Source organism: Limimaricola sp. (assembly GCF_016125575.1).
In the GTDB taxonomy this organism is placed as follows: domain Bacteria; phylum Pseudomonadota; class Alphaproteobacteria; order Rhodobacterales; family Rhodobacteraceae; genus WGLM01.
The window spans coordinates 617,028-671,320 of the sequence record NZ_WGLM01000002.1; the positions used below are offsets into that span (position 1 = coordinate 617,028).

The following is a 54,293-nucleotide window of genomic DNA, read 5'->3' on the forward strand; positions in this document are numbered from 1 at the left end:
CCAGCAGCGCGTCCTGCGCGGGGCTGAGACCGGCGGCGCGGCGGCGGGCGATTTCCTCGGGCGGGGCAGGGGCGCGGAAATGGTCCAGCCCTTCGACCAGCCGTCCGGCCAGCGCGTTCAGGGCCGTCACCTCGCCCTCGGGCACCAGCGCGAGGAACCGCCCGATCTGCGCCAGCTGCAAACCGTCGAGCGTCGCCGGCGCAAGGCCCGCCGCCAGCGCCGCGACCTCGGCCGCGAGCGCCGTTTCGGTCTGGCCCGGCGCGAGGCGGAAGGGTGGTTTCAGCGTGGCGTGGAACCCATAGCGGCGGGGCGTCGCGGTGATCTCGGCCAAGGGGCGGGGCAGTCCTTCGACATCGGGATGGGCCACGGCCTGCCCCGTGGCGATGTCCCAGCCCAGCCAGGCCGCGCCGAAATCGGCCAGCGGACCCGGCGGCGGAGCGAAATAAAGCGCGAAACGCGAATGAACGGACATGGCGGACCCCTGCCGAAGACGATGCGAAAGGACAGCCCCTCATGACATGCGAGATGATCTTCGCCAATGCCCGGCTCTGCCTTCCCGGCGAGGTGATCACCGGGCAGGTGCAGGTGCGCGATGGCCTGATCGCCGGGATCGACACCGGCGCGGCCGTGCCCGCCGGGGCCATCGACTGCGCGGGTGACTGGCTGTCGCCGGGGCTAATCGAGCTGCATACCGACAACCTGGAACGTCACATCTCGCCCCGGCCCAAGGTGAACTGGCCGCACCACGCCGCCATCGTCGCCCATGACGCGGAACTGGCGGGCTGCGGCATTTCCACCGTTTTCGACGCGATCCGCGTCGGCTCGATCATGACCGGGCACCGGGCCGATTATGCCCGCTATGCCCGCGCCATGGCCGACGAGATCCTGGCGATGCGGGCGCGCGGGGCGCTCAGGATCAGCCATCACCTGCACCTGCGCGCCGAGACCTGTTCGGAGACCCTGATCGAGGAGCTGGAAGAGTTCGGCGCCGACGACCGGGTGGGCATCGTCAGCCTGATGGACCACACGCCCGGCCAGCGCCAGTTTGCCGACATCTCGAAATTCGAGACCTACGTGCGCGGCAAGCATGCGATGAGCGAAACGGATTTCGCAGATTACCTCGTCTACCTCGAAGGGCTTTATGCCCGCCTTGGTGCCACGCACGAGGCGGCCACGGTGGCTGCGGCCGCGCGCTTTGGCGCGACGCTGGCCAGTCATGACGACACCACCGCCGCCCATGTCGCGGCTTCGGCGGCGCATGGCGTGAAGCTGGCCGAGTTCCCGACCACGCTGGAGGCAGCGCGCGCCTGCCGCGAGAGGGGCATCGCGGTGATCATGGGCGCGCCGAACCTGATCCGGGGGGGGTCGCATTCGGGCAACGTCGCGGCGGCCGACCTTGCCGATGCGGGGATTCTGGACATCGTCTCGTCCGATTACGTGCCGGCGGCGCTGTTGCAGGCCGCGGTCCGGCTGGGCCATCGCTGGGGCGACATGGCGCAGGGGATGGCCACGGTCACCGCAGCACCGGCCGCCGCCGTGGGGCTGGCTGACCGGGGGCGGCTGGCAGTGGGCCTGCGCGCCGATCTCCTGCGCTTTGCCGAAGTGGGCGGCGTGCCGGTAACCCGCGGCCTCTGGGTGCAGGGCGCGCGCGTGGCGTGAGCCCGCCGCGCGCGGCGGGCGCCTCCGGCGGGAGTATTTTCGGCCAGAAGAAGACTCAGGTAATCACGTCGGGCGCGGCGCGGCCGGTATGGGCCTTGATCCGGGCGATCTCCTCGGCGGCGGCGATGACCGGGGCAAGGGCCGCCTGCGCGTCCTGGTGCAGTTTCGCGGGGTCGGTCTCGACGCTTTCGAGGTAGACGCGCAGCGTGGCGCCCACCGTCCCGGTCCCTGACAGGCGGAACACAGCGCGCCCGCCGCCCGCAAACCCGATGCGCAGGCCCTGTCCTTCGGAACGCGAGCCATCGACCGGGTCGTCATAGGCGAACTCGTCGGCGCTGGTGATGGTGAGGCCTTGCACTTCACGGCCCGGCAGGTCGGGCAGGACATCGCGCAGGGCGCTCATCAGGGCGTTGGCCTTGTCGGCCTCGACATCCTCGTAGTCGTGGCGCGAGTAGTAGTTGCGTCCGTAGGTTTGCCAGTGATCGGCCATCAGGTCGGCCACCGACTGCTTTGTTACGGCCAGAATGTTGAGCCAGAGCAGCACGGCCCAGAGCCCGTCCTTTTCGCGCACATGGTCAGACCCGGTGCCGGCCGATTCCTCGCCGCAGAGCGTGGCGCGGCCCGCGTCGAGCAGGTTGCCGAAGAACTTCCGCCCCGTGGGCGTCTCGTAGCAGGCGATGCCAAGTTTCGCGGCGACCCGGTCGACCGCGCCGGAGGTGGGCATGGAACGCGCGACGCCCTTGAGCCCACCGGCATAGGCCGGGGCGAGGTGCGCCTGCGCCGCCAACAGCGCAAGGCTGTCGGAGGGGGTCACGTAAAGGCCGCGGCCCACGATCATGTTGCGGTCGCCGTCGCCGTCGCTGGCGGCGCCGAAATCGGGCGCGTCCTTGCCCATCATCACGTCGATCAGCTCTTTCGCCCAGATCGGGTTGGGGTCGGGATGGCCGCCGCCGAAATCGGGCGAGGGGGTGCCATGCACGACCGTGCCGGGGGCCGCGCCCAGCCGGCCCTCGAGGATCTCGGTGGCATAGGGGCCGGTCACCGCATGCATCGCGTCAAACCGCATCCGGAATCCCGAGGCGAAAAGCGCGCGGATCGCGTCGAAATCGAAAAGGCTTTCCATCAGCGCGGCGTAGTCGGCGACCGGGTCGACCACCTCGATTGTCATCCGGTCAAGCGTGCTGGTGCCCAGCCGGCCCAGATCGACATCGCCTGTCTCGATGATGTGATAGGCGGCAATAGTCTGGGTCGCGGCATAGATCCGGTCGGTGACGTGTTCCGGTGCCGGGCCGCCGTTGGGCGTATTGTACTTCAGGCCAAAATCCGCCTCGGGGCCGCCGGGGTTGTGACTGGCCGACAAGATCAGCCCGCCGCTGGTGGACCGCTTGCGGATCAGGTTCGACGCGGCAGGGGTCGAAAGGATGCCGTTCTGGCCCACGATGCAGGCCTTTGCGCCACTGGCCGCGGCCATGCGCAGGATGACCTGGATCGCGCGATCGTTGAAATAGCGCCCGTCGCCGCCCACAACGAGCGTCTTGCCGCCAAGGCCACCGATGCCGTCGAATATGGATTGGACATAATTTTCAAGGTAATGCTGCCCCATGAAGACATGGGTCTTCTTGCGCAGCCCACTGGTGCCGGGCTTCTGACCGGCGATCGGCCGGGTTTCGATTTTCAGTCGTTTCATCGCTTGCCTCCCTTGGCGGCCATGTGTGGCAGCGGCTCCAGCACCAGCGCGACGACCGAGCGGGCGCTGACCTCGATCTTGTGTTGCACCACCTCCGGCGTCGCGGCCGGATTGGCGGTGTCGATGTGGCGCACCCAGACCCAGCCCGCCAAAGGTGCGGGAAGCACTGCGGTGACAGCCTCGTCATTGTTGAATACCACGAAAATCGCGGTTTCCTGAGCGGCGTATTCGGGCGTGCCCGAAGTTGTGCGCAATTCCACGGCAAGGCGGTGCAGGCCGGGATCGGTCCAGTCGGTATCGCTCATCGGCTGGCCGTCCAGACGGCGCCAGAAGATATCTGGCGCGCCGTCGATAAGGCGGCTGCGGGCATGCAGGAAACGGGCCTGCCGCAGGATCGGGTGCGCCTTGCGAAACGCGATCAGCGCCTGCACGAAGGCAAGAAAGGCGGGATCCTCGCCCTGGTGGCCGGGGCCCCAGTCGACCCAGCCGATCTCGTTGTCCTGGGCATAGGCATTGTTGTTGCCCTGCTGGCTGTTGCCCAGCTCGTCACCCGCCAGCAGCATCGGCGTGCCTTGCGAGAACATCAGCGTGGCCAGCATGTTGCGGCGGCGCTGCGCGCGGGCGGCGCGGATCGCGGCATCGGTCGTCGGCCCCTCGACACCCATGTTGTCGGAGTAGTTCTCGGAATGGCCGTCGCGGTTATCCTCGCCGTTGGCCTCGTTGTGCTTGCCGGCGTAGCTGACCACGTCGGCCAGCGTGAACCCGTCATGCGCGGTCAGGAAATTGATCGAGCTGGTGGCCGGCCGCCCGCCATGGTCGAAGCGCAGGGCCGAGCCGGAAACGCGGATCGCCAGCTTGCGGATGGTGCCCGCGTCGCCCCGCCAGAACCGGCGCATCTGGTCGCGGTACTTGTCGTTCCATTCGGCGAAGGGCCAGCCGAAGCCGCCCATCTGGTAGCCGCCGGGCCCGATGTCCCACGGCTCGGCGATCAGCTTGACACCGGCGAGCACCGGGTCCTGTCGCAGGGCCTGAAAGAACGGGGCGTCGCGGTCAAAGCCGCTTTCGGTCCGGCCAAGGCAGACGGCAAGATCAAACCGGAAGCCATCGACATGCATCACCTCGACCCAATAGCGCAGGCTGTCCATCACCATCCGCATCACCATCGGGTGGTTGAGGTTCAACGTGTTGCCGGTGCCGGTATCGTTGATGTAGTAGCGCGGCGTTTCGGCCAGCCGGTAATAGCTGCGATTGTCCAGCCCGCGGAAGCACAGCGTGGGCCCCATCTGGTTGCCTTCGGACGTGTGGTTGTAGACCACGTCAAGGATCACCTCGATGCCCGCGGCATGAAAGCGCGCCACCATCTGCTGAAACTCGGCAATGTCACCGGTGCCAAGGTAGCGCGGATCGGGCGCGAAGAAGCCGTGGGTCATGTAGCCCCAATAATTCTTCAGCCCCTTGTCGAGCAGGAAGCGGTCATCGAGGAAGGCCTGTACCGGCAATAGCTCGATCGCGGTGATGCCCAGCTTCGTCAGGTGGTCAAGGACTGGATCCTCGGCCAGTCCAAGGAAGGTGCCGGGGCGGGTCATGTCGCGCCGTCCGGCGGTCAGGCCTTTCACATGCGCCTCGTAGATCACGGTATCGGACCACGAGGTGCGTGGATGTTCGTCTTCGCCCCAGCTGAAGGCAGGATCAACGACGATCGAGCGGGGCGCGTAGCGTGCGCTGTCGCGGGTGTCGAAGGTCAAATCGCCGTGCTTGGCGCTGACATCGTAGCCCATCAGCGCGTCGTGCCAGATTGGCGGGCCCGACAGGCGCTTGGCGTAAGGATCCATCAACAGCTTGTGCGGGTTGAAGCGGTGGCCCTCGTCCGGGCGGTAAGGCCCGTGCGCGCGGAAGCCATAGTGCTGACCCGGACGCAGCCCCGAGATATAGCCGTGCCAGACGTCGCCGCTGCGCTCGGGCAGGGTGATCAGGTAATATTCCTCGCCCTGATCGTTGAAGAGCGACAGCATCATTCGCGTGGCGTTCTGCGAGAACACCGCGAAGTTGACGCCTTCGCCATCGAAGGTCGCGCCAAGCGGATACGGCCGCCCGGCCCGGATCACCAGCTTTTCGGTCATGAGCGGGCAGCAAGCCCCCGGTAAAGGGCGCCGTAGGCCCCGGCAGAAGGGCCCCAGCCCACCGGCTGGCGCATCGCGTTGCGCTGCATCATGTCCCATGCCGCGGGTTGGGCGAAAAGATCACATAGTTGGGTCAGCGCACCAGTTAGCGCATCCGCCGTGACCGGGTGAAACTGGATGCCGGTCGCGACACCCATCGCAAGCGCGGCGGGCGAGGCATTGATGACGGTGTCGGCCAGTCCGCCGGTCAGCGCGACAACCGGGATGGTGCCATAGCGCAGGCCGTAAAGCTGCGTCAGCCCGCAGGGTTCGAACCGCGAGGGGACGAGGATGGCATCGGCCCCGGCGATCATCCGGTGGCTGAGCGCCTCATCATAACCGATGCGCACCGCAACGCCCGCGTCGCGCGCGGCGGCACGGAACGCCTGTTCCAGCCCGCCATCGCCCGAGCCCAGCAGCGCCAGTTGCCCGTCGCGGGCCAGAAGCGTGGGCAACGCCTGAAGCAACAGGTCGAGGCCCTTCTGCTCGGTCAGGCGCGAGACGACACAGCACAACGGGCCGGTTGCCTCGGGCAGGCCCAGTTCGGCCCGCAGCGCGGCGCGGTTCTTTGCCTTGCCGTGCGCGTCCTTGTAAGGCGTGATCGCCGGATCGGTTTCGGGGTTCCAGACATCTTCGTCGATGCCGTTGATGATGCCGGTCAGGTCTGCGCGCCGCTTTCGCATGACACCGTCAAGACCCATGCCGAAGGCATCGGTCATCAACTCGCCTGCGTAGGTGGGTGAGACGGTGGTCAGCCTGTCCGCACCCATCAGCCCGGCCTTCAGCGCCGAGATACGCCCCCAGAACTCGAACCCGTCGGGGTTGAACCGGTTGGGGTTCAGTTTGAGCGTGCGCAGCTTGCCCGCGTCGGCCAGCCCGTGAAAAGCGATATTGTGGATCGTCAGCACGGTGCCGATCCGGCCTGTCCCGCCCATGGCGTGCAGGTATTCGGGCACGAAGCCCGCCTGCCAGTCGTGGCCGTGCAGCACCTGCGGTTGCCAGCCCCCCAGCCCCTCGACGGCGATCTGGGCCGCGACCCAGCTGAGGGCTGCAAAGCGTTCGGGGTTGTCTGGCCAGTCACGCCCGTCGGGGCCAAGGTAGATCGACCCGGGCCGGTCGTAGAGATGGGGCGCATCCAGCACGACCAGGTCCAGCCCCGCCGCGGTCGCCGCGATAATTCGCGCCGGACCTCCGAAGAGCCCCGCCTGGGTGGAGACGACGCGCGGATCTTCAAGCGCCTTCATCACCGCCGGGTAGCCCGGCAGCAAGGTGCGCATCTTCACGCCTTCGGCCTTGAGCGCGCCGGGCAGGGCGCCCGCCACGTCGGCAAGCCCGCCGGTCTTGACCAGCGGGGCACATTCCGACGTGACGGACAGAACCTCGGTCATTTCGCGGCGTTGTACCTGTCGATCATGTCCTGGGTGATCAGGGTGGTGCCCTTCTCGGTCACCCGGAACCATTTGGCGTCCTCGGCGGGATCCTCGCCCACGACCAACCCCTCGGGGATCACCACGCCCTTGTCGATGACCGCTTTGCGCAGCCGGGCCGAGCGATTGACGACCACGTAGGGCAGGGCCACGACATGATCCAGAACGGCGTAAGAGTTGGTGTGTACCTGCGTGAACAGCAGCGAGTTGCGCACCTCCGTCCCCGAGATGATGCAACCGCCCGAGACCATCGACGAGATGGCCACGCCGCGGCGGTCCTTCTCGTCATGGATGAACTTGGCGGGCGGCACGCTTTCGGAATAGGTCCAGATCGGCCACTGCCGGTCCCAGAGGTTGAGATCGGGGGTGAAATTGGTGAGGTCGATGTTGGCTTCCCAGAAGGCGTCGATCGTGCCCACGTCCTTCCAGTAGGCAGGCGCGCCCGTCTCGCGCACGCAGCTGTCATCGAAGCGGTGCGCCATCGCCTTGCCGTTCTTGACGATGTCGGGGATCAGGTCATTGCCGAAATCATGGCTGGAATTGGGATCTTCGCGGTCGGCGAGCAGCAGGTCGCGCAGGTATTTCCAGTTGAAGACATAGATGCCCATCGAGGCCAGCGCGACATCGGGATTGTCGGGCGTGGCGGGCGGATCTTTCGGCTTTTCGAGGAAAGAAGTGATGCGCCCTGTCGCGTCAGTGGCCATCACGCCAAAGGCCGTGGCCTCCATCCGCGGAACGGTCAGGCAGCCGATTGTCACGTCCGCGCCGGTTTCGACATGCTGGCGCAGCATCAACTCGTAATCCATCTTGTAGATGTGATCGCCGGCAAGAATGATGACGTAATCAATGTGGTAGCTGTCGACGATGTCGATGTTTTGGGTCACCGCATCGGCCGTGCCGCGATACCAGCTGCTTTCGTCCATCCGCTGGCTGGCCGGCAGGATGTCGAGGAATTCGTTGCGCTCGGCGCGGAAGAAGTTCCAGCCGCGCTGGCAGTGGCGGATCAGGCTGTGCGCCTTGTACTGGGTCGCCACGGCCATCTTGCGGATGCCCGAGTTCATCGCGTTGGACAGCGCGAAATCGATGATCCGCGTCTTGCCGCCAAAATAGACCGCCGGTTTGACGCGCCTGTCCGTCAGTTCCTTGAGGCGCGAGCCGCGCCCGCCAGCCAGCACGAAGGCCATCGATCGTTGTGTCAGGCGGCGGCTTTCTTGCGTGGTGGGGCTGTCATTGGCCATGGGTGCGGTCCTCCTCCTCAGGCCGTGGCCGGGCTGAACATCAGCGTGGCCAGCGGCGGTAGCGTGATGCGGATCGAGGCGGGCTGGCCCTGGCAGGGGCCCTCGACCGCCTCGACCCCACCAAGATTGCCACGGTTTCCTCCTCCGTAAACCGTGGCATCGGTGTTCAGGATCTCGGTCCAGTGCCCGGTGGAGGGCACGCCGAGACGGTAGTCAGAGCGTTCCACCGGGGTGAAATTGCAGACCACCACGACGGGCGGATCGCCCGGATTGCCGCGCCGCAGGAAGCTGTAGATCGAGGCCTCGGCATCATGGACTTCGATCCACTGAAAGCCGTCACCTTCGCAGTCTTTGGCATAAAGGGCGGGTGTGGTGCGATAAAGCCGGTTGAGATCGCGCACGAGGCTCTGGATGCCTGCATGCTCGGGTCGCGCTGCGGCATCCCAGTTGATCTGGCCCTGATGGTTCCATTCCTCGGGCTGGCCAAACTCGCAGCCCATGAACAACAGCTTCTTGCCCGGATGGCCCCACATGTAGCCGTAATAGGCCCGCAGGTTGGCGCATTTCTCCCACCAGTTGCCGGGCATCTTTTCCAGCATCGAGCCTTTGCCGTGCACCACCTCGTCATGGCTGATCGGCAGGATGAAGTTTTCCGAGAACGCCCACATGATGGGCTTGGTCATCAGGTCGTGGTGGTATTTGCGGTGGATCGGGTCGTTGTGCATGTAGCGCAACGTGTCGTTCATCCAGCCCATGTTCCACTTGAACCCGAAGCCCAGACCGCCCGCGTCGACCGGGCTCGAGACGCCGGGGAAACTGGTAGATTCCTCGGCCACCGTCATGATGCCGGGGTGTTGGCCGTAGGTAAGCGTGTTCATCCGCCGGAACAGGTCGATGGCCTCAAGGTTTTCGCGGCCGCCGTGGCGGTTGGGTACCCATTCACCCTCGTTGCGCGAATAATCGCGGTAAAGCATCGAGGCCACGGCATCCACGCGCAGCCCGTCGACATGGTATTCATCCAGCCAGAACAGCGCGTTGGCGACCAGAAAATTCGCCACCTCTGCCCGGCCGTAATTGTAGATCAGGGTGTTCCAGTCGTTGTGGAACCCTTCCTTGGGATCGGCATGTTCGTAAAGATGCGTGCCATCGAAACGGCCCAGCCCGTGCGGATCGGTCGGGAAATGGCCCGGCACCCAGTCAAGCAACACCCCAAGGCCAGCCTCGTGCGCGGCCTCGACAAGATCGCGGAATTCATGCGGGGGGCCAAAGCGGATGGTGGGGGCATAAAGCCCGACCGGCTGGTAACCCCATGAGCCGTCAAACGGATATTCGCTGACCGGCAGCAGTTCGAGATGGGTAAAGCCCATGTCGCGGGCATAGGTCACCAGGTCCTTGGCGGCCTCCTTGTAGGACAGCGGCCTGCCGCCTTGGTCCCAGATCCGTTTCCACGAGCCAAGGTGAACTTCGTAGACGGAAATCGGCGCGTCGCGGCGATTGGCGGCGGCGCGCGCGCCCATCCAGCCGGCATCCTTCCAGCCGAACCCGCTGATGTCGCGGATCACGCTGGCGGTCTCGGGCGGGTGCTGGGCGCCGAAGCCGACCGGGTCGGCCTTCAGCGGAAGATGTTCGCCATGCCGCCCGATGATCTCGTACTTGTAGGCCTGTCCGTCATGCGCGCCGGGCACGAAAATTTCCCACACGCCGGTGCCGCCGCGACGGCGCATCGCGTGGCGTCGCCCGTCCCATGCGTTGAAATCGCCCACGACCGAGACGCGCGCGGCATTGGGCGCCCAGACGGCGAAATGCGTGCCTGCCACGCCGTCCAGCGTCATCACATGCGCGCCCAGCGCCTCCCATAGCCGCAGGTGCGTGCCTTCGCCCAGCAAGTATTCGTCCAGATCGCTCAGCACCGGGCCAAAGCGGTAGGCGTCATCATAGTCCCACGTGGTGCCGTCCGCGCCGGTGCCGCGCAGGCGATAGGGCTTGGCAGGCACCTTGCCGCAAAAGACCGGCCCGGCGGCCCGGGTCAGCGGATATGTCTTGTTGCCGACCACCGCTGCAAGTTCATAGGCCCCCGGATCGATTGCGGTGACCCATGTGGCGCGGCCATGCTTGTGCGGGCCGAGAACCGCGAACGGATCGTCGTGGCGCGCGTCTTGCAGGCGGGCGATGGTGTCGGCGGAGATCGGCAGGGTGGCAGCTTGGTCGCTCATTCTCAGCACCATAATGGCTTTGCCAAAGGTCACAAGGAGGTTGTTAACGCTAACGGTTCCGGACGGCCAGCCGTTCAGGACAGCGTCAGGTGACAGGTAATCGCCTTGTCGATGATCCGCTGCGCGTTGGGGATGTCATTGCTTTCGGCCCGCCGCGTGGCCGCCGCCCGGCTGAGATTGAGCGACAGCCAGCGTTGGATCAGACGTGCGCGCAACTCCGGCATCGGCACATCGAGGCGCACCGTCATGTCCCACAAGGGCGCCAGCCCGTCCCATGGCGGCTCGTCAAACATCAGGTAATTGCCCTCGACGATGACGATGGAGCAATCGGCAGGCACCACCAGCGCGCCCGCGATGGCCAGATCGCGCGGGCGGTCGAAGACCGGCATGACCACCTCTTCGCCGGCGGCCAGTCGTTTGATCGCATGCAGGAAACCGGCCGCATCGAAGGTTTCTGGCGCGCCCTTGCGCGCGCGAAGGCCGCGGGCATCCAGCACAGCGTTGTCGAGGTGGAAGCCGTCCATCGGCACGACCTGGTTGGGGCAGCGCTGCTCGCGCAGGCGCCGGCCCAGTTCGGCGGCCAGCGTCGACTTGCCGCTGCCGGGCGCACCCGCGATTGCGACAAGCACGCGCGACTTCTGCTCTCTCAGATCGTGGACGTTCTGCGCCAACAGATTGATCTGCGAGGTAATGTCGAGCACGGTTTGGGGCCTTTCAGACAGTCTCCAGCTCCGTTTCCGGAACCTTCGCCCCCGTCATATAGGCAACAGCGTCAGACATGGTATGATTCTTGGGGTCGATCAGGCAAAGACGCCGCCCCAGCCGGTGGACATGGATGCGGTCGGCCACTTCGAAGACATGCGGCATGTTGTGGCTGATCAGCACGATCGGGATGCCGCGGTCGCGCACCGACAGGATCAGCTCCAGCACCCGGCGGCTTTCCTTCACGCCGAGCGCCGCGGTGGGCTCGTCAAGGATGATGACCTTGCTGCCGAAGGCGGCCGCACGGGCCACCGCGACGCCCTGCCGCTGGCCGCCTGACAGCGTCTCGACCGCCTGGTTGATGTTCTGGATCGTCATCAGGCCAAGCTCGCTCAGCTTGTCGCGGGCGAATTTCTCCATGTGACCGCGGTCAAGCTGGCGGAACACCTTGCCCATAAGCCCCTGCTTGCGCACTTCGCGGCCCATGAACATGTTGTCCGCGATCGACAGCGCCGGCGACATGGCCAGTGTCTGATAGACGGTTTCGATGCCGGCGCGGCGGGCGGCGATGGGAGAATCGAAGTGGTAGGGTTTGCCTTCTAACCACATCTCGCCGCCATCAACCTGCAACGCACCTGTCAGCGACTTGATCATCACCGATTTGCCCGCGCCATTGTCGCCGATCACGGCAAGGATCTCTCCCGGCATCAGGTCAAAATCGCATCGGTCGAGGGCGGTGACCTTGCCGAAACGTTTCACCAGTCCACGGGCCTTGAGAAGGGGTTCCATTACGCTGATGCCTTTCTGATCCACTGGTCCACGGCGACCGCGCCGATGATCAGCGCACCGATCAGCAGGTAGGTCCATTGCGGATCGGTGCCGTACATGTTGAGGCCGAGAGAGAAGACGCCGACGATCAGCGCCCCGAACAGAGTGCCGAGGATCGAGCCGCGTCCGCCGAAAAGCGAGATGCCGCCAATCACCACGGCGGTGATCGAGTTGATGTTTTCGAGCTGGCCCGAGGTGGGAGAGACCGAGCCCAGCCGCCCGATCAGCACCCAGCCCGCGAAGGCGCAGATGAGGCCGGTCAACGTGTAGACAGAGACAAGCGTCCCGGTGACGTTGACGCCGGCCAGTTCTGCTGCGTCAGGATCATCTCCCACGGCATAGACGTGCCGGCCCCACGAGGTGTTTTTCAGCACCCATGCCAGCACGAGCACCAACACCACCATCGAGATCGCGCCCCATGTCAGCACCGCGCCGCCCACGCGCACGGTCTGGCCGAAAAGCTGCAGGATCGGGGCCTTTTCCTCGATATCCTGCGCGCGGATCGTCTCGTTGGCGGAATAGAGGAAGTTCGCGGCCAGCACGATCTGCCACATGCCCAGCGTCACGATGAAGGGCGGCAGTTTCAGCCGCGAGACCATGTTGCCGTTGAGAAAGCCGATGAAGGCGCCAAGGCAAAGGCCGCACAGCACCGAAATACCCGGCGGCAGGCCGTAGCGGAAGGTGAACTGGCCCATCACGACCGAGCAGATCACCATGATCGCACCCACCGAAAGCTCGATCCCGGCGGTCAGGATCACCAGCGTCTGGGCGGCGCCGACGATGCCGGTGATGGCAACCTGCTGCAGGATCAGCGTCAGGGCATAGGCGGAAAAGAACTTCTTGCCCAGTACCATCCCGAAGATCGCGATCGAGACGACGAGGACGATCATCGGTACCAGCGATGGCGTCTTGTGCAGGGCGCTCTGCATGCGCTGGACGAAGGTCTTGCTGGTCTCGGCGAACTCGGCGACGCCCTGAGGCGCGGCCCCAAGGTCGCGCTCGAAATCCTGCGGACCGCGCGTGTCTGATGGCATCTGGCTTCCCCCCGGGCGTTGTCGACAATGTCGCGCCGCCGTCTTGGTCAGACAGGCGGCAGAGGCGCCGGGCGCGCGGGGATGCGCGCCCGGCACTATTGGTGCAGTCTGGGCCCTTGCCGGGCCTCAGATCAACCCCAGCAGAGTTCGAGACCCTTGGTCGTGTCGATCGAGGGGACACCGTCGACCGGGTGATCGGTCACCAGTTGCGCGCCTGTGTCGAAGAAGTTCTTGCCGTCGGTCGGCGCGGGTTTGGTGCCGTCCTTGGCGAACTGGGCGATCGCAGCGATGCCCTTGGAGGCCATCAGCAGCGGGTATTGCTGCGAGGTGGCGCCGATCACGCCGGCGGCCACGTTCTTGACGCCCGAGCAGCTGCCGTCGACCGACACGATCGTGACATTGTCCTGCATCCCCATTGCCTTGAGCGCCTGGTAGGCGCCGGCGGCGGCGGGTTCGTTGATGGTGTAGACCATGTTGATCCCGCTATCCTTGGCCAGCAGGTTTTCCATCGCCTTGCGGCCGCCTTCCTCGTTGCCGGCGGTCACGTCATGGCCGACGATGCGGGGATCGGTCTCGTCGCCCCATTTGTTGGGGTCGCCCAGATCGATGCCGAAGCCCTGCAGGAAGCCTTGGTCGCGCAGCACGCCCACGGTGGGCTGCGAGATGGCGATGTCGAGCATGGCAATCTTGGCGGTGGCCGCGGCATCGCCCATCGTCGCCTTGGCCCATTCGCCGATCAGCATGCCGGCCTGGAAGTTGTCGGTGGCGAAGGTCATGTCGGCGGCGTCGATCGGGTCGAGCGGGGTGTCGAGCGCGATCACGAGAAGGCCCGCGTCACGCGCCTTTTGCACCGTCGGCACGATCGCCTTGGTGTCGGAGGCGGTGATCAGGATACCCGAGGCGCCGTCGGCGATGCAGGATTCGATCGCGGCAACCTGAGTTTCATTGTCACCGTCAACCTTGCCCGCGTAGGACTTGAGCGTGATGCCCAGTTTTGCGGCCTCGGCCTGCGCACCTTCCTTCATCTTGACGAAGAAGGGGTTGGAATCGGTCTTGGTAATCAGGCAGGCGGTGACGCCATCGGCGCTGGCCGCTCCGGCAAGCGCGATCAGGGCCAGGGCCGACCCGGCGAAAAGTTTCTTCATGGTTTCCTCCCAAAGTGGACAGCAGCCAAGCGGCCGCCGCAGGCCCCGCACCATTGTGGACCGGGACGAAGGTAGGGAACATCTGCGGAAGTGATTCGTCAATTAATAAATCTAGTTGATTTATTTAATCAGCTGGGCAGACTGGGATCGGGGAAGGAGACCTCATGGAGCGTGCGGACGTGCGCAAGCTGCGCGCCGGCGTCAACCAGCGCGGCGTGCGTGAACACAACGAGCGGCTGATCCTGTCGATGATTCAGCGCAACGGTGCGATGCCCGGCAGCGACCTGGCCCGCATCACGGGCCTGTCGCCACAGACCCTTTCGGTCATCCTTCGGGGGCTGGAGACCGAAGGAATCATCGCGCGCGGCGATCCGCAGCGGGGCAGGGTTGGCAAGCCCTCGGTTCCGATGGATCTTGCGCCGGATGGGGCTTTCTCGGTCGGGCTGAAGATCGGGCGACGCTCGTCCGACCTTGTCCTGACGGACTTGCGCGGCGCGGTCCGGATGCAGTTGCGCACGACCTACCATTACCCGATGCCCGACGAGGTGCTGTCATTCCTTGCCGCAGGGCTGGAGACGTTTCGCGCGGCTTTGCCCGCGGACAAGGCACGGCGCATCGCGGGCATCGGTCTTGCCAAGCCCAACGAGATCTGGAGCTGGCACGAGACGATCGGCGCGCCCGCTTCCAGCCTTGCGGCCTGGCGCGAGATCGATTTCGAGGCCGAGGTCGCCCGCGTGACAAACCTGCCGGTCTACCTTCAGAACGACGCGACGGCGGCCTGCCGGGCCGAGCATATCTATGGCCGGGGGCGCGAATTCAGCGATTACGCCTATTTCTTCGTCGGGCTCTTCATCGGCGGAGGGATCGTGCTGAACCACGCAGTCTTCGAAGGGCCTAGCGGCAATGCCGGTGCCTTTGGCCCGCTGCCCTCGGGGGGCGGACAGGGTGCGCGGCGGCTGATCGACGATGCCTCGCTCTACCTGCTGGAAAAGCAGCTTGAAGAGGCGGGGATGGACCCGGTTCAGATCTGGGCGGAACCGCTGGACTGGTCGGGGTTCCCGGCCATCCTCGAGACGTGGATCGATCATGTCGCATGGCACCTCGCGCGCGCCGCGCTGACCGTCTGCGCCGTTATCGACTTCGAAGCGGTGCTGATCGATGGCGCGTTTCCGCTGGGCGTCCGCGAACGCATCGTCGCCGGCGCGCGCGCGGCGATGGCGACGATGGACACGCGCGGCGTGATCGTACCCCGCATCGAAGAGGGGCGGATCGGCGGCAATGCGCGGGCGCTGGGCGCGGCGTCTGCCCCGATCTTCGCGCAATATTTCCTCGACACGCTTGGCGGCTCTGCACCGGAATAAGACAATGAACGAACCGTTCGCGGAGACTGGATTTGACAGGGCAGGGCGTAGTCACGACCATCGCGCCGGTCGACAAACACAGCCAGGGGCGATCTCATGAGCCTGAACACCTTCCGTTACCAGATCGTCTACGCGGTATTGGACAAGTCCAACGCCGTCATCCACCAGGCAGTCGAAGTGCTGCCCGACGGCACCACGCCGCCGGATTTCCGCGTCGGCGATCCATGGCGCGTCGAGCGTCAATCGGGCGGTTTCATCGAGGGCAAAGTCAGCTCGTCGACGCGCAAGCTGATTTTCACCGACGCCCGGAACTGGCTGGTACAGTATGATTTCCAGATCACCGAAGTCTGAGGCCGCTCGCAACCTCGACCCTGCACTTGTCGGGGAATGGACGACTGGCGGCCGGACCTATGCTTTCGCCGCGGACGGCTGGTACCAGGTTTACGACGATGCCTTGGCGACCGTGTCTGCCGATGGTCAGAGCCTCGACATTGCCGGTACGGTCTATGACCGCGTTCTTGGTGCGGGCGGTCAGATTGTCGGGGAGTGGTCTCTTACGACGTTGGATGGCGGCGTTACATGGGTAGAAGACTGGTTGCTGCGGGCCGATGGCACTTATGCCGTCCAGTGGACGGCCGACGGCGCCTTCGATTCAGTCTATCTTGGAAGCTACTCTTATCGGGGCGGGATTCTGGCCACGCGAGAGCGACGTGCGCTGGTCAGCACCGGACCGGGCGATGCAATCCTGTTCGACGTGCCTTATGGCCCGGACAGCACCGGAACCTACAGCATTTTACCGGGCGGTGAATTGTTGGTCATCATCGACGGTGTGACGACAACCTATACTCCTGCCTGAGATCCGGCCATCAATCCGGAAATAACGCGCTCCGCGGCAGCCTGCACCGGAGCTTCGGTGGCCCGCAGGATGGCCAGCCGGTCAAAGACATCGGCATCGGCGGCGAGGGTCGCGCGCAGGGCCGTGCCGAAGGCCATGCGCAGCTCTGTCCCGATATTGAACTTCGCCACCGTGGTCTCGCGCGCCAGAAGCTGCCGGTCGGCATCGCTGACGCCCGAGCCGCCGTGGATCACCAGCGGCACCTGCGTGCAGGCCATGATCGCGGCGATGCGCGCATGGTCGATCACCGCGGCGCGGGTCTGCTGCAAATGCACGTTGCCCACGCTGACGGCCATCGCGTCCACGCCCGTCTCGCGCGCGAAACGGGCGGCCTCGTCGGGGTCGGTGCCAACGCCCGGCGCGCCCTCGGCATAGCCCACGAAGCCGATCTCGCCCTCGCAGCCAGCGCCCGCGGCATGGGACATTTCGGCGACCTGCGCGGTCAGCGCGATATTCTCGTCCAGCGGCAGCGCCGAGCCGTCGAACATGATGCCGCTAAACCCGCAATCAAGCGCGATGCGGCACTCCTCCAGCGTCTTGCCGTGGTCGAGGTGCGCCACGACCGGAACCGACGCGCCCTCGGCCAGCGTGCGGAACATCGCGCCCAGCACCGGCAGCGGGGTATGCGCGCGGCAGCCCGGCCCGGCCTGCAGGATGACCGGCGCGCCCAGCGCCTCGGCCGCGCGGACATAGGCGCGGGCATCTTCCCAGCCCAGCACCACCAGCCCGCCCACCGCGTAACCGCCCACATTGGCGGCGCGCAGCACGGTATCGAGGGCGGCCAGCGTCATTTGAACTTGGCGATCATGTCCTTGATCCCCGGTATCGTTTCGACCTGGTCGGCATGGCTGGGCTGGAAATACTGGACAAGGCTGCGCTGGCTCGCGCCGCCCAGAATCGTGAAATAGTACATCTCGTATCCCGGCAGCACCGCGCAGGGGTGATAGCCCTTGTCGATCAGGATCGTCGAGCCATCGACGATGTGATAGGCATCGCCCGGCTTGCCGTCCTCACGTTGCAGCATCTGCAACCCCGAGCCGTGCTTGGGGCGAAAGCGAAAGTTGTAGGCCTCGTCGTGATGCGTCTCCAGCGGCAGGCGGTCGGTGTCGTGCTTGTGGCTGGGAAAGCCAGACCAGCCGCCCGCACCCACGGTGTAAAGCTCGCTGACCAGCAGCCGGCCGACCTTGCCGTGGTATTTCTGGCCAAGGATATGCTTGATCTTGCGGTGGGTTTTCGTGTCGTCCGAGCCGTATTGCACAAGGTCGATCTCGTCCGTGCGCACGGCGAAGGGCTCCAGCACCGGGGCAAAGCGCGCCCCCGCGATGAACACCTCGGCCCGGTCCGACAGGCAGACCATCCGTGCGCTGGCGCCCGAGGGGACATAAACGCCTTCCGGCTCGCCATCCCAGACATCCACGCCGCGCCCGCCAAGGGCCGGGGCGGAAAACCCTTCGACCGTGACGTCGACGGTGCCGGTGGCCGGGACGATGCAGGTCTCGTATCCCGGCACGCGGTAATCGAACGCCTCGTCCCGGCGCAGCTTGACGATGTTGAAATAGGTCAGCGGCACGGTGGGATCGTCGATGTCGACGATCGGCTGATTGTGGTTCTCGTAGGGCGGGATATGCATGTCTCAGCTCCTTTGCGGGGCGGGATAACGGGCGATGAAGGTGTCGAGCGTGTCGGGCGTCGGCATGGCGCCGGCGCAGCCCACGGTCGCCACAACCATGGCCGCGGCGGCCGACCCGCGCCGCAGCGCGGTATCGAGCGGTTGGCCCCCGGCCAGCGCCGCCAGCAGGTTGCCGAGAAAGGCATCGCCCGCGCCGAAGGGTTTCAGCGGTGTGACCGGGAAAACGGGCGTTTCGATCACTGCGCCGTCGGTGAAGGTGACCGACCCCGCCGCGCCCATCTTGTAGACGGCGATCCGGCCGTCCCGGCCCATGCCGCGGGCCAGATCGCGCCCGGCGGCGGGGCTGCCGGCAAGAACGCCGAACTCCTCGTCATTGCCGACGATCATGTCGGCGGCGGCGGCCGCTTCCAGCATGATGCCTTGCGCCTGGCCGCCGTCGGCCCAGCTGTAGGGCCGGTAATCGAGGTCGAGGATCACCGGCAGGCCGGCGGCGCGGGCCGCCGCCATCGCCGCGCGCGTGGCGCTGCGTGAAGGGTCCGCCGCCAGCGCCGTGCCGGTGACGACAAGGGCCGCGGCCGGCGCGAAGGGCAGGGCGACCACATCGGCCCTGTCCAGCGCGAAATCGGCCGCGCCGTTGCGGTAGATCACCGTTTCATGCCCCTCCATCCGGCTTTCAGCGAGAGCTAGAGAGGTGCGCACGCCGCCACCGCGCACCGCGACATGGACGGTGCCGATACCGTGCCGGGCCAGCGCCGCCAGAACGAAACGGCCCACGGCGTCGTTGGAAACGGCGCTGACAAGGCTGGCGGCACTTCCCGCGCGCACCAGCGCCGCCGCGATGTTGCCCGCCGAACCGCCAAGATCGCTGACAAAGCGGGAGGCTTCGGCCGTGGGCGTGCCCGGCGGGTCTGGATAAAGGTCCATTCCTGCGCGGCCCAGCACGAGGAATTGTCCCGCCTGCAGCCTGTTCCAGTCCGGCATCGCCGCGCCTCCCGAAGTGACGACCGGGACTTGGCGATTGACGCCCGGCCCCGGGACAGGCTAGACGTTTTGCAACCGGTTGCAAAGAGCAAAGGCGCGGGGCCATGGCCGAGATTGGAATTGGGATCGTCGGTGGTGGCTACATGGGCAAGGCCCATGCGGTGGCGATGTCGGCGGTGGGTGCGGTCTTTGACACGGGCCTGCGGCCGCGGCTGGAATTGGTCTGCGGCAGCACGCCCGCATCGTCCGAACGGCACCGCGCCGCGCTGGGGTTCGCCCGTGCCGCGCCCGACTGGCAGGCGTTAGTCACCGATCCACGCGTGGAGGCGGTGATCATCGCCGCGCCGCAGGCCCATCACCGGGAGATCGCACTGGCCGCGCTGGACCTGGGCAAGCCCGTCTTCTGCGAAAAACCGCTGGGCGAAAGCCTGCAGGATTCGGCTGCGATGGTGGCGGCAGCGGCGCGTACCGGCGTCGCCAACATGGTTGGCTTCAACTACATCCGCACGCCCGCCTCGCGCTATGCGCGCCAGCTTGTGGCAGAGGGCGTGATCGGCGACGTCACCTGGTTTCGCGGCGAACATACCGAGGATTTCCTGGCAGACCCGGCCCTGCCCGGCACCTGGCGGACCCGGTCTGAGGCGGCAGGCACGCTGGGCGATCTGGCCCCGCACATGATCAACGCCGCGCGCGCGCTGATCGGGCCGATCGCGGCGGTGATGTCGGACGTGCAGACCGTGCACGCCACCCGCGGCGGCGAGGCGGTGCTGAACGACGACCAGGCGCAGATGATGGTGCGATTCGACAATGGCGTTGCGGGGCATCTCTTCTTCAGCCGCACCTACCATGGCCGCAAGATGGGATATGCCTATGAAATCGTGGGAACAAGGGGCGCCATCCGGTTTGATCAGGAAGACCAGAACGCGCTGCACCTCTACCTTGCCGAAGGGCCCGAGGCGCAGCGCGGCTTTCGCAAGATCCTGACCGGCCCGGCGCATCCCGATTACCTGCCGTTCAGCCAGGGGCCGGGGCACGGGACCGGCTATAACGACCAGATCATCATCGAGGCGCGCGATTTCCTGCAGGCGATCGAGACCGGCCAGCCGGTCTGGCCGACCTTCGCCGAGGGCCACGAGGTGAACCGCGTGATCGCCGCCGCGCGGGCAAGCCATGCCGGGCAAGGCTGGCGCAACATTTCCGACTTTTGAGGGAGCGACACGATGGCACGTCTGAACTGGGGCATGGTGGGTGGCGGCAAGGGCAGCCAGATCGGCCCCGCGCATCGGCTGGGCACCGCCGTTGACGGCAAGTATTCCTTTGTTGCCGGGGCGTTGGACGTCAATGCTGACGCTGGCCGCGCCTTCGCGCAGGAGCTGGGCGTCGCCCCTGATCGCGCCTATGGCGACTGGCGGGAGATGCTGGAGGGCGAGCGCAACCGCTCCGATCGGTGCGACCTTGTCACCGTCGCCACGCCGAACGCCACCCATTTCGAGATTACCAAGGCCTTCCTCGAAGCCGGGTTTCACGTGCTGTGCGAAAAGCCGATGACGATGACCGTCGAGGAAGGCGAGGAGATCGTGAAGATCGCCGCGAAAACCGGTCAGCTTTGTGGCGTAAACTACGGATATTCGGGGTATTCCCTGGTCCGGCACATGCGCGCGATGGTGGCGCGCGGCGATCTGGGCGATATCCGTGTGGTGGTGGCCGAATTCGCGCATGGTCACCATGCCAACGCCGCCGACATGGACAACCCGCGCGTGCGCTGGCGCTATGATCCGGCGCAGGCCGGCGTTTCGGCCCAGTTCGCCGATTGCGGTATCCACGCGCTGCACATGGCAAGTTTCGTTACAGGACAAGAGGTTACGGCACTAACTTCAGATTTCGCCGCAACCGTTCCGGGCCGGGTGCTGGAGGATGACGCGATGGTCAGCTTCCGGATGGATGGTGGCGCGGTCGGGCGGCTGTGGACCTCGTCCATCGCGGTCGGGCGGATGCACGGGCTGACTTTGCAGGTTTTCGGGTCCAAGGGCGGGCTGCGCTGGGCGCAGGAACAGCCCAACCAGCTGATCTGGACGCCGGTTTCGGGCCGCAACCAGATCATCGAGCGCGGCGAGGCGGGCCTGTCGCCCGAGGCCGACCGCGCCAGCCGTGTCACGATGGGCCATGCCGAGGGGATGCCGTTGGCCTTTGCCAACATCTACAGTGATTTGGCCGAGGTCATTCAGGCCCGCAAGGAGGGCCGCGCGCCCGATCCGGCGGCCGATCTTTACCCCAAGGCGGTGGATGGGCTGCGCTCGATGGCGGCGGTTCATGCCGCGGTGGCCAGCGCCAAGGCCGACGGCGCCTGGACCGATGCGCGCCCGCCGATGCTGCGCTAACGAACGGGCCGCAGCGTTGCCCGCTCGACGATCTGGCAGCCGAACAGGCGCATCTCGGGCGGGCGTCCGGGATCGCGCATGATCGCCGTCACCTGGTCGATCGAGGCCGCGACGATCTGGTCGATGGGCTGGCGGATCGTGGTCAGGTCGATGCCGTTCCAGCCGGCCATCTCCATGTCGTTCACGCCCAGCAGGCCAACGTCTTCGGGCACGCGCAGGCCCGCATCGCGCAGGGCCGAGAGCGCGCCGATGGAAATCACGTCATCGCCGCAGAAGTAGACCTCGGCCGGGCCGCGGGCGATCAGGTCCTGCATCGCGGCGCGCCCCGCTTCGAAGCTGTAATTGGCGGCGTGGGCGACGCTGGTTTCCAGCCCCAGCCGCTCGGCCGCGGCAAGGAACCCGTCGCGCCGGTCCTGGGTCGAGGTGGCGGTTTGCGGGCCGCCGAGAAACCCCGCGCGGGCATAGCCGCGGGCGACAAAGGTTTCCGCCGCCAGCCGCCCGGCGGCGGCGTTGTTTATGCCCACGACATCGACATCGGGCTGGTCGCTGGCGCGGGCAAAGCAGTGCAGCACTGGCACGCCCGCCGCGCGATAGGCGGCGGCAAAGCTGGTGGGCAGGGTGGACGAGGCGACGATGGCCGCATCGACCGAGTATTGCCGTAGCATCCGCAGTGATAGCGCCGGGTCCAGATCGTCCGAGAGGTTCACCAGCAGCGGCCGCAACCCCTCGGCCTGAAGGCCGCGCGTGAAAAGGTCGAACACTTCGAGGTAGAAAGGGTTGTGAAAGTTGTTGGCGACCAGCCCCACCAGCCGCGTCTTGCCGGTTGTCAGCCCCGCGGCCAGCGCATTGGGATGGTAGCCCAGCGCGTGTGCGGCCTTCATCACCTTGGCCCGCGTCGCGGCAGACACCGACGCGCCCTCGGTAAAGCTGCGCGATACGGCCGAAGGCGAAACGCCCGCCTTCTCGGCCACCTCGCGCAATGTCACAGCCATCGGACATGCCCCGCGTCAAGATCCGGCAAACTGTGCCATCGGGCCGTAGTCTTTGCAACCGATTGCAGTCGCCCTCTGCAGACTTGCGCCTCGCGCGTTGCCTGCGATGATCGGGGGCAGGAACCGGATTGGAGAGCGATCACGTGACGGAACGGCGGGCAAGAAGGCGGCTCTGGCAGATCGGTGTCGACGTTGTCGATGTCGCCGGCAATGCCGGGATCAGCCAGATCTCCGCCTCGGTCGCCTTCTTCGGCATGTTCGCGCTGTTTCCGGCGATGGGCGCGGTGATCGCCCTGTTCGGTCTTTTCGCCGACCCGGTACAGGTGGACGCGCAGCTTGACCTGCTGCGCGAGGTGATCCCGCAATCGGCGTTGGTGCTGTTGCATGGGCAGGTCGCGGCGCTGCTGGCCGCGCGGGGCGATACGCTGGGTTGGGCTACAGGCCTGTCGATCCTTGTCGCGCTATGGTCGGCGCGGGCCGGGGTTGGCGCGCTGATGACTGGCCTGACGATGATCATGGGCGATCCGCATCGCAGCATGGTGCATCATTTCATCGTCGCCATCGGCCTGACGGTGGCGCTGATCGGGGTGGCGCTGGTGGCGTTGCTGGCAGTCGTCGTGGCGCCGCTGGTGCTGGCCTTCTTCCCGGTCGATGCCGCCACCGGCTGGCTGCTGGAGGGCGTGCGATGGCTGGTGACGCTGGGCGTGTTGCTGGTGGCGGCCGGGCTGCTTTATCGCTATGGGCCGAACCGCCGACAGCGGATGCCGCTGATCTCGCCCGGTGCGGCGGTGGCGGTTCTGGTGTGGTTGTTGGCCTCGGCGGGCCTGTCGCTCTACCTGTCGAACTTTGCCAACTACAACCAGATCTACGGCTCGATCGGCGCCGTGATCGCGATGATGCTCTGGATCTATGTCAGCGCCTACCTGCTGCTGCTGGGCGCGGCGCTGAACATGGTGGTGCTGCGCCTGCGCTAGGCGAAGACGGGCCGGCCCAGAGGCAGCCGCAGGAAGGCATGGGTCCATAGCATCGCCATCTCGGTCCGGCGGCTGCCAATGCCTGCATGGGTCAGGTCCACGCGGGTGCCGTCATCGACCGGTGTAAAGACGACAACCACTTCGCTGGCCTCATCCGCATCGCCGCCATGGACCCAGGCCAGCGACAGGTTGCGCCCCGGCTCCCACCGGGTGACGGTGGCCCAGCGGGCGGTTTCGCCGTCGGCGCGGGTTTCCGTCAGGTGGCCGCCCTTGCGGGGGTCCAGCCGGAGCTTTCGCGGCCGTCGGTCGCCGTTAGCGGCCTTCGGCCACCACGTATCAAGGCCCTTCGTGAACAGGTCGAACGCGGCGTCGGGACGCAGCGGCACGGTGACGGTCTTGCGGATTGCGGCGGTCATCTTTCTGTCCTTTCCTGCGCGCGAGCAGCGGCGGCAAAGCCCGCCAGCGCGTCGTCCCACAGGGTGTCGAGATAGGTACGCAGTCCGTCGATGCCAGAGGGGTCCAGCGCGTAGATACGCCGGTTGCCTTGCGGCGCGGCACTCAGCAATCCTGCCGCAGTCATGACGGCAAGGTGTTGCGATACCGCCGGACGACTGACCGGCAGCCCCGCGGCAAGTTCGCCAACCGACATCGGCCCGGCGCGCAGCAGGTTCACGATTTGCCGGCGGGTGGGGTCCGCCAGAGCGCCGATTGCGGCTGATATTGCATCTGCGTTCGTCATGGCTTACCGTAAGTCATGACTTACGCAAAAGTCAACTACGGGCCGCCCCCGTGGTGCCCTTGCAGCCCCTGTGATGGGTCACTAAGACTCACGCAGGATTTCCGATGTAACGACGAACCCGTCCCCGAAAGAGGCAGACCCGATGCAAGATCCCGTTGATCACTACATGAACCTTGTCCCGATGGTGGTCGAACAGACCGCGCGGGGCGAGCGTGCCTACGACATCTTCTCGCGCCTGCTCAAAGAGCGGGTGATCTTCGTCAACGGCCCGGTTCATGACGGTATGAGCCAGCTGATCGTGGCGCAGCTGCTGCACCTTGAATCGGAGAACCCGAAGAAGGAAATCAGCATGTATATCAACAGCCCCGGCGGTGTCGTGACCGCGGGCCTGTCGATTTATGACACGATGCAGTACATCCGGCCGAAGGTTTCGACGCTGGTGATCGGGCAGGCGGCCTCGATGGGCTCGCTGCTGCTGACAGCGGGCGAGAAGGGGATGCGTTTCAGCCTGCCCAACAGCCGGATCATGGTGCACCAGCCCTCGGGCGGTTACCAGGGCCAGGCGACCGACATCATGATCCACGCGAAAGAGACGCAAAAGCTGAAAGACCGGTTGAACGAGATCTACGTTCACCACACCGGCCAGGAGCTGTCGGTCGTCGAGGCGGCGCTGGAGCGCGACAACTTCATGTCACCGAAAGAAGCCAAGGACTGGGGCCTGATCGACGAGATCATGACCAGCCGCGCCGAGCCAGACAAGTAAGGCGGGCGCCTGCCGCCGGGGTACGGCGGTGGTTATTTTGGCGTTGTGGACCCTGCCGGGCTGTCCTAGTCTTTCGACATGGGCAGCGCGGACCTCCGCGACGCCCTTGCGGCAAGAGGACAGAGCATGGCGAATAGCACCGGCGGCGACAGCAAGAACACGCTTTATTGCAGCTTCTGCGGCAAAAGCCAGCATGAGGTGCGCAAGCTGATCGCGGGCCCGACCGTGTTCATCTGCGACGAATGTGTCGAGCTGTGCATGGACATCATCCGCGAAGAGACGAAGTCGGCCGGCCTGAAATCGGCCGACGGCGTGCCGACCCCGCGCGAGATCTGCAAGGTGCTGGACGATTACGTGATCGGCCAGGCCCATGCCAAGCGGGTGCTCTCGGTCGCCGTGCACAACCATTACAAGCGCCTGAACCATTCGGCCAAGGCCAGCGACATCGAGCTGTCGAAGTCGAACATCCTGCTGATCGGCCCCACCGGCTGCGGCAAGACGCTGTTGGCGCAGACGCTGGCGCGCATCCTTGATGTACCTTTCACGATGGCCGATGCCACCACGCTGACCGAGGCCGGTTACGTGGGCGAGGACGTGGAGAACATCATCCTCAAGCTGTTGCAGGCCAGCGAGTACAACGTCGAACGCGCGCAGCGCGGCATCGTCTACATCGACGAGGTCGACAAGATCACCCGCAAGTCCGACAATCCCTCGATCACCCGCGACGTGAGCGGGGAGGGCGTGCAGCAAGCGCTCTTGAAGATCATGGAAGGCACCGTGGCCAGCGTGCCGCCGCAGGGTGGGCGCAAGCATCCGCAGCAGGAATTCCTGCAGGTGGATACCACGAACATCCTGTTCATCTGTGGCGGTGCCTTTGCCGGACTGGAGAAGATCATCAGCCAGCGCGGCAAGGGGTCTGGCATGGGCTTTGGCGCCGACGTGCGCGATGTCGAGGCGCGGGGCGTCGGAGAGTCGCTGAAAGAGCTGGAACCCGAAGACCTGCTGAAATTCGGCCTGATCCCCGAATTTGTCGGCCGCCTTCCGGTGATTGCCACGCTGGAAGACCTCGACGAGGGCGCGCTGGTGACCATCCTGACCGAACCGAAGAACGCATTGGTCAAGCAGTACCAGCGCCTGTTCGAGATCGAGGACACCAAGCTGAGCTTCACCGACGACGCGCTCAAGGCTATCGCCAAGCGCGCCATCGAGCGTAAGACCGGCGCGCGCGGCCTGCGTTCGATCATGGAAGGCATCCTGCTGGATACCATGTTCGAACTGCCGGGCATGGACGGCGTCAGCGAAGTGGTCGTGAACGAAGAGGCCGTGGGAACCGACGCCAAGCCGCTTCTGATTTACACCGAGGGCGCCAAGAAAAGCGCCGCTGGCGCCAACTAGGGCCAGTTTCAGCACTGCAAGAAGGGCCGCGCCTCAGGGTGCGGCCTTTCGCTTTGCGGGGCCAATTTGATCTATGTCAACTTAAACTGACAGTCAGGGTGTAAGGTAAAGCTTACATATTCTGGAGGTCAGCCCATGCGCATCCTGTTCGTCCACCCCAATTATCACTCGGGCGGGGCAGAGATTGCCGGAAGCTGGCCGCCAGCTTGGGTCGCCTATCTTGCCGGCTCGCTCAAGTCGGCGGGGTTTGACGATATCCATTTCATCGACGCGATGACCGAAAACGTTGATGACGGCACGCTGGCCGCCCGCATGGCCGAGTTGCAGCCCGACGTGGTGGGCGTGACCGCCATCACCCCGTCGATCTATGTCGCCGAACGGGTCTTGCAGATCGCGCAAGAGACCTTGCCCGACGCCCTGCGCGTGCTGGGCGGCGTGCATGCGACATTCATGTTCAAGCAGGTGCTGTCCGAAGCGCCCTGGGTCGACGTGATCGTGCGGGGCGAGGGCGAAGAGATCGTGACCGCTCTGATGCAGGCGGTGGACGAGGGGCGCTGGCCCGCCGACCGCGCCCGCATCCGCGGAATCGCCTTTCGCGACGGGACCGAGATTGTCGCCACGCCCGCCGCCTCGACCGTCAAGGATCTCGACGGGATCGATCCGGACTGGTCGCTGCTCGACTGGTCCAAATACATCTACACCCCGCTGGGCGTGCGCGTCGCCATCCCCAACATGGCGCGCGGCTGCCCCTTCACCTGTTCCTTTTGTTCGCAATGGAAATTCTGGCGCGACTACCGCGTGCGCAACCCCGTCGCCGTGGTCGACGAGATCGAGCGGCTGGTCAACGACCACCAGGTCGGCTTCTTCATCCTCGCCGACGAAGAACCCACCATCAACCGCAAGAAGTTCATCCAGTTCTGCGAAGAGCTGATCGCCCGCAGCCTGCCCGACCGCGTGAAGTGGGGCATCAATACCCGCGTCACCGACATCATGCGCGACAAGGAATTGCTGGGCTTCTACCGCAAGGCCGGGCTGGTCCATGTCAGCCTTGGCACGGAGGCCGCGGCACAGCTGAAGCTTGACCAGTTCAACAAGGAAACAAAGGTCGCCGACAACAAGGAGGCGATCCGTCTGCTGCGCGAGGCTGACATTTTCGTCGAGGCGCAGTTCATCGTGGGCCTCGACAACGAAACCGCGGAGACGCTGGAAGAAACCTACCGCATGGCCTGGGACTGGCAGCCCGACCTTGCCAACTGGTCGATGTACACGCCCTGGCCCTTCACCCCGCTCTTTGCCGAGATCCGCGACCAGGTCGAGGTGTTCGACTTCTCGAAATACAACTTCGTCACGCCGATCATGAAGCCAAAGGCGCTGACACGGGGCGAATTGCTGGACGGCGTGATGAAGAACTACCGCCGATTCTACATGAAAAAGGCGCTGTTCCATTACCCCTGGCGCGGCACCGGGTTCCGCCGCCGCTACCTGCTGGGCTGCCTCAAAGCGTTTCTGAAAGCTGGTGCGGGCCGCACCTTCTATGACCTTGGAAAGGCGGGTTACTGGGGGCCACAGACCAAGAAATCGGTCGATTTCCATTTCGACGATACCCGCACCATCGCCGAAGCGCAGATGGAAGATTGGGAGGCCGCGGCCGACCGCGCCGCGCGCGCCGCCGAGCGGCGCGAGGCGATCCGCGCGCAAGGAAAGGCACGGGCGGCAGAGCGGGCCTTCAAGATGCCCGAGGGCGCCGAGGTAATGGCCTGCGGCGGCGGAACCGAACAGATGGCGGAAGAGGCCTGAGATGCAGGCGGGCGTGATCGGGCCCAATGCTGTTACGCAACTGCTGGCCGTTCTGGCCGATGCCGGGCAGGCCGAGGTGGCGACGCGGCTGATGGCGCGGGCCGGTTGCGCGGTGCCCGATCTGGACAAGGGGCTGATCGACGAGGCGCCTGTCGCGCGGCTTCATCAGGCGTTGCGGACCGATTATCCGGATGAGGCCGCGGGCTGGGCTGCCGCGGCAGGTACGCGCACGGCCGATTACATTCTTGCCCGGCGAATCCCCAAGGCGGCGCAAGGGGTCTTGAAGGCTTTGCCTGCCGTCCTGTCTGCCCCGCTTCTGGCCCGCGCGATTGCAAAGAACGCTTGGACCTTTGCGGGTTCGGGCCGGTTCCGGGTGGTGTCGACCCGACCCATCACGTTCGAAATTGCCGATAACCCCGTGGTTCGGGGAGAAACTGCCGACCACCCGCTGTGCGACTGGCACGCGGCCGTCTTTACCCGGCTCTTCCAGGTGCTGGTGGATCGGCGACTGGTTGCGCGCGAGACGGAATGTTGCGCCACCGGCGCGCCTGCCTGCCGGTTCGAGATCACCCGCGCCTGAAACCGCTTGCCGAAGCCGGCAGGACTGGACCTTTGGCCCGCGATGCGGCAAGACGTAGGCCGGACAACGGAGCTTCGCGCATGGGCCTTCTCGATAACGTCAAGCGGCTGTTCATCTGGTGGGGCAGCCAGACGCTCAACACCCAGCTCTGGACTTGGCGCAAGGGCGTCAAGGTTGGAGAGGATGCCGCCGGCAACATCTTCTACCGTAATGCCGACGACAGCCGCCGCTGGGTGATCTTCAAGGGCGAGGCCGAGGCGAGCAAGGTTGGCCCCGAATGGCACGGCTGGCTGCACCGCACCTGGGACATGCCGCCGACGTTGCAGCCACTTCAGCACAAGAGCTGGGAAAAGCCGCATCAGGAAAACCTGACCGGCACCGCGCTGGCCTATGCGCCGCCGGGCTCGCTGCGGGCAGCCGTTCCCGCCGACCGGCGCGATTACGAGGCCTGGACACCGGAATAGGTGGGCGCAATGCGCGAGAACTGGACCGAAGTTGGCACGGGTGCCGCCGTTCTGGTAGGAGCTGCGGCGTTCTTGTTCTACTTGCTGAACAGCACCGGCTTTGCCGCGGGCGGTGTCACCTATCCGCTGACCGCCAGCTTTCGGTCTGCCGAAGGCGTTTCGGTTGGCACCGATGTCCGGATGGCGGGCGTCAAGGTGGGCAGCGTTGTCGCGATGAAGCTCGACCCCACGACGTTCCGCGCACAGACGACCTTGGCCGTGGCCGACGCCGTGCCGGTGCCCGATGACAGCACCGCCGTGATTTCGTCCGAAGGTCTTCTGGGCGGGAATTTCGTAGAGATCATGCCCGGCGGATCGCTCACCAACTATGCGCCGGGGGCCGAGGTGCAGGACACGCAAGGCGCGGTCAGTCTTGTCTCGCTTCTGATGAAATTCGTGGGCGGTGCGGCCAGCGGTAGCGGCACCGCGACGGGGCCGCAATGAAGCGGCTTGCTCTTGCTGCGGTGCTGATGCTGGGCGCGGGCGTGGTGCAGGCGCAGGACAGCGGCAGCCAGACGACGCCGCCCGCGCCGGACTTGACCGTGCCCGATTTCATCCTGCCGGGGCAGGACAGTGGCGTGACCGCGCCCCCATCAAACGGAACGGCTCCGGCTGCCGGGCAGGACGGCATCGTGCAAGACACCTCGCCACGGCCGCCGCCCTACGAGGATGGCGCCGCAGACGCGCCGGGCGGCGTGGTGCGGGTGCTGGACAAGATCACCGGTGACACGACGGACCTGACGCTGGATGACGGACAGACCGGCACTGTGGGCCTTTTGTCGGTGACGCTGAATACCTGCCGCTACATGGTTGCCAACCCGTCGGGCAACGCATGGGGCGAGATGACGATCACCGTCAAGGACATGACTGGCCCGGTTTTCGAAGGCTGGATGATCGCCTCGGCCCCGGCGATCCACGCGCTGGACCATCCCCGCTATGACGTGTGGATGCTGCGCTGCACCACGCCCTGACCTGATGGAACCGGCCCCTGCGCATGAAACGCCGCGCGGCGGGACAGCGCGGTGGAAAGCCGCGCATGGTACGCGCCGCGCGGGATCTCGACGGCGCCGAGACTGGCCAGATGCGGCGTCAGAAACTGCGTGTCAAAAAGCGTGAAGCCGCCCGCGCGCAGCCGGTCGACAAGGTAAGCCAGCGCGACCTTCGAGGCATCGGTCGCGCGCGAAAACATGCTTTCGCCAAAAAAGGCCGCCCCGATCACCACGCCATAGACACCCCCGACAAGGTTATCGCCCTCCCAGACCTCGACGGAATGGGCGTGGCCTTGGGCGTGAAGTGACGTGTAAAGGGCGAAGATCGTGTCGTTGATCCATGTCTCGGGTCGGTCGGCACATCCGCGCACGACATCGGCAAAGGCGGTATCAAAGGTGACGCGAAATCGTTCCTGCCTGATCCGCTTGGCCAGGCTGCGCGAAATATGAAACCGGTCGAGCGGGAAGACACCCCGTCGCTTCGGATCTACCCAGAAAACGTCAGGATCGTCGCGCGCCTCCGACATCGGGAAGACGCCCATCGCATAGGCGCGCAGCAGCAGTTCCGGCGTCAGGACAGGATCGGCGGGCATCGGGCGCCTTTCGTCAGGCGAGGTTCTGCTCCAGCCAATGTTCCAGCCAGTGAATGTTGTAATTGCCCTGCTGGATCGCTTCTTCCTGCAGCAGCGCGTGGAACAGCGGCACGGTCGTATCGACGCCATCGACGATCAGCTCGCCCAGCGCGCGGCCAAGGCGCGCCAGCGCCTCGGGGCGGTCGCGGCCATGCACGATCAGCTTGCCGATCAGGCTGTCGTAATAGGGCGGGATGCGATAGCCGTCGTAAAGCGCGCTGTCGATCCGCACGCCAAGCCCGCCCGGGGCGTGATACTGGGTGATCTTGCCGGGGCTGGGCGAGAAGCTGGGCAGTTTCTCGGCGTTGATGCGCACCTCGATGGCGTGACCGCGAATGGTCAGGTCCTTCTGGGTGAAGGACATCGGCAGGCCGGAAGCCACCCGGATCTGCTCGCGCACCAGATCGACGCCGAAAATGGCCTCGGTCACCGGGTGTTCCACCTGCAGGCGGGTGTTCATCTCGATGAAGTAGAATTCGTCGTTCTCGAACAGGAACTCGATCGTGCCGGCACCAATGTAGTTGATTCGCGCCACGGCATCGGCACAGACCTTGCCGATCCTGTCCCGCAGCTTTGGCGTGATGACTGGCCCGGGGGCCTCTTCCAGCACCTTCTGGTGGCGACGCTGCAGCGAACAGTCCCGCTCGCCCAAGTGGACGGCGTGGCCCTTGCCATCGCCAAAGACCTGAATCTCGATATGCCGCGGCGTGGTCAGATATTTCTCGATATAGACCTCGTCATTGCCGAAGGCGGCCTTCGATTCAGAGCGCGCGGTCTGAAATGCGTGCTGGATCTCGCTGGCGTCATGCGCCACCTTCATGCCGCGCCCACCGCCGCCGGCGGTGGCCTTGATGATGACCGGATAGCCGATCTCGGCCGCGATGCGCTTGGCATCGTCCAGCGTTGGCACGCCGCCATCCGAACCGGGCACGCAGGGCACGCCCAGTTTGCGCATGGTTTCCTTGGCGGTGATCTTGTCGCCCATCAGGCGAATATGTTCGGCGGTTGGGCCGATGAAGGTCAGCCCGTGATCCTCGACCACCTGCACGAAGGCCGCGTTTTCGCTGAGAAAGCCATAGCCGGGGTGGATCGCCTGCGCGCCCGAGATTTCACAGGCCGAGATGATCGCGGGGTAGCTGAGATAGCTTTGTGCAGAGGAGGGAGGGCCGATGCAGATCGCCTCGTCGGCCATGCGCACATGCATCGCGTCGGCATCGGCGGTGGAATGCACCGCGACCGAAGCGATGCCCATTTCGCGGCAGGCCCGCACGACGCGCAGCGCGATCTCGCCCCGGTTGGCAATGAGGATCTTGTCGAACATCCCGCCCCGCCTATTCGATGATCATCAGCGGCGCGCCGTATTCGACGGGCGTGGCATCCTCGGCAAGGATGCGCCGGACGGTGCCCGCGCGCGGCGCGGGGATCTTGTTCATGGTCTTCATCGCTTCGATGATCAGCAGCGTATCGCCTTCGCGCACGCTCTGGCCGACGGTGACGAAGGGCGCGGCGCCCGGTTCGCCCGCCAGGTAGACGGTACCCACCATCGGCGACGTCACGGCGCCGGGATGGCTGGCCGGATCGGCGACCGGAGCCGCGGCGGCCGGTGCGGCGGCGGCTGGCTGCGCCGCTACGGGTGCAGCGGCCGGCATGGCTGCGGCCTGCTGGACCACCTGCATGTGGCGGCTGACCCGGACGTTGAGGCTGTCATTCTCGCCGTAGTCGCGCTTGACCTGTAATTCGGTCAGGTCGTTGGCGCGCAGCAATTCTGCCAGCGCCTTGATGAAGCTCACGTCGCTGTCGTGGGGGTTGTCGGTGCCCATCTGATCCCTCGGCCTGTTCGCGGTGTTCCCTTTATCCGCCCGAACCCCCGGGGGGCGGTAGGCGGTTGTGGGGGGCGTTATACGACAAGGCGGCAGGGGTGGAAAGCGGGCCTTTTGACCGGGGCACCCTGTTTCGGGCGCAACGATCGGCCGGGCTTGGCAATTCAGGATGTGGCAACGGCGCCCGCCGGGTGATGGCGGGCGCCGTTGGGGCGGGCAGATCAGTCCTTGTTCATCCGGTTCTCGATCAGGTCGTCGACCACCGAAGGGTCGGCCAGCGTCGAGGTGTCGCCCAGCGCGCCAAAGTCGTTCTCGGCGATCTTGCGCAGGATACGCCGCATGATCTTGCCCGAGCGCGTCTTGGGCAGGCCGGGTGCCCACTGGATAAGGTCGGGGCTGGCAATCGGGCCGATCTCTGTGCGGACCCATTTGACAAGGTCCTTGCGCAACTCGTCCGACGGCTCTTCGCCATGCATCAGCGTGACATAGGCATAGATGCCCTGGCCCTTGATCGGGTGCGGATAGCCGACCACGGCGGCCTCGGCCACCTTGGCATGGGCGACAAGGGCCGATTCGACCTCGGCCGTGCCCATCCGGTGGCCCGAGACGTTGATCACGTCATCGACCCGGCCGGTGATCCAGTAATAGCCGTCCTCGTCGCGGCGGCAGCCGTCGCCGGTGAAGTAGTAGCCCTTGTATTGCTGGAAGTAGGTCTCCTGGAACCGCTCGTGATCGCCCCAGACCGTGCGCATCTGGCCCGGCCAGCTGTCGGCGATGCACAGGACGCCTTCGGCCGGGTCGCCCTGTTGCACTTCGGCGGTCGTCGCATCAAGGATCACCGGTTTGACACCGAAGAAGGGCAGGGTGGCCGAGCCGGGCTTGGTCGCCGTGGCGCCGGGCAGCGGGGTGATCATGTGGCCGCCGGTTTCGGTCTGCCACCACGTATCGACGATCGGGATGGCGCCCTTGCCAACCACGTCATTGTACCAGTTCCACGCCTCGGGGTTGATCGGCTCGCCCACGGTACCCAGCAGTTTCAGCGCGGACAGGTCGTGCTTTTCCACCCATTCGGTGCCTTGCCCCATCAGCGCACGGATGGCGGTGGGCGCGGTGTAGAACTGGTTCACCTTGTGCTTGGCGCAAATCTCCCAGAAGCGCCCCGCGTCGGGCCAAGTCGGCACGCCTTCGAACATCAGCGTAGTGGCCCCGTTGGCCAACGGGCCATAGACGATGTAGCTGTGGCCCGTGACCCAGCCCACATCCGCGGTGCACCAGAACACGTCGCCATCGTGGTAGTCGAAGGTGTATTGGTGCGTCATCGCGGCATAGACGAGGTAGCCGCCGGTGGTATGCACCACGCCCTTGGGCTTGCCGGTCGAGCCACTGGTATAAAGGATGAAAAGCGTGTCTTCCGCGCCCATTGGCCGGGCCGGGCAATCGGGCGACATGTGCTCCATCAGCGCCAGCACGTCCACATCGCGCCCGTCGATCCAAGTCGTCTGGTCGCCGGTATGCTTGACGACAAGGCAGCGCACCCTGTCCGAGCAATGCAGCAGGGCCGCATCGGTGTTTGATTTCAGCGCCGTGCGCTTGCCGCCGCGCGGGGCGGTATCGGCGGTGATCACCAGCTTGGCGCCGCAATCGTTGATGCGGTTGGCCAGCGCGTCGGGCGAGAAACCGGCGAAGACGATGGAATGGATCGCGCCGATCCGCGCGCAGGCCAGCATCGCATAGGCCGCCTCGGGGATCATCGGCAGATAGATCACCACGCGGTCGCCCCGCATCACGCCTTGGCTGAGCAGGACATTGGCGAAACGGTTCACCTTTTCCGACAGTTCGCGATAGGTGATGTGCCGGGCGGGCGTTTTCGGATCGTCGGGTTCCCAGATGATCGCGGTCTGGTCGCCGCGAGTGGCCAGGTGCCGGTCGATGCAGTTGGCCGCGACGTTCAGAACGCCGTCTTCGAACCACTTGATGTCGACCTTGCCGAACTCGAAATTGGTGTTCTTCACCTTGGTGAAGGGTTTGATCCAGTCAATCCGCTGGCCATGCTCGCCCCAGAAGGCATCGGGATCGGCGAGCGAGGCGGCATACATGGCGTCATAGCTGGCCTTGTCGGCATGGGCACTGGCGGCAAGGGCGTCGGCGGGGGGGTAGGTCTTGATCGTCATGGCAGTTCCTTTGGTCTTGGTCGGTCACGCCCGGACGTGTCAGATCGCCAGGTATTGGGCGCGCAGTTGTTCGTTATCCAGCACTTCCTGTGCCGAGCCGTCAAAGACGACCGTGCCGGTGTCGAGGATCACGGCGCGGTCCGCGAGTTTCAATGCGGCCACGGCGTTTTGTTCGACGATGACGGTGGTGATCCCCTGATCGCGGATGATCGCCAGCGTCTTGGCGATCTCCTGAACGATGACGGGCGCCAGCCCTTCGTAGGGTTCATCCAGCAACAGCACCTTGATGTCGCGGGCCAGTGCGCGGGCGATGGCCAGCATCTGCTGTTCGCCGCCCGACAGCGTCACGCCCTCTTGCTTGCGGCGTTCCTTCAGGCGCGGAAAAAGTTCGTAGATGCGATCAAGCGACCAGCCGATCGGCGGGGCGATCTGGGCCAGTTGCAGGTTCTCTTCCACGGTCAGGCCGGGGATGATGCGCCGGTCCTCGGGCACCAGCGCGATACCGGCGGCACTCGCCTGATGCGCGCGCATCTTGTGCAGGGGCTGGTGATCCAGCCAGATTTCCCCGTGCCTGAGCGCGGGATTGTCCAGCCGCGCAATGGTGCGCAAGGTCGATGTCTTGCCGGCGCCATTGCGGCCCAGAAGGGCCAGGATCTCGCCCTCGTGGATGTCGAAGGACACGCCCTGCACGATGTAGCTCTCGCCGTAATAGGCCTGAATGTCCCAGACCGACAGGAACTTGGCCGAGGTCGCAGCCATGTTGCGGTCGCGCGAGAAGGGCTCGGGGCCCTTGAGATGTTCGACATGGGTCATGGGCGTCTCCTCAGACCTGCGCCTCGCCCAGATACGCTTCGCGCACCTTGGGGTGGCCCTTGATATTTTCCGGCGTATCCTCGACCAGCGGGGTGCCCTGCGCCAGAACGGTGATCCGTTCGGCGAGGCTGAAGACGACGTGCATGTCGTGTTCGATGATCACCATGGTGATCTTGTGCCGCTGCTTGATGTCCTTGAGCAAGGCAATCGTGTTGTTGGTATCAGCGCGCGCCATCCCGGCCGTGGGTTCGTCGAGCAGCAACAGCTTGGGTTGCTGCACAAGGCACATCGCCATTTCAAGCCGCCGCTTGTCACCTCGGCTGAGCGTGCCGGAGTGGAAATCTTTCTTTTCCAGCATCTTGACCTCGGCCAGAATGCTTTCGGCCTGCTCGCGGATCGCCTTTTCATGGGTCACCGATTCCAGCGCGTGCAAGCGGAACGTGCCGTCGCGCTTGGCAAAGCAGGGGATCATGACGTTTTCCATGACCGTCAGGTCGCCGAAGATCTCGGGCGTTTGGAACACCCGTGAAATGCCCATCTGGTTGATCTCGTAGGGCTTGCGGCCCAGCACCGACTTGCCGTCGAACATCACCGATCCTGAATCCGGGATCAGCTTGCCCACGAGGCAGTTGAGCAGGGTCGACTTGCCCGCGCCGTTCGGCCCGATGATGGCGTGCACGGTTTCTTCCTGCACGCTGAGGTTCACGTCGCCCAGTGCCTGCAGGCCGCCGAAGCGCTTGTTGACGCCCTTGACTTCAAGAATTCCCATGGCGCGCGGTCCTTATTCGGCGGGTTTCGTGGCGGCGTCGGGCGTTGGCGCCGGGCGGCGGCGGAACAGCCGTCCGATCCGCAGACCACCTTCGACAAGTCCACCGGGCAGGAAGATGACCACAGCCATGAACATCAGGCCCATCGTCAGCGACCAGCCTTCGCCAAAGAAGGGCGACAGGACATGGACGACGAAGTTCTGAACGCTCTCGGGCAACCAGTGGAACCAGCTATGCAGCACGTTTTCGTTGATCTTCGAAAAGATGTTCTCGAAATACTTGATGAAGCCCGCGCCGAGGATCGGACCCACCAGCGTGCCCGCGCCGCCAAGGATGGTCATGATCACCACCTCGCCTGAGGCGGTCCACTGCATCCGTTCGGCACCAGCCAGCGGGTCCATGCAGGCGAGCAAGCCACCGGCCAACCCGGCATACATGCCCGAGATCACGAAGGCGGCAAGGTTATAGGGCCGCGGATTGACGCCGGTATAGTTCAACCGGTGCTGGTTCGATTTGACGGCGCGCAGCATGATTCCGAAGGGCGAGCGGAAGATCCGGATGGCGATGTAGAACGCCACCAGCATGATCACCGCGCACAGGTAGTAGCCGACGCCAAAGTCGAATTTCCAGCCGGCCACCGACATCTCGTAGGTCGAGTTCATCTGCAACCCGAAGAGGTGGGTGACGTCCGGGCCATTGCCCTTGAGGTATTGCGGGTCGGACGCATAGACCTGAAGCCCGGTTTCACCATTGGTCAGGTTCATCGCCGGGTTGGAGAACACCGAATAGGCAAGGTTGTACATCATCTGCGCCATCGCCAGCGTCAGGATCGAGAAATAGATCCCTGAACGGCGCAAGGCGATGAAACCGATCACGACCGAAAAGATCGCCGAGACGATGACTGCAAGGATCAGCGCCGGGATGACGTTCATGCTCAGCAGCTTGAACATCCAGACCGCCGAGTAGGAGCCAACACCAAGGAAGGCCGCGTGTCCGAAGGACAGGTATCCGGTCAATCCGAACAGGATGTTGAAGCCGATCGCAAAGATCCCGTAGATCGCGAAGCGCTGCATCAGGTCGGGGTAACCCGAGTTGAACTGGGCCATCGCGCTGTCGGCGGGAAAGGGATTGAGCAGGAAGGGCGCCAGCACCGTCACGAGGACGACGATAGCGAAAAGGGTGGTGTCCTTGCGTCCAAGGCCGAGCATGGGCTTAGTCCTCCATCACGCCCTTGCGGCCCATCAGGCCACGCGGACGGATCAGCAGAATAATGATGGCGATCAGGTAGATGACGATCTGGTCGATGCCGGGAAGCAGCGCCTTGACCTGGTTGAGCGATGCAAAGCTTTGCAGCACACCCAGCAGGAAACCGGCGGCCACCGCGCCGGGCAGCGATCCCATGCCACCCACGACGACAACAACGAAACTGAGAACCAGAAAATCCATACCCATGTGGTAGTTGGGCGAACTGATCGGCGAATACATCACGCCGGCAAGTCCCGCGACCGCTGCGGCGATACCGAACATCACGGTAAAGCGGCGGTCGATGTCGATGCCGAGAAGGCCCACCGTCTCGCGGTCGGCCATGCCGGCGCGGACGACCATCCCGAACGTGGTGAATTGCAGGAACGCGAAGACCGCGCCGATGATCACCAGCGAGAAGATGAAATAGACCAGCCGCCATGCGGGATAGATGATGAGATCGGGCGCGAATCCCAGCCAGACGCCAAAATCAACGCTGCCACGAAACGCCTCGGGTGCGGGGGTGGGAATGGGGTTGGCGCCGAAGAAGTACTTGATGACTTCCTGCAGCACGATGGCCAGACCAAATGTCACGAGAATCTGGTCGGCATGGGCGCGCTTGTAGAAGTGCTTGATCAGGCCGCGTTCCATCACATAGCCAACGCCAATCATGATCGGGATGGCAAAGAAGATCGCCAGCGGCACCGACCAGTCGACGATGAAGGCGCCAACATCCTTGCCGAAGAACACCTCGACATAAGGTGTCTTCACTTCCGTCGGCTTGCCGAGGAAGTTCAACTTCGTCGGGTCCAGCGTGACCGAACTGATCATCAGGATCTTTTGCAGTGTCACCGCGCAGAAGCCGCCGATCATGAACAGCGCGCCATGGGCGAAGTTGACCACGCCAAGGGTGCCGAAGATCAGCGTCAGGCCCAGCGCGATCAGCGCATAGGCCGAGCCTTTGTCCAGGCCGTTGAGGAATTGCAGAATTAGGGTGTCCATGTCCTCGACCTCGGGGCAAGGGGAAGGTGGCCGCGCGCAGGGGCGACCGGGTGTGCGATGGCCGCGCGGTCAGGCGCGGCCATCTTCTCGACGTTCAGACGTGAATCAGGCGCCGTTGTTGCAGGTGCCCAGATCGCCGCCGGCGAACATCTCGTTGTCGGGCTCGTACCACACCTTCGACACCGGGGTGGCTTCCACGATTTCGAGGTTGTCGTAGGGGCCGGTCGGGTCGGACTTGCCCTTCATGACCAGCGCGTCCTTGAAGCACTGGTGGTCGGCCGAACGATAGAGCGTCGGGCCGTTGCCAAGGCCATCGAACACGAGGCCCTTGTTGGAGGCGCTGTCGACACCCGGCAGCGAGCTGCCGTCGCCTTCGAGGGCGGCAACCACCGCGCAGGGCTCGAACGAGCCGGCGCGCGCCACGGCATCCGCGTAAAGCAGCGTCTGCACGTAGCAGGTCTGCGCGGCGTTCGACGGCGGGAAGCCGTACTTGGTGCCGAAGGACTGCACGAAGGCCTTGGTGCCCGCGTCCTGCAGCTGCCAGTTCCAGTTCATCGAGCCGTAGACGCCCTCGATGTTCTTGCCGGCACCGGCGGCCATCAGCTCGGAATAAAGCGGCACGATGATCTCGAACTGCTTGCCGTTGACCATCTTGTCGCGCAGGCCGAACTGAACCGACTGGGTCAGCGAGTTGACCATATCGGCGCCATAGTGGTTGAGGATCAGCACGTCGGCGCCCGAGTTCAGAACCGGCGCGATGTAGGACGAGAAGTCGCCCGCGCCAACCGGCGTGCGGACGTCCTTGACCTGGCTCCAGCCCTCGGCGGACAGGAACTTGTTCATCGACGCTTCCTGCGTCCAGCCCCAGGTGTAGTCCGAGGTCAGGCTGTAGAACTTGCGATCGGTGCCATAGGCCTTGGCCAGCACCGGCCCCAGCGCCGCGCCCGACATGTAGGCGTCGAAGAAGTGGCGGAAGCCATTGGCCTTCTTGTCCTTGCCGGTGGTGTCGTTGGAGTGGGTCAGACCGGCCATGAAGATCACGCCGGCATCCTGACAAAGGCTTTGCACCGCGACGGCCACGCCCGAGGACGAACCGCCCGAGATCATGATCGCGCCGTCCTTCTGGATCATCGACTGCGCGGTGGCGCGGGCAACGTCCGACTTGGTCTGGGTATCGCCGGTCACGAAGGCAACCTTCTTGCCGAGGATCCCGGTGCCGTCCAGCGCCTTGGACGAGAAGGTGTTCAGCATGCCGCCGTCGCCTTCGCCGTTGAGGTGTTCGACGGCCAGCTGGAATGCGCGCAGTTCGTCGGCACCTTCGTCGGCATAGGGGCCGGACTGGGGCACGTTGAAGCCCAAGGTCACCGTGTCGCCCATCGGCGCATTGGTGAAGGCCGAGGCGCGCGAGGTAAAGATCGTCGGCAGCGCAAGGCCGGCCGCACCGGTCACGGCTCCGGTCTTGAGCAGGCCGCGACGGGTGAATCTGGATGTGGTCATATGCTCTCTCCCTAGCATGAGAATCCGTCGTGCGCCTCCTCGCGCGCGCCGGACCGCATTTTTACAATGCTGTTCCAACTATCGCGCAGATGATGGAAAGGGCGCAACAACCTGCTCTGGCCAAACAGTTTTTCTGTAAAGACGTGGACAAGAATTTGGGCTAATCTGTAAAGCAGTTTTCTCGCATGTGCGGAAAGCGTCTGGAATCGTTGGGGAAAAGGCGATGGCGCAACGGCAACTCACAGGCTCACGGCTACGTGCGCGTCGCCTCGACATGGGGCTGCGGCAGGCCGATCTGGCCGCGCGGGCAGGTATCTCGGCGTCGTACCTCAACCTGATTGAGCATAACCGTCGCAGAATCGGCGGGCGTCTGCTGCGGGTTCTGGCCGAGGCGCTTCAGGCTGATCCGTCGGCCTTCACCGACGAGGCCGAGGCGGCGCTGATGACACGGCTGCGCGCCGCCGCCGCCGCGCGGGGCGATACCGTGGAACTGGAGCGGGTTGAGGATTTTGCTGGCCGTTTTCCGGGCTGGGCCGGGCTGGTCGCGGCGCAGGACGCGCGGCTTTCGGCACTGGAGCGGCAGCTGCGCGCCGCGCGTGACAGGATGGCGCATGATCCCGCGCTTGCTGCCTCGTTGCACGATGTCATCTCGGCGGCGACGGCGATCCGCTCGACTGCGTCGATCCTTGTTGGCGGCGAAGAGATCGACGCCGACTGGCAACGACGGTTTCACGGCAATATTCATCAGGACAGTCAGCGGCTGGCCGATGCCAGCCGGGCGCTGGCCGGATATCTTGACGCGCCGGCCGATGGCGGCGGTGTGCCAATGGCCCCGGTCGAAGAGGTCGAGGCGTTTCTGGCTGCGCAGGGCCATCACCATCCGGACCTCGAATTCCCCGATGCACCGCCTCAGGCCGCCGCGGCCCTTGTCGCTGCCGCGTCGCCCCCTTTGGGTCGGGCAGCGGCCGATCTGGCGCTGGTCCACCTCGACCGTTACCGCGAGGATGCGCAGGCGCTGCCGCTGGCCGAATTCACCGCGGCAGCGGTGGCGGCGGGCCATGATCCCGCGATACTGGCGGCCCGCTTCGGCGCGGATCTGGACCGGGTCTTGCGCCGCCTTGCCGCGCTGCCGGATGACCCGGTGCACCCCCCACGCGGACTGGCGGTCTGCGACGGGGCGGGCGCGATCCTGATGTTGAAACCCATGGCAGGGTTTTCCCTGCCGCGCGGCGCGGCAGCCTGTCCACTTTGGCCGCTATATCAGGCGCTGTCGCTGCCGGGGCAGCCGCTGCGGCGCACCGTGGCCCTGCCGGGCGAAACCGCGCCGCGGCTTGAGTGCTATGCGTTGGCCGTGCCGCGCGTGCCAGCCGGGTTCAACCGTGCGGCGCCGCTGGTGGCCACAATGCTGGTGATGCCGGCGACCGATCCGGCAGACACCGCCGATCCGGTTGGCCCGGGCTGCAGGTTTTGTCCGCGCACCACCTGCATCGCCCGACGCGAGCCCTCGGCAATGGCCACCACGGACAGCGCCTCCGGGCTTTGACAGCCCCCCGCATTCCCGCAATAGTCCGTTTGCCGGTGACGGTGCGCTTTGGGAGGAGCGGTGACATGGCCAAGCGCGTTCTTCTGATCGAGGACGAGCCGAACATCATCGAGGCGATCAGCTTTATCCTGTCGCGCGACGGCTGGACGGTCCACACGCAGTCCGATGGTGTCACCGCGCTTGACCGGGTGCGGGCGCTTCCGCCCGACCTTGTGATCCTTGACGTGATGCTTCCGGGCAAAAGCGGCTTTGACATCCTGCGCGAGATGCGCGCCGATGCCACGACGGCCGCGATGCCGGTGCTGATGCTGACCGCACGCGGGCAGGAGCGCGATCGCGACCTTGCCCTGAAGCTGGGTGTCACCCGTTTCATGACCAAACCGTTCTCCAATGCCGAGGTGCTGGAGGCGGTGCGCACGATGGCCGGGGGCTGAGCGGGGCATGGCCGGGCGTCCGCCACCGCCGGTTTTTCTTGCCAGCGCGTCCTACCGGCAGCGGCGGCTGCGTGACGCGGCCCGGTTACTGCCGGTGGTGGGCATGGTCCTGTTCCTTGTCCCCTTGCTGTGGCCCGATGCCACTGGGCTGTCGATACCGCTTGTCGACGCCGAGCCGGTCCGCAATTCCAACGCGATGATCTATCTCTTCCTTGTCTGGATCGGCCTTGTCGCCGCGGCAGCTCTGCTGTCTGTTTTCCTGCGGTCTGATCCCGAGACGCCGCCCGGCGGCGAGGACCGGCCCTGATGCTGTCGTTCAACCTGCTTATCGTCGTCGCGCTGGGCTATGTTGCCTTTCTCTTTGCCATCGCATTTGCGGCCGAGCGGCAGGCGGCCAATGGCAGCAAGGCATGGCTGCGCTCGCCACTGGTCTACACGCTGTCGCTCTCGATCTATTGCACCGCGTGGACGTTTTACGGCGCGGTGGGCTACGCCGCGCGGTCGGGTCTGGAATACCTGACGATCTACCTTGGCCCGACAGTGGTGGTAATCGGCTGGTGGTGGGTGGTGCGCAAGCTGGTGCGCATTGGCCGCGCGCAACGCATCACCTCGATCGCCGACTTGATCTCGTCGCGGTTTGGCAAGTCGACGGCACTGGGCGTTCTGGTGACGATCATCGCGGTCGCGGCCGCCACGCCTTACCTCGCGCTGCAGCTTCAGTCGGTGACGCTGTCCTTCGCGGTCTTCGCCAGCGCACCGGGTCATGACTGGGGTGCGAGCGAGTTGAATGGCGCCGCGCTCTGGGTGGCGGCGGGGCTGGCGATCTTCACCATCATTTTCGGCACCCGCAACCTTGATGCCAATGAACGACACTACGGCGTGGTGATGGCCATCGCCTTCGAGGCGGTGGTCAAGCTATTCGCGCTGTTGGCGGTTGGCGTGTTCGTGGTCTGGGGCGTGGCGGGTGGCCCCGGCGACATGGTGAAGATGATCGATGCCTCCCCCATTGCGCTGTGGGACCAGAATGGCGCGCGCTGGGCGGGGCTGACATTCCTTTCAGGCGCGGCGCTGCTGTGTCTGCCGCGGATGTTCCAGGTGCTGGTCGTCGAGAATGCCGATGAAAGCCATCTGGCGACGGCCAGTTGGGCCTTCCCGCTTTACCTGCTGGCGATGAGCCTTTTCGTAGTGCCCATCGCGGTGGCGGGGCTGGCGCTGTTGCCACCGGGCTCGAACCCCGACCTTTTCGTGCTGACGGTGCCGCTGTCGCAGGGGCAGGGCGGGCTGGCGATCCTGTCGTTCCTCGGCGGCTTTTCCTCGGCCACCTCGATGGTGATCGTGGCGACGATCGCATTGTCGACGATGGTATCGAACCACATCGTCGTGCCGCTCTGGCTGCAAAGCCGAAGCCAGGGTGCGATGATGTCGGGCGACGTGCGTGCGGTTGTATTGCTGGCGCGGCGGCTGTCGATCGTGGGCGTGCTGGGGTTGGGATACCTCTATTACCGCGTCTCGGGCGGTGGCGCGGCACTGGCGGCGATCGGCCTGATCTCGTTCACAGGCGTGGTGCAGATCCTGCCCGCGATGCTGGGTGGCATCTTCTGGCGCGGGGCGACCCGGTGGGGGGCGGCGGCGGGCCTGATCACCGGCACGGCGATCTGGGTCTGGTCCTTGTTCCTGCCCAGTTTCGGCCCCGACGTGGTGATCCCCGCGCAGGTTCTGGCGCATGGGCCATGGGGCCTTGGCTGGCTGCGGCCGCAGGCGCTGTTCGGGATCTCGGGGCTTGATCCCGTCGTCCACGCGGTGTTGTGGTCAATGCTGCTGAACGCCACGGCCTTCATGATGGGGTCGATTGTCACCTTTCCCACCCCGCTGGAGCGTTTGCAGGGCGCGCAGATTGTCAATGTTTTCGAGCATTCGCCGGGTGCGCGGGCATGGGCGCAATCGGCGGCCGAGGCCGAGGACCTGCTGATCATGGCGCAGCGCATCCTTGGCCCCGCCGAGGCGCAGGCGATTTTTCAGCGCGAGGCGCTTGAGCAGGGCAAGGCGGGGTATCTGCCCGATGTCACGCCCGGTTTTGTTGACTTGCTGGAGCGTGAACTGGCCGGCTCGGTCGGTGCGGCCACTGCGCACGCGATGATCGGTCAGTTGATCGAAGGCGCAAGCGTGTCGGTCGAAGACCTGATCCGGGTGGCCGACGAGGCGGCCCAGATCATGGAATATTCCAGCAGGCTTGAGGCGAAATCGGCCGAGCAGGAGCGCACCGCGCGCGCCCTGCGCGAGGCCAACGCCAAGCTGACCGCGCTGTCGGTGCAGAAGGATGCCTTCCTCAGCCAGATCAGCCACGAATTGCGCACGCCGATGACCTCGATCCGGTCTTTCTCGGAGATCCTGCGCGATGGCGACATGACCCCTTCGGTACAGGCCAAATACGCGGGCATCATCCATGACGAGGCCCTGCGCCTGACGCGGCTGCTGGACGATCTGCTGGACCTCAGCGTGCTTGAGAACGGGCAGGTCACGCTGAACAGGCAGACCGGGCAGTTGCGCGAATTGCTGGACCGTGCGCAGGGGGCGGCAGGGCTGCGGGCCGGTGGCCTGACGATCCGCCGACGCAAGGGTGACGAGACGCTTGTGCTGACGACGGATCTCGACCGGCTGACGCAGGTTTTCATCAACCTCATTGCCAATGCTCAGAAATACTGCGACGCGCCCCGGCCCGAATTGCGTATCGTGGTGGGGCGGGCGCGGGGCGAGGTGGTGGTGGATTTCATCGACAACGGCGAAGGGATCGGCTCCGAGCACCAACAGGTGATCTTCGAGAAGTTCTCGCGCCTGACCGATCATGGCAAGGCGGGCGGGGCCGGCCTTGGCCTTGCCATCTGCCGCGAGATCATGGCGCGGCTGGGCGGGTCCATCGCCTACCTGCCGGGGCAGGGAGGGGCGGCGTTCCGCGTCAGCCTGCCCGCGGCAGCGGCGATGGCGGCCGAATAGGCACGCGTTAACCTTGCGGCAAGGCACCAACCGCTAGTCTGGCCCGGTCAGGCGGGGACTGTCCCCGCGCAGCCGCGGGGGACAGATGGTGCAGGCAGAGTCGGTCCTGCGGCGCAAGCTGGGCGGCGGCGTCGCCGCGGCAGAATTGGCATTGCAGGCCAGCGCCTCGCGCGCGTTGCGGCTGGCGCTGTCGCGCGCCTTCGAGGCGGTCTGCGGAATCGGAATCTCGGTGCTGGGTGTCGGCGATGACGTGGCCCCGCTGGAGGATCTGTGCCAGCGGCTGGATGCGGTGCCGTTGCTGCTTGCGTTGACAGCGGGACAGGGGCCGCAGGGCGCGGTGGGTCTGGACGCCGAGGCACGCAGTGCGATCGTTGAGGCAATGACAACGGGCCGCGTGACACCCGCTGCGGCCGAAGAACGCGCCGTCACCGCCACTGATGCCGCGCTTTGCACCCCGCTGCTGGCGCGTTTCGTTGCGGGCCTGCGCGAGACAGCGAAGGGCAGTGTCCTTGCTCGACAGGCCGCCGGGCTGAAAGTTCAGGGGAAGTTTGCCAGTGCACGCACGATGGGGCTGGACCTGCCGGACCATGCATTCCGCCTCTGCCGGCTGACGCTGGATTTCGGCGCAGGCGGGCGGCAGGGCGAGGTGGTGCTTGCCCTGCCCGCCTTGGAGGAGACTGCCGCGCAGAAAGGCACCGCCATCGCGTCAGAGCCGGGCGACGCCTGGGCCACGCAGCTGACGGCAGCGGTCATGGCGGCGCCTGCGCACTTGGTGGCGGAATTGCACCGGATGCGCCTGCCATTGGCCGCGGTTCAGGGGCTCCAGCCGGGGCAGGTGCTGCCGCTGCCGGGCACGTCGGTTGCCTCGGTCCGGTTATGCGGTCCCGATGGTGGGGTGGTGGCACGGGCGCGGCTGGGACAGGTTTCGGGCCAGCGCGCGGTACGGATCGAGGCGCCCAAGCCCCCGGAACTCAACGAAGCGCTCGGCGCCCCGCCATTGGCCGGCCCTCAGAACGCGCTGGGCTCAGCTTGAGGCCGCGTCTTCGAAACGGGGTCGCTGGCCGGCGAGGTCATAGCCGGCCTGGGCGGCGGCAGCGATGATCTCGTCCACCGGGACGCCGGCGGCGGCTTGTGCCATCGACCACACGATGCTGGACCGCGTGCCGGAGGCACAATAGGCAAGGACCGGACCGCCCGCGGCAGCAACGGCAGCCGCCTGTGCGCGGGCCGTTTCCATGTTCAGCGTCGGATGGGTGACGGGCAGCACGGTAAAACCAAGTCCTGCCGCCTGCGCCGCAGCCCCCACGGCCTCGGCCTGCAGGCCGGGTGGCACCTCGAAATCGGGGCGGTTGCAGATGATCGCGACGAAACCGGCCGCCTTGATCGCGGCGACGTCCTCGGGGGCAATCTGCGGACTGACGGCATAGCCGGGCGTGAGGTGATTGATGTTCATGCGTCTTCCCTGCTGGCGGGCGCCGCGCCGGGCGCTGCATGTCGTGATAGGGCGGCGCGCGCGTGGCTGGCAAGCCCGATCGCGCCGCCCCGCCGGTTCAGAGCGTGTTGATCGGCACCTTCAGGTAAGAGGTGCCGTTGTCCTCCGGCTCGGGCATGTGGCCCGCGCGCATGTTGACCTGCAGCGAGGGCAGGATCAGCCGTGGCATGCCCAGCGTCTTGTCGCGGGCCTCGCGCATCGCCACGAATTCCTCGATCGGGCGGCCCTTGCCGATATGGATGTTGAGGGCCTTCTGCTCGCCCACTGTGGTTTCCCACGCGTAGTCATCGCGGCCCGGCGCCTTGTAGTCATGGCCGACGAAGATCCGGGTCTCGTCGGGCAGGGCAAGGATCTTCTGGATCGAGGCATACATCGTTTCGGCCGAACCGCCGGGGAAGTCGCACCGCGCCGTGCCGAAATCGGGCATGAACAGCGTGTCGCCCACGAAGGCCGCATCGCCGATGACGTAGGTCAGGCAGGCAGGCGTATGGCCGGGCGTGTGCAGAACCTCGCCGCGCAGCTGGCCGATGTGAAAGCTGTCGCCCTCCTTGAAGAGCTTGTCGAACTGCGAGCCGTCACGCTGGAACCGGGTGCCTTCGTTGAAGATCTTGCCGAAGGTTTCCTGCACCACCGTAATGCGATCGCCGATGCCGATCTTGCCCCCAAGCTGTTCCTGGATATATGGGGCGGCAGAAAGATGATCAGCATGGACGTGGGTTTCCAGTATCCATTCGACCTTCAGGCCCTCGGCCTTGATCCAGGCGATGATTTCGTCGGCAGACCGTGTATCGGTCCGGCCGCTGGCCTGGTCGAAATCGAGGACCGAATCGATCACCGCGCAAGAGGTGCCGTTGGGGTCCCTCGCGACGAATGACGCGGTGTTTGTCGCGGTATCGAAGAAGGCTTTGACGATGGGTTTCATGACGATTCTCCTTTCGCAACATAGATAGACCGTGCTATAAGCATTTCAAGATTGGAATGTATTGCGCCAAACAGTTTCGGGAGCTTCCTTATGGATGGCATGAACTTCTCCGCCGAAGCAATGGACCGGGCTGCCGACGAAGCGTCGGAAGTGCTCAAGGTCCTTGCCAACCCGGCGCGCCTGCGCATTCTGTGCGCGCTGGTGCCGGGTCAGCTTTGCGTCGGTGATCTGGAGCAGGCGCTGGGCGCCAGCCAGTCTTATGTCTCGGGCCAGCTGGCCCGGATGCGTGCCGAGGGCCTTGTCGCCAGCGAGCGTGATGGACGGGTCATCCGCTATTCCATCGCCGACGAGCGGGTCACGCCGATCCTCGAGCGTCTTTACGAAGTCTTCTGCAAGCCTTCTCCCCTCGATTGACCTGAATCAAGGCAAGCCTGTCGATGGCTTGCAGAAATGTCCTTGCCGGCGCCAAGGTGCAGCGGGCACGGACGTGGCCATCCCGGTCTCGTTTGATGTGCGAGTGGCGTGGGGGCGCCGTGTTGTGCCCTGCCACGCGTGGTTTTGTGCTTGGTAAGTGTTGACGAGGGGGAGATCGGACATGGCAACAGGCAGACATGCGCGTGAACTGGCGGCATTGCTGACGCGCATCCAGACAGAGCCGGAGCGGGCGCGGCTGTTCAAGCCACGTCTGCAGGAGCTGATCGAGCTGATCGAGCTGGAAGGTGGCCACGTCCCGCCGGCGGCCCGCGATGCGGCCACCCGTTTGGGCGACGACGTGACCGAGGCGCAGTTCGACAATCTTCCGGTCTGAGCCCGCGCGTCAGCCGTCGCGGTAGCGCGCCAGTTCGGCCCGCGCGACCTGCCTTCGGTGGACCGCGTCCGGCCCGTCGGCCAGCCGCAGCGTGCGCAGTGCCGTCCATTGCCGCGCCAGCGGCGTGTCCTGGCTGACCCCCGCCGCGCCATGCATCTGCACCGCCATGTCGGTGACCTTCAGCGCCACGGCCGGTGCCACGACCTTGATCGCGCTGATCCACGGGGCTGCGGCGCGCGCGTCGCCCCGGTCCATCATCCACGCGGCCTTCAGACACAGCAGGCGCGCTTGCTCGATCTCCATCCGTGCCTCGGCGATCTGGTCGAAATTCGCCCCAAGCTGGGCCAGCGGCTTGCCGAATGCCTCGCGCGCCAGCGACCGGCGGCACATCAGCTCCAGCGCCTTTTCGGCCTGCCCGATCGCCCTCATGCAATGGTGAATACGCCCCGGCCCAAGGCGGCCCTGCGCAATCTCGAAGCCGCGCCCTTCGCCCAACAGCAGGTTTTCGGCCGGCACCCGCACGTCGGTGTAGCGGAAATGCATGTGGCCATGCGGCGCGTCGTCGTGGCCATAAACCTCCATCGCCCGCAGCTTGGCGATGCCGGGCGTTTCGGCGGGCACGACGATCATCGAATGGCGGGCGTGTTTCGGCCCTTCGGTGGCGGTCCGCACCATCACGATATGGACCGCGCAGCGCGGATCGCCCGCGCCGGTGGCCCACCATTTCTCGCCGTTCAGCACGTAGCTGTCGCCATCGCGCACGCAGGACATGGCGATGTTGGTGGCGTCCGACGAGGCGACATCGGGTTCGGTCATCAGGTAGGCCGAGCGGATGCGCCCCTCCATCAGCGGCACCAGCCAGCGGGCCTGCAGATCGGGCGAGGCGTAGCGCGCCAGCACCTCCATGTTGCCGGTATCGGGCGCGTTGCAGTTGAAAACCTCGGCGGCAAGGTGGCTCTTGCCCATGTCCTCGGCCATGTAGGCGTAATCGACGGTGCTCAGGCCCGGCCCGTCGCCGAAGGTCTTCCACAGGTTCCAGAGGCCCGCCGCGCGCGCCTCGGCCTTGAGGGTTTCAAGGATCTCGGCCTGGCGCGGGGTGAACTGCCAGCGGTCGCCCTTGCCGACCTCGGCCAGGAATTCGGCGTCCAGCGGCGCGATGCGGCCCGCGATCATCTCGCGCAGCGCCGCGCGCATCGGGGCGGCGCGGGCCGACAGGCCAAGGTCCATGCTGGCAACGCTCATCGGTCGGGTCCCCTTGCTGTTGCGGGGCCATCGTGCATCGCGGGCCGGGCGAGTCAATCAAGGGCTTGCAGAGCGGCGCGGCCCGCCCCCTAATGGGCCCATGGCGGACGGTGCGACAGGGCTGGACATCTCGCAGGCACGTCTGGGCGACTACCTGTCGGCCCATGTGCCCGGCTTTTCCGGCCTGCGCGACATTGCCAAGTTCGCCGCCGGGCAATCGAACCCCACCTACCGTGTGACCGCCGTCAGCGGGCTTTACGTGCTGCGGGCCAAGCCGCCCGGCGCGCTGCTGGCCTCGGCCCACCAGGTCGAACGGGAATACCGCGTGATGGCGGCCTTGGCGGGCAGCGCCGTGCCGGTGCCGCGCGTGCTGCATCTGGCCACCGATGACGCCTCGCCCCTGGGCCGCGCCTTTTTCGTGATGGAACACGTCGCGGGCCGGGTTTTTTTCGACCCCGCGCTGCCCGATGTCGCGCCCGGCCAGCGCGGCCAGATCTACGACGCGATGAACGCCACGCTTGCCGCGCTGCACGGGCTGGACCCGGTCGCGCTGGGGCTGGCCGATTACGGTAAACCCGGCAACTACTTCGCCCGCCAAACCGAACGCTGGGCCGCGCAATATGCCGCCAGCACGGCAGATCCGCTGCCCGACATGCTGGCAGTGATCGACTGGCTGGGCCGCGAGATGCCCCCCGATGACGGTCAGGTAGCGCTGGTGCATGGCGACTGGCGGCTGGACAACCTGATGATCGCGCCTGACGGGCCGCAGGTGCGCGCGGTGCTGGATTGGGAGCTGTCGACGCTCGGCCATCCGCTGGCCGACCTCGCCTATCAATGCATGCAGTGGCGGCTGCCGCATGACGCAGGCATGCGCGGCCTTGGCGGGCTGGACCGTGCCGCGCTGGGCCTGCCGGACGAGGCGGGATACGTCGTGGCCTATGCGCGGCGGCGCGGAATCGGGCCAATTGCAGGGTGGGAGTTCTACCTTGTCTTCGCCTTCTTCCGGCTGGCAGCGATCCTTGCCGGCGTGGCGGCGCGCGCCGAGGCCGGCAATGCCTCGAACCCCGAAACGGCGCGGGCCTACGGCGCGGCGGTGCCCCGGCTGGCGGCGATGGCGCTGGAGATCACGCGCGAAGGCGCATTGGAGGCCGGTGATGGCTGAGCTTGTCAAGTCGCGCATCCACGGCGATGGCGTAGCCGTGGTGATGCTGGCCGCGCCGCCTGCCAACGTGATGGGCCCCGAGATGCGGGCCGCGCTGCATGCCGCGTTTCTGGCTCTGGGCGCCAACGGAAAGGTAAGCGCGGTGGTCCTGCTAGCCGAGGGGCCTTCGTTTTCCTCGGGCACATCGTTGCGCGACTATGCCACTCGGCCCGACCGGCACGACCCCACCACACTGTCCGCACTGTGCCGCATGATCGAAGATTTCCCGCATCCGGTTGTTGCGGGGCTACACGGTTTTGCGATGGGCGCGGGGGCCGAAGTGGCGCTGGCCGCCCACTACCGGCTGATCGCGCCCGATACCGCGATCGGCCTGCCCGAGGTCGGGCTAGGCCTGACCCCGCGCGGTGGCGGCACACAGCGCCTGCCGCGCCTTGTCGGTGCGGGCCCGGCGCTGGATATCCTGCTGGGGGGCCGCGCGGTGAGGATGCAGTCCGTGGGCCAGCCGGCGCTGTATGACGGGGTGGTCAACGGGCATCTTCCGTCGGCGGCGATGGCGTTTGCGCAGAACCTCATTTCGCGCGGCGCCGGGCCGCGGCCGACGGCCACGCGGCGCGAGGGGTTGCTGGACGGGCCGGGCTTTCTCGCCGCCGTGGCCGACCGGCGCAAGGCAATCGCCGGCTCGCCTCTGCACGCCCCGCCGCGGATCATCGACTGTGTCGAGGCAGCACTTTTGCTGCCCCTCGATGCCGGGCTGGCCTTCGAGGCAGCGGCGTTTGATGCCGCCGAAACTGATCCGCAAAGTCATGCGCTGCGTCACATCGCGTTGGCCGAGCGACGGCTGCCCAAGCACCTCGTGACCACCGAAGATGGTCAGCAGAAGCTGACCGAGGCGGGCGAGGCGGTAACGGGACGGCTGCGCGCGGCGCTGCGCGCGGCGGTGTCACTGTTGGCGGGGCGGGGCGTTCCAAAGGCGCAGATCGATTCGGCGATGCTGGCCTATGGTTTTGCCCGCAGCCCGCATGGCGGCGGCGACAGAAACGCCTCGGGGCCTGTCATCGACGAGGTGCAGCGCCGCTGTATCGCCGCAGTGATGGCAGAAGGCGCACGGCAGGTGCAGGCCGGCCATGTCGCGCGGCCCGCCGACATCGACGCGCTGGCGGTGATCGGCATGGGGTTTCCGCGCTTCCGTGGCGGCCCGATGCAAGGCGCGACACAGATGGGCCTGCTGAGCCTCATGAACGAGATGGAGGGGTGGACGCAGGAAAACCGTCTCTGGACGGTCCCGCCGTTGATGCGAGAGGCGGTGAAATACGCAGGTGGTTTCGCAGCGGTGCCGCCGCAGGCGTTCAGCGCAGGATCACCCCGACCACAACCACCATCAGCCCCAGAAACGACAGCAGGAACGCCCCCAGATTGACCGGCAGGATGCGCGTCATTCGGGCGCGCAGGGCTTCGTCGTCGGTCAGTGTGCGGCGCGCGCGCATGACCGCCAACAGGCTCCAGACGATGCCGACAAGCCCAAGCGCCGAAATTGCCGCGCCGCTCCAGATCACGAGGTGCATGGGGTGGGTGTCCCGGTGTTGCGTATCGGGCCCGCGCATAGCCGTCGCGCGGCCGTGGCGCAAGCCCGCCGCGAGGCAAGGGGGCCTTGCGGGCGGTCATGGGGGCGGCTAGGTCAGATGCCTGACCATCCACCCGATGCCATCTCCGAGGAGCCAACGCGATGTCCGATTCCGTGACCGAGACCCAGACCAGCGTCGCCGCGCAGGAACTGCGCCAGTTCGTCGAGCGCTACGAACGTCTGGAGGCGGAAAAGAAAGACATCGCCGACGCGCAGAAAGAGGTCATGGCCGAAGCCAAGGGGCGCGGTTACGACACAAAGGTTCTGCGCAAGGTGATCGCGCTGCGCAAGCGCGATGCCGAGGATATCGCCGAGGAAGAGGCGATCCTTGACCTCTACAAATCCGCATTGGGAATGTGAGGGCCGGGCCTCAGACCTTGCGCAGGTTGCCTGCCATCTGTCGGCCGTCGCGCCCTTCGATCAGGTCGAAGCCGATCTTCTGGTTGTCGGCAAGCCCGGTCATGCCCGATTGTTCGACTGCGGAGATGTGGACGAAGATGTCCTTTCCGCCGTCGTCGGGGGCAATGAACCCATAGCCTTTTGTCGTGTTGAACCACTTGACCGTTCCGGTGGGCATGGCTCTGTCTCTCCCTGGTTGAGGCGTCTTCCGGATTGAAAACCTATGTGTTGCCCTGCAAAAGGCAAATGCCGCATGCGATGCGGAGGGATCGCCATTGGGGCGATGGTCGCAAAGATGCTCAAAATGGAGGCAAATGATGCGGTTTTTCGGCCTGAAAACCTGTGACACCTGTCGCAAGGCGCTAGCCGCGCTGCGCGAGGCCGGGATCACGCCCGAGGTGACGGACGTGCGCGCCGACGGGCTTGCCACCGCCGACATCGCCGCGATCGTCGCCGCTTTCGGCGACCGCGCGGTCAATCGCGCCTCTGCCACGTGGCGCGGCCTGCCGGAGGAGGCGCGCGCGCTGCCTGCGACGGAACTGCTCGCCGCCCATCCCACCGTGATGAAACGCCCCGTCATCGAGGCGGAGGGCAGGTTTTACCTTGGCTGGGGCGCCGATGTGCAGGCGGCGCTGCTTGGCTAAGGCCAGACTAGGGCCTATATCGGGCGGACAACCAAGGAGGTCCACAAGATGCGCAACGCGGCCCTGATGCTGGGCATCATCGCAGGTTTGATCGGCATGGTCGTGGGCCTGTTCGGCTATGGCTATTCCGAGGTGACGGCGCAGCACGCCGAGGTGGGCCAGATGTTCGGCACGTTCCAGAACCCCGGGCTGGTGAAATTCGCCAGTTTCGTGGGCCCGCTTTTGGCGATCGCGGGCGGCGCGATGGCGCGGGCCCGCGCGCTGTGGGGCGGTATCCTGATGCTGCTGGCGGCCGCGGCGTTCTATGCCGCCTTCGGCTTTAACGTGGCCACGATGTTCCCGATCGGCTTTGCCGGGCTTGGTGGCATCCTCGCCATCGCGGCAGGCAAGCCGGACGAACCCAAGGCACATTTCTAGCGGCGCGCCCGGGCAAGCAGCCGGTCAAGCGAGAGCGGACCCGCGCCGAGGATCGCCACCACCATCAGCCCCAGCACCCAGAACGCGCGCTGGTCGAGGATAACGCCATCCGGCAACCTGTCGAACCACGCGCCCAGCGTGGCGGGTTGGCCGATGCCGCCGTGGCCGTAAAGGTCGGTCAGGCTTTGCACCGCGACAAAACCCGCCATGCCGAGGGCGGCAAGCCGGCTGAGAAGCCCCAGCATCAGCAGGAGCGGCAGCAGGAATTCCGCCCACATGCCCGCGACGGTCACCGCCCACTGAAACCAGCTCATCGCCGCAGTATCATATCCGGCCGCCTCGAAGGCGCGCGGCCAGATCTGGGCATAGGCCCCGACCGACGGTTGCACAAAGCCAAGTGGCCCCGGGCCGATCTTCAGCAGGGCCGAGTTCCAGAAATAGACCAGCAGGACAGCCGCGAAGACGAAGCGCGCCAAGGTTGGCAGCACGGCGGGCGCGAGTGCGGTCAACCGGCGTGCGACGGTGTCGTAAATGGCGATCATGACAGCTCTCCGGGGATCAGGGCGGTGATGGCGTCGCCGCCGAGCAATAAGCCGAGCGTGGGG

At 65.7% G+C, this 54,293-nt stretch carries 58 protein-coding genes (2 of these 58 cut by a window edge); 26 read left to right on the top strand and 32 right to left on the bottom strand.

Annotation, left to right across the window (positions count from 1 at the left end; all coding sequences use genetic code 11):
- Positions 1 to 472, bottom strand: partial view of a DUF1045 domain-containing protein gene (locus GC146_RS04485; protein WP_291834926.1) — the 5' portion only. Its footprint begins 218 nt before the window's first position; only the first 472 of its 690 coding nucleotides appear in the window; the start codon lies at positions 470 to 472; its stop codon lies off the left edge, out of view.
- Between the two features lie 41 nt (positions 473 to 513).
- On the opposite strand from GC146_RS04485, the gene GC146_RS04490 reads away from it, so the two are divergent.
- Entirely contained in the window at positions 514 to 1,659 is a 1,146-nt protein-coding gene (locus tag GC146_RS04490) for an alpha-D-ribose 1-methylphosphonate 5-triphosphate diphosphatase (protein ID WP_291834929.1), read from the top strand.
- A 55-nt stretch (positions 1,660 to 1,714) separates the two neighbouring features.
- Here GC146_RS04490 and GC146_RS04495 read toward each other — a convergent pair whose 3' ends face one another.
- From GC146_RS04495 to GC146_RS04535, 9 genes are all read right to left on the bottom strand, one after another.
- Complete coding sequence (locus tag GC146_RS04495) at positions 1,715 to 3,346, bottom strand: alpha-D-glucose phosphate-specific phosphoglucomutase (RefSeq protein WP_291834932.1); 1,632 nt, start codon at positions 3,344 to 3,346, stop codon at positions 1,715 to 1,717.
- Complete coding sequence (gene glgX / locus GC146_RS04500) at positions 3,343 to 5,466, bottom strand: glycogen debranching protein GlgX (protein WP_291834934.1); 2,124 nt, start codon at positions 5,464 to 5,466, stop codon at positions 3,343 to 3,345. The genes GC146_RS04495 and glgX overlap by 4 nt, the downstream gene beginning before the upstream one ends.
- Positions 5,463 to 6,893 carry a glycogen synthase GlgA gene (gene glgA / locus GC146_RS04505; protein WP_291834937.1) on the bottom strand — a complete coding sequence of 477 codons (1,431 nt, stop codon included), beginning with the start codon at positions 6,891 to 6,893 and terminating at the stop codon, positions 5,463 to 5,465. The genes glgX and glgA overlap by 4 nt, the downstream gene beginning before the upstream one ends.
- Positions 6,890 to 8,170, bottom strand: coding sequence for a glucose-1-phosphate adenylyltransferase (gene glgC / locus GC146_RS04510; RefSeq protein WP_291834940.1), 1,281 nt, complete (start codon positions 8,168 to 8,170; stop codon positions 6,890 to 6,892). The genes glgA and glgC overlap by 4 nt, the downstream gene beginning before the upstream one ends.
- 17 nt (positions 8,171 to 8,187) lie before the next feature.
- The gene (glgB, locus tag GC146_RS04515) at positions 8,188 to 10,383 is read right to left on the bottom strand and encodes a 1,4-alpha-glucan branching protein GlgB (RefSeq protein ID WP_291834943.1); all 2,196 of its coding nucleotides are present in this window, start codon (positions 10,381 to 10,383) and stop codon (positions 8,188 to 8,190) included.
- A gap of 74 nt (positions 10,384 to 10,457) precedes the next feature.
- Positions 10,458 to 11,084 carry a nucleoside/nucleotide kinase family protein gene (locus GC146_RS04520; RefSeq protein WP_291834946.1) on the bottom strand — a complete coding sequence of 209 codons (627 nt, stop codon included), beginning with the start codon at positions 11,082 to 11,084 and terminating at the stop codon, positions 10,458 to 10,460.
- Positions 11,085 to 11,097: 13 nt separating this feature from the next.
- Positions 11,098 to 11,874 carry an ATP-binding cassette domain-containing protein gene (locus GC146_RS04525; protein WP_291834949.1) on the bottom strand — a complete coding sequence of 259 codons (777 nt, stop codon included), beginning with the start codon at positions 11,872 to 11,874 and terminating at the stop codon, positions 11,098 to 11,100.
- Entirely contained in the window at positions 11,874 to 12,947 is a 1,074-nt protein-coding gene (locus GC146_RS04530; protein ID WP_291834951.1) for an ABC transporter permease, read from the bottom strand. Before GC146_RS04530 ends, GC146_RS04525 begins: the two co-directional genes overlap by 1 nt.
- Positions 12,948 to 13,078: 131 nt before the next feature.
- On the bottom strand, positions 13,079 to 14,092 hold the full coding sequence (locus GC146_RS04535; RefSeq protein WP_291834952.1) for a sugar ABC transporter substrate-binding protein: 1,014 nt from the start codon (positions 14,090 to 14,092) through the stop codon (positions 13,079 to 13,081).
- Positions 14,093 to 14,256: 164 nt separating this feature from the next.
- Here GC146_RS04535 and GC146_RS04540 point away from each other — a divergent pair, with 164 nt between their 5' ends.
- From GC146_RS04540 to GC146_RS04550, 3 genes are all read left to right on the top strand, one after another.
- On the top strand, positions 14,257 to 15,453 hold the full coding sequence (locus GC146_RS04540; RefSeq protein ID WP_291834955.1) for an ROK family transcriptional regulator: 1,197 nt from the start codon (positions 14,257 to 14,259) through the stop codon (positions 15,451 to 15,453).
- A 96-nt stretch (positions 15,454 to 15,549) separates the two neighbouring features.
- A complete protein-coding gene (locus GC146_RS04545; RefSeq protein WP_291834958.1) occupies positions 15,550 to 15,804 on the top strand; it encodes a hypothetical protein in 255 nt (84 codons plus the stop codon).
- Positions 15,779 to 16,309, top strand: coding sequence for a hypothetical protein (locus tag GC146_RS04550; protein WP_291834959.1), 531 nt, complete (start codon positions 15,779 to 15,781; stop codon positions 16,307 to 16,309). The genes GC146_RS04545 and GC146_RS04550 overlap by 26 nt, the downstream gene beginning before the upstream one ends.
- On the opposite strand, the gene GC146_RS04555 is transcribed toward GC146_RS04550, so the two are convergent.
- The 3 genes from GC146_RS04555 to GC146_RS04565 are packed head-to-tail and all read right to left on the bottom strand — an operon-like array spanning position 16,294 to position 18,959.
- Positions 16,294 to 17,139 carry a class II fructose-bisphosphate aldolase gene (locus GC146_RS04555; protein ID WP_291834962.1) on the bottom strand — a complete coding sequence of 282 codons (846 nt, stop codon included), beginning with the start codon at positions 17,137 to 17,139 and terminating at the stop codon, positions 16,294 to 16,296. The two genes, GC146_RS04550 and GC146_RS04555, sit on opposite strands and share 16 nt — an antisense overlap.
- Positions 17,136 to 17,978 carry a 5-deoxy-glucuronate isomerase gene (locus GC146_RS04560; protein WP_291834965.1) on the bottom strand — a complete coding sequence of 281 codons (843 nt, stop codon included), beginning with the start codon at positions 17,976 to 17,978 and terminating at the stop codon, positions 17,136 to 17,138. The genes GC146_RS04555 and GC146_RS04560 overlap by 4 nt, the downstream gene beginning before the upstream one ends.
- Positions 17,979 to 17,981: 3 nt before the next feature.
- Entirely contained in the window at positions 17,982 to 18,959 is a 978-nt protein-coding gene (locus tag GC146_RS04565; RefSeq protein ID WP_291834968.1) for a PfkB family carbohydrate kinase, read from the bottom strand.
- Between the two features lie 104 nt (positions 18,960 to 19,063).
- On the opposite strand from GC146_RS04565, the gene GC146_RS04570 reads away from it, so the two are divergent.
- Both GC146_RS04570 and GC146_RS04575 read left to right on the top strand, forming a co-directional pair.
- Positions 19,064 to 20,167, top strand: a complete 1,104-nt coding sequence (locus tag GC146_RS04570; RefSeq protein WP_291834971.1) for a Gfo/Idh/MocA family oxidoreductase — start codon at positions 19,064 to 19,066, stop codon at positions 20,165 to 20,167.
- Between the two features lie 12 nt (positions 20,168 to 20,179).
- A complete protein-coding gene (locus tag GC146_RS04575; protein ID WP_291834974.1) occupies positions 20,180 to 21,337 on the top strand; it encodes a Gfo/Idh/MocA family oxidoreductase in 1,158 nt (385 codons plus the stop codon).
- Here GC146_RS04575 and GC146_RS04580 read toward each other — a convergent pair.
- Positions 21,334 to 22,329, bottom strand: coding sequence for a LacI family DNA-binding transcriptional regulator (locus tag GC146_RS04580; protein ID WP_291834977.1), 996 nt, complete (start codon positions 22,327 to 22,329; stop codon positions 21,334 to 21,336). The genes GC146_RS04575 and GC146_RS04580 overlap by 4 nt on opposite strands.
- 128 nt (positions 22,330 to 22,457) lie before the next feature.
- On the opposite strand from GC146_RS04580, the gene GC146_RS04585 reads away from it, so the two are divergent.
- Complete coding sequence (locus tag GC146_RS04585) at positions 22,458 to 23,303, top strand: YihY/virulence factor BrkB family protein (protein ID WP_291834978.1); 846 nt, start codon at positions 22,458 to 22,460, stop codon at positions 23,301 to 23,303.
- On the opposite strand, the gene GC146_RS04590 is transcribed toward GC146_RS04585, so the two are convergent.
- Both GC146_RS04590 and GC146_RS04595 read right to left on the bottom strand, forming a co-directional pair.
- Positions 23,300 to 23,719, bottom strand: a complete 420-nt coding sequence (locus GC146_RS04590; protein WP_291834980.1) for an SRPBCC domain-containing protein — start codon at positions 23,717 to 23,719, stop codon at positions 23,300 to 23,302. The two genes, GC146_RS04585 and GC146_RS04590, sit on opposite strands and share 4 nt — an antisense overlap.
- On the bottom strand, positions 23,716 to 24,042 hold the full coding sequence (locus GC146_RS04595) for a metalloregulator ArsR/SmtB family transcription factor (RefSeq protein ID WP_291834982.1): 327 nt from the start codon (positions 24,040 to 24,042) through the stop codon (positions 23,716 to 23,718). The genes GC146_RS04590 and GC146_RS04595 overlap by 4 nt, the downstream gene beginning before the upstream one ends.
- 142 nt (positions 24,043 to 24,184) lie before the next feature.
- Here GC146_RS04595 and GC146_RS04600 point away from each other — a divergent pair, with 142 nt between their 5' ends.
- The 7 genes from GC146_RS04600 to GC146_RS04630 all read left to right on the top strand — a co-directional run bounded on the left by GC146_RS04600 (position 24,185) and on the right by GC146_RS04630 (position 30,051).
- Positions 24,185 to 24,805, top strand: a complete 621-nt coding sequence (locus GC146_RS04600; RefSeq protein WP_291834985.1) for an ATP-dependent Clp protease proteolytic subunit — start codon at positions 24,185 to 24,187, stop codon at positions 24,803 to 24,805.
- A 126-nt stretch (positions 24,806 to 24,931) separates the two neighbouring features.
- Positions 24,932 to 26,200 carry an ATP-dependent Clp protease ATP-binding subunit ClpX gene (clpX, locus tag GC146_RS04605; RefSeq protein ID WP_291834987.1) on the top strand — a complete coding sequence of 423 codons (1,269 nt, stop codon included), beginning with the start codon at positions 24,932 to 24,934 and terminating at the stop codon, positions 26,198 to 26,200.
- A 135-nt stretch (positions 26,201 to 26,335) separates the two neighbouring features.
- A complete protein-coding gene (gene bchE / locus GC146_RS04610; RefSeq protein WP_291834990.1) occupies positions 26,336 to 27,997 on the top strand; it encodes a magnesium-protoporphyrin IX monomethyl ester anaerobic oxidative cyclase in 1,662 nt (553 codons plus the stop codon).
- A gap of 1 nt (position 27,998) precedes the next feature.
- Positions 27,999 to 28,577 (top strand): bacteriochlorophyll 4-vinyl reductase, encoded by a 579-nt coding sequence (bchJ, locus tag GC146_RS04615; RefSeq protein WP_291834992.1) that lies wholly within the window; start codon positions 27,999 to 28,001, stop codon positions 28,575 to 28,577.
- 80 nt (positions 28,578 to 28,657) lie between these two features.
- On the top strand, positions 28,658 to 29,041 hold the full coding sequence (locus GC146_RS04620; RefSeq protein ID WP_291834993.1) for an NADH:ubiquinone oxidoreductase subunit NDUFA12: 384 nt from the start codon (positions 28,658 to 28,660) through the stop codon (positions 29,039 to 29,041).
- A gap of 9 nt (positions 29,042 to 29,050) precedes the next feature.
- Complete coding sequence (gene mlaD / locus GC146_RS04625) at positions 29,051 to 29,524, top strand: outer membrane lipid asymmetry maintenance protein MlaD (RefSeq protein ID WP_291834996.1); 474 nt, start codon at positions 29,051 to 29,053, stop codon at positions 29,522 to 29,524.
- Complete coding sequence (locus tag GC146_RS04630; RefSeq protein WP_291834998.1) at positions 29,521 to 30,051, top strand: DUF2155 domain-containing protein; 531 nt, start codon at positions 29,521 to 29,523, stop codon at positions 30,049 to 30,051. Before mlaD ends, GC146_RS04630 begins: the two co-directional genes overlap by 4 nt.
- On the opposite strand, the gene aat is transcribed toward GC146_RS04630, so the two are convergent.
- The 9 genes from aat to GC146_RS04675 form a co-directional block, all read right to left on the bottom strand.
- Positions 30,015 to 30,662 (bottom strand): leucyl/phenylalanyl-tRNA--protein transferase, encoded by a 648-nt coding sequence (gene aat, locus GC146_RS04635; protein WP_291835001.1) that lies wholly within the window; start codon positions 30,660 to 30,662, stop codon positions 30,015 to 30,017. The two genes, GC146_RS04630 and aat, sit on opposite strands and share 37 nt — an antisense overlap.
- A 13-nt stretch (positions 30,663 to 30,675) precedes the next feature.
- Positions 30,676 to 32,022, bottom strand: coding sequence for an acetyl-CoA carboxylase biotin carboxylase subunit (gene accC, locus GC146_RS04640; RefSeq protein WP_291835003.1), 1,347 nt, complete (start codon positions 32,020 to 32,022; stop codon positions 30,676 to 30,678).
- Positions 32,023 to 32,032: 10 nt separating this feature from the next.
- Positions 32,033 to 32,521, bottom strand: coding sequence for an acetyl-CoA carboxylase biotin carboxyl carrier protein (gene accB / locus GC146_RS04645; RefSeq protein WP_291835006.1), 489 nt, complete (start codon positions 32,519 to 32,521; stop codon positions 32,033 to 32,035).
- A gap of 221 nt (positions 32,522 to 32,742) precedes the next feature.
- Entirely contained in the window at positions 32,743 to 34,692 is a 1,950-nt protein-coding gene (gene acs, locus GC146_RS04650; RefSeq protein WP_291835009.1) for an acetate--CoA ligase, read from the bottom strand.
- Positions 34,693 to 34,731: 39 nt separating this feature from the next.
- Complete coding sequence (locus GC146_RS04655; RefSeq protein ID WP_291835013.1) at positions 34,732 to 35,505, bottom strand: ABC transporter ATP-binding protein; 774 nt, start codon at positions 35,503 to 35,505, stop codon at positions 34,732 to 34,734.
- A gap of 10 nt (positions 35,506 to 35,515) precedes the next feature.
- The gene (locus GC146_RS04660; protein ID WP_291835016.1) at positions 35,516 to 36,274 is read right to left on the bottom strand and encodes an ABC transporter ATP-binding protein; all 759 of its coding nucleotides are present in this window, start codon (positions 36,272 to 36,274) and stop codon (positions 35,516 to 35,518) included.
- 12 nt (positions 36,275 to 36,286) lie between these two features.
- Positions 36,287 to 37,480, bottom strand: coding sequence for a branched-chain amino acid ABC transporter permease (locus GC146_RS04665; RefSeq protein ID WP_291835020.1), 1,194 nt, complete (start codon positions 37,478 to 37,480; stop codon positions 36,287 to 36,289).
- 4 nt (positions 37,481 to 37,484) lie between these two features.
- Entirely contained in the window at positions 37,485 to 38,516 is a 1,032-nt protein-coding gene (locus tag GC146_RS04670) for a branched-chain amino acid ABC transporter permease (RefSeq protein WP_291835023.1), read from the bottom strand.
- A gap of 105 nt (positions 38,517 to 38,621) precedes the next feature.
- Positions 38,622 to 40,013 carry a substrate-binding protein gene (locus tag GC146_RS04675; protein WP_291835024.1) on the bottom strand — a complete coding sequence of 464 codons (1,392 nt, stop codon included), beginning with the start codon at positions 40,011 to 40,013 and terminating at the stop codon, positions 38,622 to 38,624.
- 223 nt (positions 40,014 to 40,236) lie between these two features.
- On the opposite strand from GC146_RS04675, the gene GC146_RS04680 reads away from it, so the two are divergent.
- The 5 genes from GC146_RS04680 (at position 40,237) to GC146_RS04700 (ending at position 46,014) form a co-directional block, all read left to right on the top strand.
- Positions 40,237 to 41,556 carry a helix-turn-helix transcriptional regulator gene (locus tag GC146_RS04680; protein ID WP_291835027.1) on the top strand — a complete coding sequence of 440 codons (1,320 nt, stop codon included), beginning with the start codon at positions 40,237 to 40,239 and terminating at the stop codon, positions 41,554 to 41,556.
- 65 nt (positions 41,557 to 41,621) lie between these two features.
- Positions 41,622 to 41,990: a response regulator gene (locus GC146_RS04685; RefSeq protein WP_291835029.1), complete on the top strand. Its 369-nt coding sequence runs from the start codon at positions 41,622 to 41,624 to the stop codon at positions 41,988 to 41,990.
- Between the two features lie 7 nt (positions 41,991 to 41,997).
- Positions 41,998 to 42,297, top strand: a complete 300-nt coding sequence (locus GC146_RS04690) for a hypothetical protein (RefSeq protein ID WP_291835030.1) — start codon at positions 41,998 to 42,000, stop codon at positions 42,295 to 42,297.
- Complete coding sequence (locus GC146_RS04695) at positions 42,297 to 44,981, top strand: ATP-binding protein (RefSeq protein ID WP_291835032.1); 2,685 nt, start codon at positions 42,297 to 42,299, stop codon at positions 44,979 to 44,981. The genes GC146_RS04690 and GC146_RS04695 overlap by 1 nt, the downstream gene beginning before the upstream one ends.
- Positions 44,982 to 45,066: 85 nt before the next feature.
- Entirely contained in the window at positions 45,067 to 46,014 is a 948-nt protein-coding gene (locus tag GC146_RS04700; protein WP_291835034.1) for a flagellar motor switch protein FliM, read from the top strand.
- Here the strand turns inward: GC146_RS04700 and GC146_RS04705 are convergent.
- Together GC146_RS04705 and GC146_RS04710 are read right to left on the bottom strand one after the other, a co-directional pair.
- Entirely contained in the window at positions 46,006 to 46,434 is a 429-nt protein-coding gene (locus GC146_RS04705) for a TIGR01244 family sulfur transferase (RefSeq protein WP_291835037.1), read from the bottom strand. The genes GC146_RS04700 and GC146_RS04705 overlap by 9 nt on opposite strands.
- Positions 46,435 to 46,531: 97 nt before the next feature.
- Entirely contained in the window at positions 46,532 to 47,395 is an 864-nt protein-coding gene (locus GC146_RS04710; RefSeq protein ID WP_291835040.1) for an MBL fold metallo-hydrolase, read from the bottom strand.
- A gap of 99 nt (positions 47,396 to 47,494) precedes the next feature.
- On the opposite strand from GC146_RS04710, the gene GC146_RS04715 reads away from it, so the two are divergent.
- Complete coding sequence (locus GC146_RS04715) at positions 47,495 to 47,809, top strand: metalloregulator ArsR/SmtB family transcription factor (RefSeq protein WP_291835043.1); 315 nt, start codon at positions 47,495 to 47,497, stop codon at positions 47,807 to 47,809.
- A 181-nt stretch (positions 47,810 to 47,990) separates the two neighbouring features.
- The gene (locus GC146_RS04720; RefSeq protein ID WP_291835045.1) at positions 47,991 to 48,203 is read left to right on the top strand and encodes a hypothetical protein; all 213 of its coding nucleotides are present in this window, start codon (positions 47,991 to 47,993) and stop codon (positions 48,201 to 48,203) included.
- Between the two features lie 9 nt (positions 48,204 to 48,212).
- Here GC146_RS04720 and GC146_RS04725 read toward each other — a convergent pair whose 3' ends face one another.
- Positions 48,213 to 49,397, bottom strand: a complete 1,185-nt coding sequence (locus tag GC146_RS04725; RefSeq protein ID WP_291835754.1) for an acyl-CoA dehydrogenase family protein — start codon at positions 49,395 to 49,397, stop codon at positions 48,213 to 48,215.
- A 148-nt stretch (positions 49,398 to 49,545) separates the two neighbouring features.
- Between GC146_RS04725 and GC146_RS04730 the strand changes: the two genes are divergently transcribed.
- Positions 49,546 to 50,607, top strand: coding sequence for a phosphotransferase (locus GC146_RS04730; protein ID WP_291835049.1), 1,062 nt, complete (start codon positions 49,546 to 49,548; stop codon positions 50,605 to 50,607).
- The gene (locus GC146_RS04735; protein ID WP_291835050.1) at positions 50,600 to 52,024 is read left to right on the top strand and encodes an enoyl-CoA hydratase-related protein; all 1,425 of its coding nucleotides are present in this window, start codon (positions 50,600 to 50,602) and stop codon (positions 52,022 to 52,024) included. The genes GC146_RS04730 and GC146_RS04735 overlap by 8 nt, the downstream gene beginning before the upstream one ends.
- Here GC146_RS04735 and GC146_RS04740 read toward each other — a convergent pair.
- Positions 51,954 to 52,169, bottom strand: coding sequence for a hypothetical protein (locus GC146_RS04740; RefSeq protein WP_291835053.1), 216 nt, complete (start codon positions 52,167 to 52,169; stop codon positions 51,954 to 51,956). The two genes, GC146_RS04735 and GC146_RS04740, sit on opposite strands and share 71 nt — an antisense overlap.
- Before the next feature lie 161 nt (positions 52,170 to 52,330).
- On the opposite strand from GC146_RS04740, the gene GC146_RS04745 reads away from it, so the two are divergent.
- A complete protein-coding gene (locus GC146_RS04745; RefSeq protein ID WP_291835056.1) occupies positions 52,331 to 52,588 on the top strand; it encodes a DUF2312 domain-containing protein in 258 nt (85 codons plus the stop codon).
- A gap of 10 nt (positions 52,589 to 52,598) precedes the next feature.
- Here GC146_RS04745 and GC146_RS04750 read toward each other — a convergent pair whose 3' ends face one another.
- The gene (locus GC146_RS04750) at positions 52,599 to 52,805 is read right to left on the bottom strand and encodes a cold-shock protein (protein ID WP_291835059.1); all 207 of its coding nucleotides are present in this window, start codon (positions 52,803 to 52,805) and stop codon (positions 52,599 to 52,601) included.
- A gap of 139 nt (positions 52,806 to 52,944) precedes the next feature.
- On the opposite strand from GC146_RS04750, the gene GC146_RS04755 reads away from it, so the two are divergent.
- Both GC146_RS04755 and GC146_RS04760 read left to right on the top strand, forming a co-directional pair.
- A complete protein-coding gene (locus tag GC146_RS04755) occupies positions 52,945 to 53,271 on the top strand; it encodes an ArsC/Spx/MgsR family protein (RefSeq protein ID WP_291835062.1) in 327 nt (108 codons plus the stop codon).
- Positions 53,272 to 53,319: 48 nt separating this feature from the next.
- On the top strand, positions 53,320 to 53,688 hold the full coding sequence (locus GC146_RS04760; protein WP_291835064.1) for a hypothetical protein: 369 nt from the start codon (positions 53,320 to 53,322) through the stop codon (positions 53,686 to 53,688).
- On the opposite strand, the gene GC146_RS04765 is transcribed toward GC146_RS04760, so the two are convergent.
- On the bottom strand, positions 53,685 to 54,230 hold the full coding sequence (locus tag GC146_RS04765; protein ID WP_291835066.1) for a hypothetical protein: 546 nt from the start codon (positions 54,228 to 54,230) through the stop codon (positions 53,685 to 53,687). The two genes, GC146_RS04760 and GC146_RS04765, sit on opposite strands and share 4 nt — an antisense overlap.
- Positions 54,227 to 54,293: the end of a DNA-binding domain-containing protein gene (locus tag GC146_RS04770; protein ID WP_291835069.1), read on the bottom strand. It continues 680 nt past the right edge of the window; only the last 67 of its 747 coding nucleotides appear in the window; its start codon lies beyond the right edge, outside the window; it ends in the stop codon at positions 54,227 to 54,229. The genes GC146_RS04765 and GC146_RS04770 overlap by 4 nt, the downstream gene beginning before the upstream one ends.

Coding starts and splice junctions, on each gene's coding strand:
- GC146_RS04680 (WP_291835027.1), top strand. CDS start 40,237: ATGGCGCAACGGCAACTCACAGGCTCACGGCTACGTGCGCGTCGCCTC.
- glgB (WP_291834943.1), bottom strand. CDS start 10,383: ATGAGCGACCAAGCTGCCACCCTGCCGATCTCCGCCGACACCATCGCC.
- GC146_RS04745 (WP_291835056.1), top strand. CDS start 52,331: ATGTCCGATTCCGTGACCGAGACCCAGACCAGCGTCGCCGCGCAGGAA.
- GC146_RS04665 (WP_291835020.1), bottom strand. CDS start 37,480: ATGCTCGGCCTTGGACGCAAGGACACCACCCTTTTCGCTATCGTCGTC.
- GC146_RS04705 (WP_291835037.1), bottom strand. CDS start 46,434: ATGAACATCAATCACCTCACGCCCGGCTATGCCGTCAGTCCGCAGATT.
- GC146_RS04750 (WP_291835059.1), bottom strand. CDS start 52,805: ATGCCCACCGGAACGGTCAAGTGGTTCAACACGACAAAAGGCTATGGG.
- GC146_RS04685 (WP_291835029.1), top strand. CDS start 41,622: ATGGCCAAGCGCGTTCTTCTGATCGAGGACGAGCCGAACATCATCGAG.
- clpX (WP_291834987.1), top strand. CDS start 24,932: ATGGCGAATAGCACCGGCGGCGACAGCAAGAACACGCTTTATTGCAGC.
- GC146_RS04530 (WP_291834951.1), bottom strand. CDS start 12,947: ATGCCATCAGACACGCGCGGTCCGCAGGATTTCGAGCGCGACCTTGGG.
- GC146_RS04560 (WP_291834965.1), bottom strand. CDS start 17,978: ATGCATATCCCGCCCTACGAGAACCACAATCAGCCGATCGTCGACATC.
- GC146_RS04695 (WP_291835032.1), top strand. CDS start 42,297: ATGCTGTCGTTCAACCTGCTTATCGTCGTCGCGCTGGGCTATGTTGCC.
- GC146_RS04525 (WP_291834949.1), bottom strand. CDS start 11,874: ATGGAACCCCTTCTCAAGGCCCGTGGACTGGTGAAACGTTTCGGCAAG.
- GC146_RS04715 (WP_291835043.1), top strand. CDS start 47,495: ATGAACTTCTCCGCCGAAGCAATGGACCGGGCTGCCGACGAAGCGTCG.
- GC146_RS04760 (WP_291835064.1), top strand. CDS start 53,320: ATGCGCAACGCGGCCCTGATGCTGGGCATCATCGCAGGTTTGATCGGC.
- GC146_RS04540 (WP_291834955.1), top strand. CDS start 14,257: ATGGAGCGTGCGGACGTGCGCAAGCTGCGCGCCGGCGTCAACCAGCGC.
- GC146_RS04755 (WP_291835062.1), top strand. CDS start 52,945: ATGCGGTTTTTCGGCCTGAAAACCTGTGACACCTGTCGCAAGGCGCTA.
- acs (WP_291835009.1), bottom strand. CDS start 34,692: ATGACGATCAAGACCTACCCCCCCGCCGACGCCCTTGCCGCCAGTGCC.
- glgA (WP_291834937.1), bottom strand. CDS start 6,893: ATGACCGAGGTTCTGTCCGTCACGTCGGAATGTGCCCCGCTGGTCAAG.
- GC146_RS04490 (WP_291834929.1), top strand. CDS start 514: ATGACATGCGAGATGATCTTCGCCAATGCCCGGCTCTGCCTTCCCGGC.
- GC146_RS04670 (WP_291835023.1), bottom strand. CDS start 38,516: ATGGACACCCTAATTCTGCAATTCCTCAACGGCCTGGACAAAGGCTCG.
- GC146_RS04570 (WP_291834971.1), top strand. CDS start 19,064: ATGGCCGAGATTGGAATTGGGATCGTCGGTGGTGGCTACATGGGCAAG.
- GC146_RS04580 (WP_291834977.1), bottom strand. CDS start 22,329: ATGGCTGTGACATTGCGCGAGGTGGCCGAGAAGGCGGGCGTTTCGCCT.
- GC146_RS04730 (WP_291835049.1), top strand. CDS start 49,546: ATGGCGGACGGTGCGACAGGGCTGGACATCTCGCAGGCACGTCTGGGC.
- glgX (WP_291834934.1), bottom strand. CDS start 5,466: ATGACCGAAAAGCTGGTGATCCGGGCCGGGCGGCCGTATCCGCTTGGC.
- GC146_RS04655 (WP_291835013.1), bottom strand. CDS start 35,505: ATGACCCATGTCGAACATCTCAAGGGCCCCGAGCCCTTCTCGCGCGAC.
- GC146_RS04535 (WP_291834952.1), bottom strand. CDS start 14,092: ATGAAGAAACTTTTCGCCGGGTCGGCCCTGGCCCTGATCGCGCTTGCC.
- GC146_RS04575 (WP_291834974.1), top strand. CDS start 20,180: ATGGCACGTCTGAACTGGGGCATGGTGGGTGGCGGCAAGGGCAGCCAG.
- bchE (WP_291834990.1), top strand. CDS start 26,336: ATGCGCATCCTGTTCGTCCACCCCAATTATCACTCGGGCGGGGCAGAG.
- GC146_RS04565 (WP_291834968.1), bottom strand. CDS start 18,959: ATGCCGGACTGGAACAGGCTGCAGGCGGGACAATTCCTCGTGCTGGGC.
- GC146_RS04595 (WP_291834982.1), bottom strand. CDS start 24,042: ATGACGAACGCAGATGCAATATCAGCCGCAATCGGCGCTCTGGCGGAC.
- GC146_RS04720 (WP_291835045.1), top strand. CDS start 47,991: ATGGCAACAGGCAGACATGCGCGTGAACTGGCGGCATTGCTGACGCGC.
- GC146_RS04550 (WP_291834959.1), top strand. CDS start 15,779: ATGATTTCCAGATCACCGAAGTCTGAGGCCGCTCGCAACCTCGACCCT.
- GC146_RS04700 (WP_291835034.1), top strand. CDS start 45,067: ATGGTGCAGGCAGAGTCGGTCCTGCGGCGCAAGCTGGGCGGCGGCGTC.
- GC146_RS04765 (WP_291835066.1), bottom strand. CDS start 54,230: ATGATCGCCATTTACGACACCGTCGCACGCCGGTTGACCGCACTCGCG.
- GC146_RS04590 (WP_291834980.1), bottom strand. CDS start 23,719: ATGACCGCCGCAATCCGCAAGACCGTCACCGTGCCGCTGCGTCCCGAC.
- GC146_RS04675 (WP_291835024.1), bottom strand. CDS start 40,013: ATGACCACATCCAGATTCACCCGTCGCGGCCTGCTCAAGACCGGAGCC.
- GC146_RS04555 (WP_291834962.1), bottom strand. CDS start 17,139: ATGACGCTGGCCGCCCTCGATACCGTGCTGCGCGCCGCCAATGTGGGC.
- GC146_RS04735 (WP_291835050.1), top strand. CDS start 50,600: ATGGCTGAGCTTGTCAAGTCGCGCATCCACGGCGATGGCGTAGCCGTG.
- GC146_RS04710 (WP_291835040.1), bottom strand. CDS start 47,395: ATGAAACCCATCGTCAAAGCCTTCTTCGATACCGCGACAAACACCGCG.
- accC (WP_291835003.1), bottom strand. CDS start 32,022: ATGTTCGACAAGATCCTCATTGCCAACCGGGGCGAGATCGCGCTGCGC.
- GC146_RS04600 (WP_291834985.1), top strand. CDS start 24,185: ATGCAAGATCCCGTTGATCACTACATGAACCTTGTCCCGATGGTGGTC.
- accB (WP_291835006.1), bottom strand. CDS start 32,521: ATGGGCACCGACAACCCCCACGACAGCGACGTGAGCTTCATCAAGGCG.
- mlaD (WP_291834996.1), top strand. CDS start 29,051: ATGCGCGAGAACTGGACCGAAGTTGGCACGGGTGCCGCCGTTCTGGTA.
- GC146_RS04545 (WP_291834958.1), top strand. CDS start 15,550: ATGAGCCTGAACACCTTCCGTTACCAGATCGTCTACGCGGTATTGGAC.
- glgC (WP_291834940.1), bottom strand. CDS start 8,170: ATGGCCAATGACAGCCCCACCACGCAAGAAAGCCGCCGCCTGACACAA.
- GC146_RS04725 (WP_291835754.1), bottom strand. CDS start 49,397: ATGCGCGCGGCGCTGCGCGAGATGATCGCGGGCCGCATCGCGCCGCTG.
- GC146_RS04660 (WP_291835016.1), bottom strand. CDS start 36,274: ATGGGAATTCTTGAAGTCAAGGGCGTCAACAAGCGCTTCGGCGGCCTG.
- bchJ (WP_291834992.1), top strand. CDS start 27,999: ATGCAGGCGGGCGTGATCGGGCCCAATGCTGTTACGCAACTGCTGGCC.
- GC146_RS04690 (WP_291835030.1), top strand. CDS start 41,998: ATGGCCGGGCGTCCGCCACCGCCGGTTTTTCTTGCCAGCGCGTCCTAC.
- GC146_RS04495 (WP_291834932.1), bottom strand. CDS start 3,346: ATGAAACGACTGAAAATCGAAACCCGGCCGATCGCCGGTCAGAAGCCC.
- GC146_RS04630 (WP_291834998.1), top strand. CDS start 29,521: ATGAAGCGGCTTGCTCTTGCTGCGGTGCTGATGCTGGGCGCGGGCGTG.
- GC146_RS04620 (WP_291834993.1), top strand. CDS start 28,658: ATGGGCCTTCTCGATAACGTCAAGCGGCTGTTCATCTGGTGGGGCAGC.
- GC146_RS04740 (WP_291835053.1), bottom strand. CDS start 52,169: ATGCACCTCGTGATCTGGAGCGGCGCGGCAATTTCGGCGCTTGGGCTT.
- aat (WP_291835001.1), bottom strand. CDS start 30,662: ATGCCCGCCGATCCTGTCCTGACGCCGGAACTGCTGCTGCGCGCCTAT.